This window comes from Sphingobium sp. TCM1, from assembly GCF_001650725.1.
GTDB lineage: Bacteria > Pseudomonadota > Alphaproteobacteria > Sphingomonadales > Sphingomonadaceae > Sphingobium.
Window position 1 is genome coordinate 1 of the sequence record NZ_LXVX01000016.1, and the last position, 57,671, is coordinate 57,671.

At 65.4% G+C, this 57,671-nt stretch carries 46 protein-coding genes and 1 tRNA gene (1 of these 47 running past the window's edge); 22 read left to right on the forward strand and 25 right to left on the reverse strand.

Going from position 1 to position 57,671, the window contains the following annotated elements:
• The first annotated feature begins 192 nt into the window (after nt 1-192).
• Nucleotides 193-528, forward strand: coding sequence for a hypothetical protein (locus A7Q26_RS12525; protein WP_066859919.1), 336 nt, complete (start codon nt 193-195; stop codon nt 526-528).
• Nucleotides 529-608: 80 nt separating this feature from the next.
• On the opposite strand, the gene A7Q26_RS12530 is transcribed toward A7Q26_RS12525, so the two are convergent.
• The 6 genes from A7Q26_RS12530 to A7Q26_RS12545 form a co-directional block, all read right to left on the reverse strand.
• A complete protein-coding gene (locus A7Q26_RS12530; RefSeq protein ID WP_066859922.1) occupies nt 609-1,484 on the reverse strand; it encodes a 3'-5' exonuclease in 876 nt (291 codons plus the stop codon).
• Entirely contained in the window at nt 1,468-1,632 is a 165-nt protein-coding gene (locus A7Q26_RS25580) for a hypothetical protein (RefSeq protein WP_198162932.1), read from the reverse strand. The genes A7Q26_RS12530 and A7Q26_RS25580 overlap by 17 nt, the downstream gene beginning before the upstream one ends.
• Nucleotides 1,633-1,636: 4 nt before the next feature.
• Entirely contained in the window at nt 1,637-2,893 is a 1,257-nt protein-coding gene (locus A7Q26_RS12535) for a type II toxin-antitoxin system HipA family toxin (RefSeq protein ID WP_066859925.1), read from the reverse strand.
• Nucleotides 2,890-3,105, reverse strand: coding sequence for a type II toxin-antitoxin system Y4mF family antitoxin (locus A7Q26_RS24610; RefSeq protein WP_084439107.1), 216 nt, complete (start codon nt 3,103-3,105; stop codon nt 2,890-2,892). Before A7Q26_RS24610 ends, A7Q26_RS12535 begins: the two co-directional genes overlap by 4 nt.
• Before the next feature lie 286 nt (nt 3,106-3,391).
• The gene (locus A7Q26_RS12540; protein ID WP_066859928.1) at nt 3,392-4,606 is read right to left on the reverse strand and encodes a tyrosine-type recombinase/integrase; all 1,215 of its coding nucleotides are present in this window, start codon (nt 4,604-4,606) and stop codon (nt 3,392-3,394) included.
• Nucleotides 4,607-4,770: 164 nt separating this feature from the next.
• A tRNA-Thr gene (locus tag A7Q26_RS12545) sits at nt 4,771-4,846 on the reverse strand.
• 160 nt (nt 4,847-5,006) lie between these two features.
• Between A7Q26_RS12545 and A7Q26_RS12550 the strand changes: the two genes are divergently transcribed.
• Together A7Q26_RS12550 and A7Q26_RS12555 are read left to right on the forward strand one after the other, a co-directional pair.
• A complete protein-coding gene (locus tag A7Q26_RS12550) occupies nt 5,007-6,308 on the forward strand; it encodes a PAS domain-containing protein (RefSeq protein ID WP_066859930.1) in 1,302 nt (433 codons plus the stop codon).
• A 323-nt stretch (nt 6,309-6,631) separates the two neighbouring features.
• A complete protein-coding gene (locus tag A7Q26_RS12555; protein ID WP_066859933.1) occupies nt 6,632-11,296 on the forward strand; it encodes an NAD-glutamate dehydrogenase in 4,665 nt (1,554 codons plus the stop codon).
• A 101-nt stretch (nt 11,297-11,397) separates the two neighbouring features.
• Here A7Q26_RS12555 and A7Q26_RS12560 read toward each other — a convergent pair whose 3' ends face one another.
• Nucleotides 11,398-12,375: an MlaA family lipoprotein gene (locus A7Q26_RS12560; protein ID WP_084439108.1), complete on the reverse strand. Its 978-nt coding sequence runs from the start codon at nt 12,373-12,375 to the stop codon at nt 11,398-11,400.
• 294 nt (nt 12,376-12,669) lie between these two features.
• On the opposite strand from A7Q26_RS12560, the gene A7Q26_RS12565 reads away from it, so the two are divergent.
• From A7Q26_RS12565 to A7Q26_RS12580, 4 genes are all read left to right on the forward strand, one after another.
• Nucleotides 12,670-13,314, forward strand: a complete 645-nt coding sequence (locus tag A7Q26_RS12565) for a PepSY-associated TM helix domain-containing protein (protein WP_066859936.1) — start codon at nt 12,670-12,672, stop codon at nt 13,312-13,314.
• Between the two features lie 12 nt (nt 13,315-13,326).
• The gene (locus tag A7Q26_RS12570; protein WP_066859940.1) at nt 13,327-13,851 is read left to right on the forward strand and encodes a DUF2271 domain-containing protein; all 525 of its coding nucleotides are present in this window, start codon (nt 13,327-13,329) and stop codon (nt 13,849-13,851) included.
• 13 nt (nt 13,852-13,864) lie between these two features.
• Nucleotides 13,865-14,755: a DUF4198 domain-containing protein gene (locus A7Q26_RS12575; RefSeq protein ID WP_066859943.1), complete on the forward strand. Its 891-nt coding sequence runs from the start codon at nt 13,865-13,867 to the stop codon at nt 14,753-14,755.
• 110 nt (nt 14,756-14,865) lie between these two features.
• A complete protein-coding gene (locus A7Q26_RS12580; RefSeq protein ID WP_066859946.1) occupies nt 14,866-15,732 on the forward strand; it encodes an FAD:protein FMN transferase in 867 nt (288 codons plus the stop codon).
• A 38-nt stretch (nt 15,733-15,770) separates the two neighbouring features.
• Here the strand turns inward: A7Q26_RS12580 and A7Q26_RS12585 are convergent, their stop codons facing one another.
• Together A7Q26_RS12585 and A7Q26_RS12590 are read right to left on the reverse strand one after the other, a co-directional pair.
• A complete protein-coding gene (locus A7Q26_RS12585; RefSeq protein ID WP_066859949.1) occupies nt 15,771-16,583 on the reverse strand; it encodes a kinase in 813 nt (270 codons plus the stop codon).
• An 8-nt stretch (nt 16,584-16,591) separates the two neighbouring features.
• The gene (locus tag A7Q26_RS12590; protein ID WP_066859952.1) at nt 16,592-17,908 is read right to left on the reverse strand and encodes a hemolysin family protein; all 1,317 of its coding nucleotides are present in this window, start codon (nt 17,906-17,908) and stop codon (nt 16,592-16,594) included.
• A 150-nt stretch (nt 17,909-18,058) separates the two neighbouring features.
• Here A7Q26_RS12590 and A7Q26_RS12595 point away from each other — a divergent pair, with 150 nt between their 5' ends.
• On the forward strand, nt 18,059-18,739 hold the full coding sequence (locus A7Q26_RS12595) for an OmpA family protein (protein ID WP_066859956.1): 681 nt from the start codon (nt 18,059-18,061) through the stop codon (nt 18,737-18,739).
• Here the strand turns inward: A7Q26_RS12595 and A7Q26_RS12600 are convergent, their stop codons facing one another.
• Nucleotides 18,740-19,288 carry a TetR/AcrR family transcriptional regulator gene (locus tag A7Q26_RS12600; protein ID WP_066859959.1) on the reverse strand — a complete coding sequence of 183 codons (549 nt, stop codon included), beginning with the start codon at nt 19,286-19,288 and terminating at the stop codon, nt 18,740-18,742.
• Nucleotides 19,289-19,350: 62 nt separating this feature from the next.
• Between A7Q26_RS12600 and A7Q26_RS12605 the strand changes: the two genes are divergently transcribed.
• From A7Q26_RS12605 to A7Q26_RS12635, 7 genes are all read left to right on the forward strand, one after another.
• Nucleotides 19,351-19,803: a monooxygenase family protein gene (locus A7Q26_RS12605; RefSeq protein WP_066859962.1), complete on the forward strand. Its 453-nt coding sequence runs from the start codon at nt 19,351-19,353 to the stop codon at nt 19,801-19,803.
• A gap of 472 nt (nt 19,804-20,275) precedes the next feature.
• Nucleotides 20,276-24,436 carry a DNA-directed RNA polymerase subunit beta gene (gene rpoB / locus A7Q26_RS12610; RefSeq protein ID WP_066859966.1) on the forward strand — a complete coding sequence of 1,387 codons (4,161 nt, stop codon included), beginning with the start codon at nt 20,276-20,278 and terminating at the stop codon, nt 24,434-24,436.
• Between the two features lie 81 nt (nt 24,437-24,517).
• Complete coding sequence (gene rpoC, locus A7Q26_RS12615) at nt 24,518-28,774, forward strand: DNA-directed RNA polymerase subunit beta' (protein WP_066859970.1); 4,257 nt, start codon at nt 24,518-24,520, stop codon at nt 28,772-28,774.
• Between the two features lie 316 nt (nt 28,775-29,090).
• A complete protein-coding gene (locus A7Q26_RS12620) occupies nt 29,091-29,882 on the forward strand; it encodes a sulfite exporter TauE/SafE family protein (protein ID WP_066859973.1) in 792 nt (263 codons plus the stop codon).
• 86 nt (nt 29,883-29,968) lie between these two features.
• Nucleotides 29,969-30,910 carry a sulfate adenylyltransferase subunit CysD gene (gene cysD, locus A7Q26_RS12625; RefSeq protein WP_066859976.1) on the forward strand — a complete coding sequence of 314 codons (942 nt, stop codon included), beginning with the start codon at nt 29,969-29,971 and terminating at the stop codon, nt 30,908-30,910.
• Between the two features lie 133 nt (nt 30,911-31,043).
• Entirely contained in the window at nt 31,044-32,954 is a 1,911-nt protein-coding gene (cysN, locus tag A7Q26_RS12630) for a sulfate adenylyltransferase subunit CysN (RefSeq protein WP_066859978.1), read from the forward strand.
• A 26-nt stretch (nt 32,955-32,980) separates the two neighbouring features.
• A complete protein-coding gene (locus tag A7Q26_RS12635; RefSeq protein ID WP_066860516.1) occupies nt 32,981-33,730 on the forward strand; it encodes a 3'(2'),5'-bisphosphate nucleotidase CysQ in 750 nt (249 codons plus the stop codon).
• A gap of 25 nt (nt 33,731-33,755) precedes the next feature.
• Here the strand turns inward: A7Q26_RS12635 and A7Q26_RS12640 are convergent, their stop codons facing one another.
• The 8 genes from A7Q26_RS12640 to A7Q26_RS12675 all read right to left on the reverse strand — a co-directional run bounded on the left by A7Q26_RS12640 (nt 33,756) and on the right by A7Q26_RS12675 (nt 43,348).
• Nucleotides 33,756-34,886 carry a glycosyltransferase gene (locus tag A7Q26_RS12640; protein ID WP_232313787.1) on the reverse strand — a complete coding sequence of 377 codons (1,131 nt, stop codon included), beginning with the start codon at nt 34,884-34,886 and terminating at the stop codon, nt 33,756-33,758.
• Complete coding sequence (locus tag A7Q26_RS12645) at nt 34,865-35,950, reverse strand: sugar-transfer associated ATP-grasp domain-containing protein (RefSeq protein ID WP_066859980.1); 1,086 nt, start codon at nt 35,948-35,950, stop codon at nt 34,865-34,867. The genes A7Q26_RS12640 and A7Q26_RS12645 overlap by 22 nt, the downstream gene beginning before the upstream one ends.
• Before the next feature lie 3 nt (nt 35,951-35,953).
• The gene (locus A7Q26_RS12650) at nt 35,954-36,775 is read right to left on the reverse strand and encodes a nucleotidyltransferase family protein (RefSeq protein WP_066859982.1); all 822 of its coding nucleotides are present in this window, start codon (nt 36,773-36,775) and stop codon (nt 35,954-35,956) included.
• Nucleotides 36,775-37,806: a phosphoribosylglycinamide synthetase gene (locus tag A7Q26_RS12655; protein ID WP_066859984.1), complete on the reverse strand. Its 1,032-nt coding sequence runs from the start codon at nt 37,804-37,806 to the stop codon at nt 36,775-36,777. The genes A7Q26_RS12650 and A7Q26_RS12655 overlap by 1 nt, the downstream gene beginning before the upstream one ends.
• 103 nt (nt 37,807-37,909) lie before the next feature.
• Nucleotides 37,910-39,532, reverse strand: a complete 1,623-nt coding sequence (locus tag A7Q26_RS12660) for an NAD(P)/FAD-dependent oxidoreductase (protein ID WP_066859987.1) — start codon at nt 39,530-39,532, stop codon at nt 37,910-37,912.
• Complete coding sequence (locus tag A7Q26_RS12665; protein ID WP_066859990.1) at nt 39,529-40,827, reverse strand: PepSY-associated TM helix domain-containing protein; 1,299 nt, start codon at nt 40,825-40,827, stop codon at nt 39,529-39,531. The genes A7Q26_RS12660 and A7Q26_RS12665 overlap by 4 nt, the downstream gene beginning before the upstream one ends.
• 12 nt (nt 40,828-40,839) lie before the next feature.
• Entirely contained in the window at nt 40,840-42,870 is a 2,031-nt protein-coding gene (locus A7Q26_RS12670) for a TonB-dependent receptor family protein (protein WP_066859993.1), read from the reverse strand.
• Nucleotides 42,871-42,940: 70 nt separating this feature from the next.
• Nucleotides 42,941-43,348 carry a DUF2946 family protein gene (locus A7Q26_RS12675; protein ID WP_066859996.1) on the reverse strand — a complete coding sequence of 136 codons (408 nt, stop codon included), beginning with the start codon at nt 43,346-43,348 and terminating at the stop codon, nt 42,941-42,943.
• A 119-nt stretch (nt 43,349-43,467) separates the two neighbouring features.
• Between A7Q26_RS12675 and A7Q26_RS12680 the strand changes: the two genes are divergently transcribed.
• Together A7Q26_RS12680 and A7Q26_RS12685 are read left to right on the forward strand one after the other, a co-directional pair.
• On the forward strand, nt 43,468-43,878 hold the full coding sequence (locus A7Q26_RS12680; protein WP_066859999.1) for a MerR family transcriptional regulator: 411 nt from the start codon (nt 43,468-43,470) through the stop codon (nt 43,876-43,878).
• Between the two features lie 47 nt (nt 43,879-43,925).
• Nucleotides 43,926-45,728, forward strand: coding sequence for an acyl-CoA dehydrogenase C-terminal domain-containing protein (locus A7Q26_RS12685; RefSeq protein WP_066860001.1), 1,803 nt, complete (start codon nt 43,926-43,928; stop codon nt 45,726-45,728).
• Between the two features lie 179 nt (nt 45,729-45,907).
• Here A7Q26_RS12685 and A7Q26_RS12690 read toward each other — a convergent pair whose 3' ends face one another.
• Nucleotides 45,908-46,198: a hypothetical protein gene (locus A7Q26_RS12690; protein ID WP_066860004.1), complete on the reverse strand. Its 291-nt coding sequence runs from the start codon at nt 46,196-46,198 to the stop codon at nt 45,908-45,910.
• A gap of 138 nt (nt 46,199-46,336) precedes the next feature.
• The gene (locus A7Q26_RS25585) at nt 46,337-46,486 is read right to left on the reverse strand and encodes a hypothetical protein (RefSeq protein ID WP_198162933.1); all 150 of its coding nucleotides are present in this window, start codon (nt 46,484-46,486) and stop codon (nt 46,337-46,339) included.
• Nucleotides 46,487-46,663: 177 nt separating this feature from the next.
• On the opposite strand from A7Q26_RS25585, the gene A7Q26_RS12695 reads away from it, so the two are divergent.
• The gene (locus A7Q26_RS12695; RefSeq protein ID WP_066860007.1) at nt 46,664-47,956 is read left to right on the forward strand and encodes an amino acid permease; all 1,293 of its coding nucleotides are present in this window, start codon (nt 46,664-46,666) and stop codon (nt 47,954-47,956) included.
• Nucleotides 47,957-48,108: 152 nt separating this feature from the next.
• Here A7Q26_RS12695 and dnaJ read toward each other — a convergent pair whose 3' ends face one another.
• Both dnaJ and dnaK read right to left on the reverse strand, forming a co-directional pair.
• On the reverse strand, nt 48,109-49,251 hold the full coding sequence (gene dnaJ / locus A7Q26_RS12700) for a molecular chaperone DnaJ (protein WP_066860010.1): 1,143 nt from the start codon (nt 49,249-49,251) through the stop codon (nt 48,109-48,111).
• A gap of 103 nt (nt 49,252-49,354) precedes the next feature.
• Nucleotides 49,355-51,253 (reverse strand): molecular chaperone DnaK, encoded by a 1,899-nt coding sequence (gene dnaK, locus A7Q26_RS12705; RefSeq protein ID WP_066860012.1) that lies wholly within the window; start codon nt 51,251-51,253, stop codon nt 49,355-49,357.
• A 271-nt stretch (nt 51,254-51,524) separates the two neighbouring features.
• Between dnaK and A7Q26_RS12710 the strand changes: the two genes are divergently transcribed.
• Nucleotides 51,525-52,010, forward strand: a complete 486-nt coding sequence (locus A7Q26_RS12710) for a copper chaperone PCu(A)C (protein WP_066860015.1) — start codon at nt 51,525-51,527, stop codon at nt 52,008-52,010.
• Nucleotides 52,007-52,468: a vgr related protein gene (locus A7Q26_RS12715; protein WP_066860018.1), complete on the forward strand. Its 462-nt coding sequence runs from the start codon at nt 52,007-52,009 to the stop codon at nt 52,466-52,468. The genes A7Q26_RS12710 and A7Q26_RS12715 overlap by 4 nt, the downstream gene beginning before the upstream one ends.
• Nucleotides 52,469-52,900: 432 nt before the next feature.
• Here A7Q26_RS12715 and sdhA read toward each other — a convergent pair whose 3' ends face one another.
• From sdhA to sdhC, 3 genes are read right to left on the reverse strand one after another with little or no spacing between them, the layout of a single operon-like run.
• Complete coding sequence (gene sdhA, locus A7Q26_RS12720) at nt 52,901-54,703, reverse strand: succinate dehydrogenase flavoprotein subunit (RefSeq protein ID WP_066860021.1); 1,803 nt, start codon at nt 54,701-54,703, stop codon at nt 52,901-52,903.
• Nucleotides 54,703-55,092: a succinate dehydrogenase, hydrophobic membrane anchor protein gene (gene sdhD, locus A7Q26_RS12725; protein WP_066860024.1), complete on the reverse strand. Its 390-nt coding sequence runs from the start codon at nt 55,090-55,092 to the stop codon at nt 54,703-54,705. The genes sdhA and sdhD overlap by 1 nt, the downstream gene beginning before the upstream one ends.
• Entirely contained in the window at nt 55,092-55,487 is a 396-nt protein-coding gene (gene sdhC, locus A7Q26_RS12730) for a succinate dehydrogenase, cytochrome b556 subunit (RefSeq protein ID WP_066860027.1), read from the reverse strand. Before sdhC ends, sdhD begins: the two co-directional genes overlap by 1 nt.
• A gap of 187 nt (nt 55,488-55,674) precedes the next feature.
• Here sdhC and A7Q26_RS12735 point away from each other — a divergent pair, with 187 nt between their 5' ends.
• Both A7Q26_RS12735 and A7Q26_RS12740 read left to right on the forward strand, forming a co-directional pair.
• Nucleotides 55,675-57,009 (forward strand): methyl-accepting chemotaxis protein, encoded by a 1,335-nt coding sequence (locus A7Q26_RS12735; RefSeq protein WP_066860030.1) that lies wholly within the window; start codon nt 55,675-55,677, stop codon nt 57,007-57,009.
• 104 nt (nt 57,010-57,113) lie between these two features.
• Nucleotides 57,114-57,671: the 5' portion of a 50S ribosomal protein L11 methyltransferase gene (locus A7Q26_RS12740; RefSeq protein ID WP_066860033.1), read on the forward strand. 438 nt of this gene lie beyond the right edge of the window; only the first 558 of its 996 coding nucleotides appear in the window; it begins with the start codon at nt 57,114-57,116; the stop codon falls past the right edge of the window.

Sequence of the window (57,671 nt, forward strand, 5' to 3'; positions counted from 1 at the left end):
CGCAAGGCCATCTTCAACAAACCAGCATCATATTATCTGAAAAGGGGGTCCCTCTTCGACGCCGATCGGGGGTCCCTTTTGAACGCCGTTTGACACCCAGAAGAAATCCACCATCAATTATCACCATTGCCGACTCCTTTCCCGCTCGATATGTTCGCTATTTGTTCTCAAATAGGAAAGAGGGATTCTGCGATGTGTGTACTGATCACCCCGATTCCGGAAAGCGTTCGCTTGCGTGTCACCGGCGACGTCGAAACGGTGCTCACAGTGCCCTATGATACTGACGATCGTTTCCTGGTCGGCCTCAGCGACGGCACCTTGTTGGTGGGCCATTACGGTAAGAACATGCGTTGCCGGTGGGAGGTCGCTCGCGATGGTGCGGGAATCGTTCATTTCGAGGGTGAAGCTGCCTGTGTCGAATGGCGCGTCGAATGGCTGACGATCGGGACCTTCGACGCTCGCGTTATCGAACCCGGAAACCCGCCTGCCTTACCGCTTTTTCCGGACCTTGATCGCTGGGCGGCTTGAAATCGAACGCGCTCAGGATTCCGGAGCGCCCGGCGTGAACCGCATCAACCGTCGATCTTCAGCCGAACCCATACAAAAATTCATCGATGCCGTTCGCAGGCCGTGACGGGTATGAACGAGGGTTCGCCATATCCGGCATAGACATCGCTATGCAGCCAGACGCGTTCGGCATCGCTCTCTTCGTGGCCAATGCTCTTCCACCAGAAACGCATGGCCGCGTCCCAGCGATATCCTCGCGCCTTGAGGCGGTCCTTAGCGTCGAAAGGCGCATCAACGGCATTTACGCGGAAGGTCGGCTGTTCGGAACAGGCGACGAGCTTTGCTAGAATCGTCCCGCCATCCGGCAATCCGTGCGAGAGGAGGTACAGGAGCGCGAGTATATCGTTTTCGGCCCTGTGCCCCTCATAGAACCAGCCGCATTGCGAAACGAGATGCGCCAGAGCTCGGCCCTCGAAACCAAGTTCTAGCCAGTCCAGTTCGGCCATGGAACAGGCCCAAGGCTTTCCGGCGATGGCCGGAAGCCGACGATCGACAAACGGCCTGTCGAAGGCAGCATTGTGGGCGACGATGATGTCGGCGGAGGCAAGGATGTCCACAGCCGCAACTTCGTCGATGAACTGGCCCGCAAGATCGTCGTCTGTGAGGCCGGTTAACTTGGTGATTTTGGGATCAAGTGGAATAGCCGGATCTTCTCGCCAGACCCGAGGCACCCCGACCTGAATGATCCGCCCCCGGACATCAAACCGGAAACGCTGAACGGCCAGTTCGATGATGCGATCAGCATCTCGATCGAGCCCGGTCGTCTCCACGTCGATGGCTACCCCTACCCGGCTGGGGGCATATGGGTCTGCCTCGTGGAACGCAGTGACAGGTACGAGGCGCCGCTGCACGCGAAAGTCGGGATGCGCGCTCAGAATTTCCGCCGCCTGCGAATGGCGATCATTGATGACGTTCATGCGCCTCGACAACCCTCGACACGGTGCCCCTCACCACGTCATTCACGAGATCGCCCTGCCTTCCATCCCAGTGATGATCCACCGGCGCTGACGGGTGCCCCGCCAGGTGCAGGACGTCCCGCAATTCCAGCAAATTCTGCTTGCCCACCCTTTTATTCCTGCAACTTGCGCAACAGCTCTGCGCGGGTCGAAACCACCTCGACCAGACGTACAAGCGTTTCGCCGCCAAAGCCTTCCTCCTCGATCTGCCGGCTAACATCCGGGCAGTGGCTGATGACGGCCTGAGACAAGGCAAGGACGCGTCGCCGGACATAAGGCGCAGATAAACCCATATCCTGCGCAAACTTGCTCCAGATGCGAGCATCGAGATCTTCGATCGCCGACATTTTGACGATCTTCATGGCGAGCTTCGAGTTCACCTCGCGATAAAGGATCGTCGCCATGAGGTCGTAAAGGGGTGTCAGCGTCGGCCCGCTTTCCAGATAGAGCAGACTGAAATTTTTACCATGCGCGTCTGCATTGCCAATGAGCGCATTGAAGATCGCTGCATCGAGGAGACGCAACACATCGACGGCTGGACGCGCGCAGATCCGACGGACCAGATCGAAGGATGATTTGAAATTGGGTCCCCCTTCGGACGCATATTTGCGTTCAGGTGTAATGCCGAGTGCCTGACAAAAATCTTCCTGATGCAGTCGACGCACACTGCCGTCAGCTGCGACAGCGCGATCATAGCGATCGACCAGCAAATAGGCCTTGTCTCCAGTTCGCCGCGGCGCGACAGGCGCAACCGAAAGACCGACCGCCGCAGCAAGGCGCAGGCAGAAGGCTTCATTCTCTGTCGTGCCCGCAAAGCGCTCGATCGGTGGCTTGAGGATGTGGGTGGTTGGCTGTCCCGGCGCCGGCAGGGCGACTTGGCCATCGATGAGAACAACAGGCAATTTGAGCTGTGCGCCTGCCAGTGACAGACGCAATCCATCGTTGCCGGCAAGAAGTGGTCGCCGGGGCAGCTCTTCGAGCAATGCCGCAAGCGCAGCATCGTCGAGTTGGCGCGGCATGAAGGCGATCGGCGTTGCTGGTGGCTCGCTCCCCTCAGGCCACAGAACCAGAGCCCCAGCGACGTCCCCACCCATCGCATCGAGCAGAGCAAAGTCATTGCCCTTTGAAACGCCGAGCGCCCGCGCCGCGCCGTCGCGCTGAGCCTCTTCTGGCAACAACCCCGCAAAAAAGGGGCGAGCCTCGCGACGTCCAAAGGATTCCTGTCGCTTGGGCAGTGATGCCGAGATTGCTGGCTTAGTCGGGTCTTCGAGCCAGACAGATGCATAGCTGAAGTTCAAGTCGCCATGATCATCCAGCCCCAGTCTGCCGACCAGTGCATGGTCCCAAAAGACATTGAGCGCAGCGGTCACGACCGCAGCACCGCGCGACTGTCTACACGTAAATGGCAACCCAGTGCTTCAAGGACCTGGATCGTTTTTCCGAGCTGTATCGTAGCCTTGCCGGCCTCAAGATCGACAATGAATCGCAAGCCAACACCCGCTGCACCTGCCAGTTGATCCTGGCGTAGGCCCATGGTGCGGCGTGCATCACGTACGGCATTCCCTATTTGCTGAACATCCATCTTCGCCACCTTTCCCGATCGGGAATATCAGGCACAAAAGCTGGCTTGGCAAGGCCATATTTCCCGTACGGTAAATTTCCTGTTCTCAACGTGGAAAAGTCATAAAATATTCCCGATCGGGGCATTTGTAGGCTTCCGGCATCAAACTTCCTATAAATTTACCGATCGGGACATTTCCGTTTGATCGACCGCCGCTCCCCTATGAGGAAGAGGGCACCTTTAACGGGGTGAGCAGCAAGTCGTGCCCCATAACCGAGCACATTGTCCGTCAAAGCGTGGCGGGAGGTCAGGTGCCGAACATCGGGCGTATGATCTCTGCGCCATCACGCAGCTTGCAAAGATAATCCGACCACCATTGCGCCATACGGACACGCTCGTCCCAGTGGGCGCCGCGATGATAGGCGGCCCGGACGCTGTCGCGTTCTCGATGCGCTAGTGAGCGTTCGATCGCATCAGGATGCCAGAGGCCACTTTCGTTGAGCAGCGTACTGGCGATCGACCTGAAGCCATGCGAGGTCATTTCCTCATTCGTGAAGCCCAAGCGCCGAAGGGCTATATTGAGCGTGTTCTCGCAAATCGGTTTGAGAAACGTCTTGTTTGCCGGAAACAGGAATGTGCCCGGATTATCCAGTGCCTTGAGTTCCTTCAGCAGAGTGATCGCCTGCGTGGACAGCGGGACGGCGTGAGGCACGCGCATCTTCGTTCTCTCGCCCGGCACGCGCCACACCTTGGCTTCGAAATCAATCTCGGGCCATTCCCCCTTCCGCAATTCGCCCGGCCGCAAATAGACGTGCGGAGCAAGCTGAAGAGCGATCCGGGTTTCGATCTTGCCGCCATAGCCGTCGATCGCGCGGAGTAGTTCGCCGACCTTCACCGGATCGAGCAATGCCGCATGATGCTTGACCTTCGGCGTGGTGAGTGCGCCTCGCAGGATGTCGGCCGGATTGTGCTGGGCGCGCAGCGTGGCAACCGCATAGCGGAAAATGCGCCCGGAAAATGAACGGAGACGGATAGCCGATTCATGATGACCTTTCCGTTCCAGGCGCTTGAGCGACTGGAGAAGCTCATGGGCGGTAATGTCGGCTATCGGCCGATGTCCGATAGAGGGATCGAGCAGATCGCGAAACCATCGCGCCTTCTTGAGAGTGGCAGGGGCCTTCGCCTCCCGCTCCATCTTTTCGATGAACTCGTCCGCCACGACCCGGAATGTGGTACGGGCCGCCAGTTCAGCCTCCACCTTCGCCTGCAAACGGACGGCCAAGGGGTCCTGCCCTCCGCTCAGTTGCTCGCGCGCTTCATCCCGCTTCTTGCGCGCCTCTTTCAGGCTCACATCGGGATAGCGGCCAAGCGCCATCTTCTTCTCTATGCCGTGAAACCGGAACTTCACCCGCCACAAATAGGAGCCTGATGGCGAGACAAGCAGGTACAGGCCCTTCTCGTCAGCGACCTTGTAGGGCTTCTCCCTGGGTTTGAGGGCATTGATCTGAACCGTTGTAAGCATCTGGGGGCCTCGACTCAAAAATGTCAAAAAGGCCCCCAATTCGAGGCCCCCAAATCACCCGGATAGGGGTGGATAGGAGCAGACGACACCGGAAAGCCGATGCCCAATTATACCAGTTTTTCAGGGGTTTTTCGAGGTTTCAGGCCCCTCGAAAAGGGCAGATCTGGTGCCGCTTACGTGACTCGAACACGTGACCCCATCATTACGAATGATGTGCTCTACCAACTGAGCTAAAGCGGCGTCGGGGCGGGCTGATAACAGCGGTTGGGGCGACGCACAAGCCGGCAAATTGCATCGGTCGCATCCTTTTATGGCGCCGCCGCATTTACCCCCCCTTTACCATCCCGTGCCAATGTCGAGTCCTGAGGAACGATTTTGACCTGTGTTAGGGACCGACCGGATGGACACTCTGCGGGGGCGCGACGTCGCCAACGACCAGGATGATTTCGATCATGCCGATGATGCGGCGATCGAGACACCGCCGGCCGTCGGTTCGGACGAACGGCGGATGCAGGTGCGCGCCTATAATTATTGGGCGTCGCTGCTGGGTGATCGCGCGCTGCCCTCGATCGAGGATCTCTCGCCCGAGCAACTGGAGGATTTCGGTCCCTACAGCGTCCTGCTCGACTTCAGCACGGGGATGGAAAATCCCGCGGTCGCCTATCTCGGCTCGGCATTGCGCCAGGAATGCGAGATCGAGGGTGCGATCGGCTTCATCAACGACGTGCCGGCGCGTTCGCTGCTGTCGCGACTGACCGACCATTATCTGCAGATCATCGCCAATGCCGCGCCGATCGGGTTCGAAGCCGAATTCATCAACCAGCGCGGCGCGGAAATCCTCTATCGCGGCATATTGATGCCCTTTTCGTCCGATGGCGACACGATCGACTTCGTGTTCGGCGTCATCAACTGGAAGGAAGTAGCGACCGACGACGTGCTCCAGTCGCTGGAGCAGGAAGTCGGCGAAGCGCTGCGCACCGCGCCCGCGCCCGTCCCCGTGACGCCGGTCTGGGCCGACGGCCCGGCCAGCGCGCCCGCTTCGACCTTCGATGCGGACGAGGAGGATGACGACACGCTGGACCTGGCCGGCATGGAGTGTCCGGGCGACGACGCCTCGCTGGCCGACTGGCTGGCGCTGGCGCGCGACGGCGCCGCGCGGGTTCGGATCAGCGAGGCGCGCAGCCATGCCGCCCTCTACCGCGCCGTCAGCCTGGCCTATGATTTCTCGCTGGTCGCGCGCGCCCGGCCCGACGATTATGCCGAACTGCTGGCCGACTATGGCATCAAGGCGCAGGCCCGCAGCCCGATGACCGCCGTCATCAAGCTGGTCTTCGGCGCGACCTATGACAAGACGCGCATCACCGAATATGCCACCGCGCTCGAACATGCGTTCGCAAATGGCCTGGGCGTCGGAAAATTCGCCGAATATCTTGCCACCTATGTCGGCGGGTTGAAGGCTGTGGTCCGCGACGAGCGCGCGCTGCGCCGCTCCGCCCAGCCTGCACGTCCCGACAAGCGCCAACTGGCCCGGACGGCAATGAAGGCGGCCGCCCCGCTCGATCCGTTGGCGATCACGACCGATGCGGACGGGTTCGCGGTGGTGGTGGCCCGCCGCGAAGTCGACGGCTCCCTGTCGCTGGTCGGCGCCCTGCCCGAAGATTCAGACCTTGGCCAGCGCGTAATCGCCGCCGCCGCCCATTGACGATCGCCCCGGCATCTCTGGCCGTCGCGCCGCCGTCATTCGCCGCGAAATGCTTTCCCGCCGTCCGGATCGGCGCTCGACAGGCCCGCGCTCCGGATTCATAGTCGCGACCATCCACACAGCCCCGCCGCGAGGCGCAGGGCCGTTTGTGCGCTGCATCATATTATTTCACGCGCTGGAAATTTTGTTTCACTCTCGACTTGAGCCGTCCGCCACTCGGGCGCATATAGGCGCTCCAATACCGGGGAGTCGCATGGCGGCCATCCAGCGTCTCCTCCGTTTCGACAGGCAAGCGGGGCCCACCCGCGCTGAGAGGTGAGCGAATGACGGCGCTGGCAGATACGAAGATCAAGGAAGTCGACACATTCATCCGCGAGGCGCTGGAAGAAGCGCTGGCGCGCAGCGCCCTGCCCGGCGAACGGGAAGGGTTCGACAGCGCGGCCGTCGCCGCGGCGGCGGCGTTCCTGGGCCGCACGGCCAATGGCCGCAAGCCCGGTGTGCCGGCGATTGCCGTCGAAACGCTGGGCGAAGGCGCGACCGGCCGCTTCATGCGTATCGCCCTCGTCAATGACGACATGCCCTTCCTGGTGGATTCGATCGCCAACACGCTGGCGGCCGCCGACATCACCATCCACCGCCTGCTGCATCCGGTGCTTTCCGTCGCGCGAGACGGCGCGGGCGCATTGTCGGCGATCCTGGATGACGACGCGCCGGGCGCGCGCCGGGAATCGATGATCTATATCGAGGCCGACCGGGCCGACGCCAAGGCGCGCCGGGCGCTGGAAAAGGCGCTGGAGGACACGCTCGCCGACGTGCGCGCGACCGTCGCCGACTGGGCGCCGATGCAGACCGCCATGGCCAATGACGCCGATGCAGTGCCCGATGAGGAAGGCGCCGCGCTGCTGCGCTGGTTCCTCGCCCGCCACTTCACCCAGGTCGGCCATGAAATCATCCGCCGCGACGGCAGCAGCGTGGCCCGGCTGGGCATCTGCACCCGTCATGACAAGCCGCTGATCGCACCTGCTTCGCTGGAGGCCGCCTTCGTCTGGTTCGAGGAGGGCAAGCGCACGCCGCTGATCGTCAAGTCGAGCCGCCTCTCGCGCGTGCATCGCCATGTCCTGCTCGACCTCGTCATCGTGCCCCTGCGCGAAGGCAGGGAGGTGACGGCACTGTCGATCCATGCCGGCATGTGGACCAGTTCCGGCCTGTCGGCGACCCCGGACAAGGTGCCGCTGCTCCGGTCGGCCCTGTCCACGCTGATGGACAAGTTCGGTTTCGATCCGGCCGGCCATGCCGGCAAGACTCTGGCTCATGCGCTGACCGCGCTGCCCCATGACATCACCATCGGCTTCGATCGCGAAACGCTGGAGCGGCTGGCGCTGACCTTTATGTCGCTCAGCGACCGGCCGCGCCCGCAGCTGGCGCTCGCCACCAGCGCGCTGGCACGCCACCTCTACGCCTTCGTCTGGCTGCCGCGCGACGAATTGTCGACCGCGCGCCGCACCGCCATTCAGGACATGCTGGCCCGGGCGGCGAACGGTCCGGTGCTCAGCTGGTCGATCGCGCTGGAGGAAGGCGGCCTCGCCCTGCTGCGCATCACGCTCGACCTGCGCGATGGCGGCGTCGTGCCGGATGACGCCGCGCTCGACCAGCAGCTCAAGCAGATGGTGCGCGGCTGGGTGCCCGCCGTGGAGGAAGCGCTGGCCGCGACCGAGGAAGCGGGCCGCGCCGCTGCGCTGGCGCAGCGCTTCGCGCCGGGCTTTCCCCTCGCCTATCGCAACGGCGCCGGCCCGGTCGAGGCCGCGATCGACATCCGCTTGCTCCACGGCCTGTCGGGCGCGGGCGACAAGTCGATTCGCATCTACCGCAATCCGGAGGACAGCGCCGAACGGCTGCGCCTCAAGCTCTACAGCCACCACACCACGGCCCTGTCCGACGTCGTGCCCGCCTTCGAGAATTTCGGCTTCCGCGTGATCGAGGAGATGACGACGGCACTCGAAAATGGCGGACTGGGCCATGTCCAGCGCTTCGTGTTGGAACTGCCCGCCGGTGGCAACGCGCAGGCGGTGGTGGACCGCGCCGAAATCGTGACCGAAGCCATCGCCCAGGTGCTGGAGGGCCATGCCGAAAATGACCGGCTGAACGAACTGATCGTGACCGCCGGCCTGACGCCCCGTTCGGTGGTACTGTTCCGCTCGCTCTACCGCTATCTGCGCCAGACCGGAATGGCCTATGGCATGGCGACCGTCGCCGAAACGCTGCGCCGCGCACAGGATGTCGCTGCCAGCCTCGTCACCCTGTTCGAGGCGCTGCATGATCCCGCCGCGCGCGACGGCGCAAACGAGAGGATAGCGCAGGCGCAGGCGGCGATCGACGCCGGCCTCGACCATGTGACCGCGATCGACGAGGATCGCGTGCTGCGCCTGCTGCGCGCGGTCGTCACCGCCACGCTGCGCACCAATTTCTTCAGCAAGGCAGCGGCAGAGGCCATCGCCTTCAAGCTGGACAGCGCGCAGATCCCGGGCCTGCCCGCCCCGCTTCCGTGGCGCGAAATCTGGGTCTATTCCCCGCGCGTCGAGGGCATCCATCTGCGCGCCGGCCCGGTGGCCCGCGGCGGCTTGCGCTGGTCCGACCGGCGCGACGACTTCCGCACCGAAATATTGGGCCTGATGAAGGCGCAGCGGGTGAAGAATGCCGTCATCGTGCCGACCGGCGCGAAGGGCGGCTTCTATCCCAAGCAATTGCCCAATCCGCAGATCGACCGCGACGCCTGGCTGGCGGAAGGCACCGAAAGCTACCGCATCTTCATCCGCGCCCTGCTGTCGGTCACGGACAATATCGTCAACGACAAGGTGAAGCACCCGCCGCAGGTGGTCATTCACGACGGCGAAGACCCCTATTTCGTGGTCGCCGCCGACAAGGGCACGGCGACCTTCAGCGACGTCGCCAACGCCATCGCGCTCGACCGCAAATTCTGGCTGGGCGACGCCTTCGCCAGCGGCGGCTCCAACGGCTATGACCACAAGGCGATGGGCATCACCGCGCGCGGCGCGTGGATCAGCGTCCAGCGCCACTTCGCCGAAATGGGCGTCGACGTGCAGAACGAACCGGTGCAGGTCGTGGGTTGCGGCGACATGTCGGGCGACGTGTTCGGCAACGGGATGCTGCTCAGCAAGTCGATCAAGCTGGTCGCTGCCTTCGACCATCGTCACATCTTCTTCGACCCCGCACCCGATCCGGCCAGGAGCTGGGACGAACGCAACCGGCTGTTCCAGCTGCCCCGTTCCAGCTGGGAGGATTATGACAAGTCGCTCATTTCCGCTGGCGGCGGCGTCTTTTCGCGCAGCCTGAAAAGCGTGCCCCTGACCCCGGAAGTCCAGGCAATCCTGGGCGTGACCGAAACGGAAATGGAACCGACGGCGCTCATCTCCGCCATCCTGAAGGCTCCGGCCGACCTTCTCTGGTTCGGCGGCATCGGCACCTATGTGAAGGCCGCCGCGCAAAGCCACGGCGATGTCGGCGATCCGGCCAACGATCGGTTGCGCATCAATGCCGAACAGCTGCGCGTAAAGGTGGTCGGCGAAGGCGCGAACCTGGGCGTCACCCAGGCCGGCCGCATCGCCTTCTCGTTGCAGGGCGGCCGCATCAACACCGACTTCATCGACAATTCGGCCGGCGTCGACTGCTCGGACAATGAGGTCAACATCAAGATCGCGCTCAACAAGGAAATGGCCGAAGGCCGCCTGCCCTTCGAGGAGCGCAACCGGCTGCTGGAAAGCATGACCGACGCGGTGGCCGACATCGTGCTGGAGGATAACCGCCTCCAGGCGCTGGGCCTGTCCATCGCCGAAGCCGGTGGCGCCGCCGACCTCGCCTCCTATGTCCGCCTGATCGAGACGTTCGAGGAAAGCGGCCGGCTCGACCGGCAGGTGGAGGGGCTGGCCGCCAACGACCAGTTGCTGCGGCGTGGCCAGGACGGCCAGGGGCTGACGCGCCCCGAACTCGCCGTGCTGCTGTCCACGGCCAAGCTGGCGCTTCAGGATGCGATCGAACAGGGCGACCTCGCCACCGACGCGACCATGGGCAGCGAACTCGCCGCCGCCTTCCCCCCTGCCATGCAGCAGAAGGAAGCCGACGCGATCGCCGCCCATGCGCTGAGGAAGGAGATCATCGCCACCAAGGTCGCGAACCGCATCGTCAACCGCCTCGGCCTCATCCATCCCTTCGAACTGGCGGAAGAGGAGGGCTGCTCGCTCGCCGATCTCGCCAGCGCCTTCCTGATCGCCGAACGTCTCTACGACATCGGCACGCTGTGGGCGGACATCGACGCGGCCGAGATGTCCGAAGGGGCGCGCCTTGCCCTGTTCAGCGATATTGCCGGGGGGATGCGCGCGCAGATCGCCGACATATTGCGCGCCCTGCCCACCGGCACGCTGCCGGCGCAGGGCCATGAGCGACTGGCCGCGGGCGTCGGCAAGCTCGCCGCCCAGGTCGACGACCTGCTGACCAGCGAGGCGCAGCGGCGCACCAATGCCGTCACCGACCGCCTGCTCGGTCTCGGCGCGCCCGAAGCGCTGGCGCTGCGCACCGCCGGGCTGTTCAAGCTCGACGGCGCGGTGGGCATCGCCGCGCTCGCCGCGCGCATGGACGTGGACGAAATCGCACTCACCCGCGCCTTCACCCATCTGGGCGAAGCGGTCGGCATCGACTGGGTCCAGTCCGCCGCCGCGCGGATGGAGCCGACCGATCCCTGGGAACGCCTGCTCATCTCCGGCGTCGCCCGCGACATGCAGCAGGTACGGCTCGACTTCCTCGCCCAGGGGAAGGGCCAGGACATCGCCACCCATGTCGAGCAGTGGCTCCAGGCCAAGGGCGCGCGCGTCCGCCAGTTCCGCACGCTCGTCCAGCGCGCCAAGGCGGCCGCGACGCCCAATGTCGCGATGTTGGCCGAAATCGCGGGTCAGGCGCGCGGACTGCTGGGGCGCTAATCTCCCGGTCATGAAAAAAGGGGCGCCCTCCATGCGGATGGCGCCCCTTTTTTGTGGAGTCGGATGACTTTACGTCGTTCCGTCGTTTCCAATCCGCGCGCTTATTGCGGCTGGTCCGTCTCCGGCTCATTCATGTCCGGTCCGTCCCGATCCGGGATCGTAACCTTGGGCGCGTTCTTCTTGCCCGGCGTCGGCATATCCTCTCCATAGATGGGCACGATCGGCTCGGCCGGCGCGCGCCCATGCAGCGCGTCGATCTCCGCCTGCCGCTGCTTCAGATACAGCTCGCGATAGACGGTGTAGGGGTCATCCTCCTTGCGGATCGCCTGGATCGTCTCGTCGAACGCAGCGCGCTCGCCCAGCTGGTTGAGGATCGTCGTCGGGAGGACATAGGCCGGCCGGGTAAAGGGATCGCCGGCGATGAAGGGCAGCACCATCTTGTCCACCGTATCGCCAATGATGTCGCGCAGCGTGGTCGGGCCGACGATAGGCAGATACATATAGGGACCGGGCTTCACGCCATAATAGCCCAGCGTGTTGGCAAGGCCGTTATTCCGGTGGGGCAGGTGGAAGGGCTTGCGCTTGGCGACATCGAAGAGGCCCAGGAAACCCAGCGTCGAATTGACGCCGAAGCGGCCGACCGTCTCCGCTGCCTTGCCCGGCTTGAACTGCAACAGATAGGCGGCGGCGACCACTGGCTCGCCCAGATTGGAGAAGAAGTTGCGCAACCCCTTGCGCACCGGACGCGGCAGACCCTTGTTATAGGCCTTGGCCACCGGCTCGACGACCGCCTTGTCGACCGACTGCACCGCCTCGAAGCTCTTGGCGTTCAGCTGTTCCAGCGGATCGCCCTTGGGCGCGCCCTTCTCCCCGGTAACGACGATGTCCTGCGTGGCGCCGGCCCCATTCGCGGCCGGCGGAACGGTCGGCACGACGGGGGGTGGCGGCGTTCCGGCCGCGGGCGCGGTGTCCTGCAACGCCGCCCCCTCGGCAACGGCGGCCATGGCCAGTCGCGGTGCCTCGGCTTCCGCCTGCGCACCCATCATCATCATTCCCGCAGCAACGGCCGGCAGCAGCATAGTGTCATCCCAATAGCGGCCACCGCTTGCTCTCCTGAAGAGCGGCCCGATCCACAGCCCCGACATCCCGGCGTTATTCCGCCTGTCTTACATCCGGCAAATATTTCGGCTAGTTGGGATGGACCTGCCCGTCAATAGCGGCGCAAGGGCGCCTGTCGCCCCCGGCGCTGCGTCCGCCGCACAAAAAGTCCGTCATACATTTTGATACAATTTGGCGACTGCGACTCGTTTGCAATTGCGAGGCGTTCGCGTTATGCGGTCGACCTCGTTTTTTGCAGGACCAGTCCCTTCCCGATGCACGGAACCGCCCGCATCCACCCGCTCAAGAAGAAGAGCGCCAAGGCCTTCTGGCTGAAGCAGCTCCACACCTGGCATTGGGTCAGTTCGGCGATCAGCCTCATCGGCCTGCTGCTCTTCGCCTTCACCGGCATCACGCTAAACCACGCCGCCGATGTCGAGGGGGCGCCGCAGACCGTGGAGAAAAGCGCCACCCTGCCCGCAGACCTTCTGAAACAGCTCGCCCCCGATGATGCGCCCGACGCGAAGAAGCCGCTGCCCGCCCCGGTCGCCGCCTGGGTGGAAAAGGCGATCGGACAGAGCGGCGCGGGCGTGGCGGAATGGTCCGCCGACGAAGTCTATCTCGCCCTGCCGCGCCCCGGCGGCGACGGCTGGATCGCGATCGACCGGGTGAGCGGCGACGTGACCAGTGAAAGTACCAGCCGCGGCTGGATCAGCTACCTCAACGACCTGCACAAGGGCCGCAACGCAGGCACCGCGTGGAAATGGTTCATCGACATCTTCTCGGTCGCCTGCTTCCTCTTCGCCCTCACCGGCCTGCTGCTGCTCCAGTTGCACGCGAAGAAGCGCCCGACCACCTGGCCGCTGGTCGCGGGCGGCCTCGTCATCCCGGCGATCCTCGCCATCATCTTCATCCATTAAGGGGGACCATCCATGCAGATCCGCCACAGCTTGGCCCTGACCGGCACGGCGGCGCTCGGCGCGCTCGCCGCGCCCGCCAGCGCCCAGACGCTGAATCTCGGCATCACCATCCCGCGCCTGTCGGTCGCCGAATATCACCGCCCCTATGTCGCGATCTGGATCGAGAAGGAGGGCGCTGCTCCCCGCAGCCTGTCGGTCTGGTATGATTATGACATGCGCAATGGAGAGGGCACCAAGTGGCTGCGCGACGTGCGCCAGTGGTGGCGCGCTTCGGGTCGGGCAATGAAGTTTCCGGCCGATGGCGTGACCGGCGCAACCCGCGCGCCGGGCGACCAGAAAATCGCCTTCACCGCCGGCAAGGGGCCGCTGGGGCAGCTGGCGCCCGGCAATTACACGCTGCTGGTCGAGGCCGCGCGCGAGGTAGGCGGTCGCGAAGTCGTCCGCCTGCCCTTCGCCTGGCCACCGAAACCGGGCGCCACCGTCAAGGCGCAGGGCGGCAGCGAACTGGGCGCCATCACCCTCACCTTCGGCAAATAAGGGGAAGAAAGCCATGAAAACCAGGTTTCTGATCGCGGGGGCGCTTGCCGCCCTGTTGCTCTCGGGCGCGGCGCAGGCGCATCGCCAATGGATGATGCCGTCCTCCACCACCCTGTCGGGCAATGAAAGCTGGGTGACGGTCGACGCCGCCGTTTCCAACGATCTTTTCTATTTCGAACATTTCCCGATGGCTACGGACAATATCAGCGTCACCGAACCCGACGGCGCGGCCGGCAAGATCGAGAATGCGGCCAAGGGGCGCTATCGTTCGACCTTCGACGTCCACCTGACCAAGCCCGGCACCTATCGGATCGCCAATGCCTCGACCGGCATCATGGGCAGCTACATGCTGAACGGCAAGCGCGAGCGGCTGCCGCGCGGCACTACCAAGGACAAGCTGGCCAGCGCCCTGCCCACCGGCGCCACCGATGTGCAGGTCGCCGAAGCTTCCAACCGCAACGAAATTTTCGTGACGCTGGGCGCGCCCACCACGACCATCTTCAAGCCGACCGGCGAAGGTATCGAACTGGTCCCCGTCACCCACCCCAACGACCTCGTTTCGGGTGAGGCGGCGACCTTCCAGTTCCTGCTCGACGGCAAGCCCGCCGCCGGCCTCAAGGTCACGGTCATTCCCGGCGGCATCCGCTATCGGGATGCGCTGGACCAGATGGACCTCATTGCCGACAAGGACGGCAAGCTGTCGGTGACATGGCCGCAGCCGGGCATGTACTGGCTCAACGCCAGCATCGGTGGCGGACGCGAAGGTGGCGAAGGCGGCCCCGGCGGTCCGGGCCAGGCCGGTCCCGGTGCGGGCGCATCGCCCGCGCCGCGGCCGCAGGCGCCGGCCGGCCCGCCGCAGCGCCGCGCCTCCTACATCACGACGCTGGAGGTGCTGGCGCCCTGAACGCCAGCCTCCCGCACGGCCTGCGCATCGCGATCGCGCCCGACCTTTCGCCCGAGCAATTCCTCGGGCGACAGCGTCAGGGCGCGATCGTCGCATTGGGCGGCCCCACCATGGGAACGAGCTGGTCGGCGCAGATCGTCGATCCGCCCGAAGGCTGCGCGGCCGAGATCGAAAAGGTGCTGACGGGCATCATCGACCAGATGAGCAACTGGGAGGCGAACTCCGCCATCAGCCGCTTCAACCGCCTGGCGGTGGGCGAATGGATGCCGCTGCCGGCAGACCTGCTGACGGTCTTGCGCGCCGGCCTCGACATCGCCCGCCTCTCGGACGGCGCCTTCGACCCCGCGATCGGCCGGCTCGTCGACCGCTGGGGCTTCGGCCCCGACGCGGAAAGCTTCGACGCCGCCGTCATCCCATCCCCGTGGAGGCGGATCGAAGTGGATGGAACCCGCGCCCGTCGCACGGCCGACGTCTCGCTCGATTTCTCCGGCATTGCCAAGGGCTTCGCGGTGGATGCCATCGCCGTAGCCTTGCGGGCGATGGGCGTCGCCAATTTCCTGGTCGAGATCGGCGGCGAGTTGCGCGGCGACGGGATCAAGCCCGACATCCAGCCCTGGTGGGTCGACGTCGAAGCACCGCCGGGCCTGCCCGTGCCGACATTGCGCATCGCCCTCTCCGGCCTCGCCGTCGCCACCTCGGGCGATTATCGCCGGTATCGCATGGACCGCGACCGCCGCCTTTCGCACAGCATCGACCCGGCGACTGGCGCACCGATAGCGGAGGGCGTCGCCTCCGTCACCGTGCTGCACGACAGCGCCATGCTGGCCGACGCCTTGGCCACAGCCATCACCATTCTCGGCCCTGACCGGGGCATGGCCCTGGCCACCAGCCACGCCCTCGCCGCCCGCCTCGTCCTGCGCACGGATGCGGGCGCGCAGGAATATATGACGCCCAGGCTTGCGGCGATGCTGGACTGAGAGGCGGCGTTGCAGACGCAGCCGCGCCGTGACCGCGTTCAACCACCCGGCCGCCTCCGCACCTCTGTCACCCGGCGGTTGGCGTCCAGCGCGATCAGCAGGTCGGCGCGTCCCGGCATCTCGGCCAGCATATGGCGCGTGATCCGTTCATAATGCTGGATGAAGCGCGCCACCTGCGCCGCGTCCATCACGCCCGCGCCGCCCCGCGTGCGCAGCGCCTCCTCCTGCTGGTTCCGCCAGCGCTCCACCACCGCGAAATCGGGCGCGGCCAGCAGCGCGAGCCGGTCGATACGGGCGAACAGCCGCTGATACACCCCCGCCAATGCCGCATTGACGAAGCAGCGCCAGCGGCCGTCCGCATCCTCGCGCGCCTCCAGCGGGTTGACGGGCACGGCCAGCGCCGCCCGCTCCTGCGGCCGCGCGCCGACGCACCAGCCCTCCAGGATCAGCAGCCGGGTGGCAGCGGGCGCGAGATCCCATGCGCTTTCGGGCAGGCGATCGTCCATCGCCTTGTCGAACCGGGGCAGGCCCGCCGCCTCCCCCCGCTCCAGCGCGGCGATCAGTGCCAGCCCCAGCGCGACATCATGCGTCCCCGGCACCCCGCGCGTCCGCAGCAGGGGATGGACCGTCCGCGCCAGCGCCGCGCGTTCCGCCGCGGTGCGGTAGAGATCGTCGATCGACAGCAGCGCACAGGCCACGCCCTGCGCCGCCAGCCGGGCCTTCAGCGCCACCGCCAGCGTGGACTTGCCGCTGCCCTGCGCGCCGGCGATGCCCAGCACCACCAGGCCATCGGCCCGCGCGGCCAGCGCCTGCGCGGCCAGCGCGCTCGCCGCATCCAGCGCATCCGCCACGCCCGGCCCTACCCCATCGCCACCAGCAGCTTGTCGATCTTGCGCCCGTCCATGTCGACGATCTCGAAGCGCCAGCCCTGGTCCTCGGCATAGTCGCCCACTTCGGGCAGGCGCTTGAGCAGCCACAACGCATGGCCCGCCACGGTGGCGTAGTCGCGATCCTCCGACAGGTCGATGCCGATCCGCTCGGCCAGCTGGTCGATCGGCATCTGGCCGGATACCAGCAGGCTGCCATCTTCGCGCTCGACCACGTCCGGATCGTCGAACACGTCGCGGTCCGACGCGAAATGGCCCGCGATGGCGGACAGCAGGTCGGCCGGGGTCACGATCCCCTCGAAATGCCCATATTCGTCATGCACCATCACCATCGGCACGTCGGACCGGCGCAGCACCTCCAGCGCGTCCATCGCGTCCACCTGGTCGGGCACGATCTCCGCCCGGCGCATCAGCGTCTCGACGTTCAGCGGCTCCCCCCGGAACAGCGCGGTCATGATGTCGCGCGCCTGGACGATGCCGATAATATCCTCCACCGACCCGCGCCCCACCGGCAGGCGGGTGTGCGGCGTGTCGAGCAGCTTGGCGCGGATCGTCTCCTCGTCGGCGCCGATGTCGATCCAGTCGACATCCATGCGCTGGGTCATCACCTCGCGCACCGGCCGGTCGGCCAGCCGCACCACGCCGGATATGATCGCCCGCTCGCTTTCCTCGATGATGCCCGACCGGCTCGCTTCCGCGACGATCAGGTGCAATTCCTCGGCGGTGACATGATGTTCCGATTCGCGGTCCAGCCGCAGCAGCTTGAAGATCAGGCTGCTCGACCCGTCCAGCACCCACACGATCGGCGCGGTCAGTTTCGCCAGCCACTGCATCGGCCGGGCGACGAAGACCGCGATCGGCTCGGGCGCGCGCAACGCGAACTGCTTGGGCACCAGCTCGCCGACGATCAGCGAGGCATAGGTAGTAAGGCCGATGACCAGTGCGAAGCCCGCATTTTCGGCCAGGTTGGGCGACAGGCCCAGCGCCTGCAACCGCTCGCCCACCGGCCCGCCCAGGCTCGCGCCCGAATAGGCGCCCGCGACGATGCCGATCAGGGTGATGCCGATCTGGACGGTGGACAGGAACTTGCCGGGGTCCGCCGCCAGAGCCAGCGCCGCCCGCGCGCCCTTGCGCCCGGCCTTCTCCATCGCCTGGAGCCGGGGCTTGCGCGCCGACACGATCGCCAGTTCCGACATGGCGAAGACACCGTTCAGCGCCACCAGCGCCAGGATGATGACAAGGTCTGCCCAGGGAAAGGGCGTGGGATGGGGAGGGGGGATCGTGGCCATGGCGGTCAGTGACCCCCTATAGACGCTAATCTTTCAATTTCACAACATCGGCATCATCCACAGTTCAGTTCGCTTGTGGAACAAAGCGCTTGGCTCGGCCATTGAGGGGAGCATCCGCTCCACGGGGCGAATAGACAAGGGAACAGAATAATGAGGATTTCTCACCGGATCATCGGCGCCGCGGGTCTGGCCGCGATGCTTGCCACCACCGCCTGCACCACCGATCCGCAGACCGGGCAGCGCAGCATTTCCAAGGCGGCAATCGGCGGCATCGGCGGCGCGCTGGGCGGTTATCTGCTGGGTGATCTGGTCGGCGGGCGCAACGACCGCACGGAAAAGATCCTGGGAGCGGGGATCGGCGCGGTCGCCGGCGCGGGCATCGGCGCCTATATGGACGCGCAGGAGCGCAAGCTGCGCGAGGAAACCGCCGGCACCGGCGTGGACGTGATCCGCGACGGCGACAATCTGCTGCTGCGGATGCCCTCGGGCATCACCTTCGGCTATGACCGGGCGGACGTGCAGCCCCAGTTCCAGCCGACGCTGAACGATGTCGCGTCGGTCCTGGCGCAATATCCCAAAACCTATATCGACGTATATGGCCATACCGACAGCGACGGCGCGGACGCCTATAACCAGACGCTGTCGGAACGCCGCGCCCGCTCCGTCGCCGATTATCTGATCGGCCGCGGCGTCCAGTCCGCCCGCATCGGCACGCGCGGCTACGGAGAGACCCAGCCGATCGCCTCCAACGCGACCGAGGAAGGCAAGGCCGCGAACCGCCGCGTCGAAATCAAGATCGCACCCGTGACCGAAGCCGACGTGAAGGGCTAATCAGGACCGGGCAACCAGCGCCCGCGCCATCAGGTCCAGCGCCGCCCGTTCCGCCACCGGATCGGGCGGCAAGCGGCCGTCCAGCGCCAGCGTGGCGAGGCCATGGACCAGCCCCCAGCAGGCCAGCGCGCCCGCTTCGGCCTGGTCGGGCGACATGTGCGCCACGCGCGCCGCCATCAGCGCGTAAGCGCCCCGGCACTGGTCGTGCGGCAGGGTCATGCCCGCATCATCGGCGAACATCAGCCGGAACAGCGCTGGATGCGCGCGGGCGAAGGCGATATAGGACAGGCCCTGCGCCGTGAGCGCGTCGGCCGCCTCGATGGCGTCATCCGCCGCCTTCGCCTCCGCCTCCAGCATCGCAAATCCGCGCAGCGCCACCGCCGCCATCAACGCCCTCTTGTCCGCGAAGTGGCGATATGGGGCCATGGCCGACACCTGCGCCGCCCGCGCCACCGCGCGCAGACTGACTTCCCCGTCGCCCGCCTCGATCAGCGCCAGCGCGCAATCCACCAGACGGTCATGGAGCGAAGGGACTGTGGGATCGGACATGGATGTTTACGCTGTAATCCGGATAAGTCATGTTTACACCATAAACGTCAAGGAGCGAGTCGATGCAATCCCGCCAGTCGGTCGACCTGTCCGCCTATCCCGACCTCATCGTCATCATGCTGGGCTTTCGCGTGTCTAGCCTGCGCGGCCTCGCCTCGCTGATCGGCATCGGCAAGGAACTACGTTCGGTCAGGGAGAATCCGCCCGAGGGGCTGCTGGCGCATGAGCAATGCCTGTTCGCGCTCAACCATTTCGGCATCCGCCAATATTGGCGCGACCTCGAAAGCCTGGAAAGCTTCACCCGTTCGGCGCCCCATTCGCACTGGTGGCGCGATTTCGCGAAACTCGGCCGGGGCGCCGGCTTCTGGCACGAAAGCTATGCGCGCAGCGGCGCGATGGAGGCGCTCTACGCCAACATGCCCGGCGCCATGGGCTTCGCAACATTCGCCCCGCCCCTCGCTCCCGACGGCCCCTTCCTCACCGCCCGCCAGCGCCTGACGCTTGGCCGGGCGTAACAGCCGCCAGTTCCAATTGGCTGCGATGCATGGAGCCGGTTGACCAGTCCGACCATCCAGGCAACCTACAGTCGTTGAAGTGCCCGTAACATCTTTCTGTCGCCTGCTGGGACGGCGACACCGTCAACTTCAGCCTCGAACCCTTGTGCGGCGCCAAAGATCGCCCCCTCCCCCTTCACAAATCCTCCGCATCGGCCTATATGGGTCATCGAACTCCGGTCCAGACGGCGCCTCGTGCGCTTATGGATCGGCCTTGGATTTTTGCCGGGTTCCGGACCGCGTTGCGCACGGTTTCGGGTAGAATGGGCGGAAATCCTCGGATCACAAGACGCTGACAGTGCGGATCGGACAGTCCCGGCCCGCACTTTTTTGCGTGGCGGCGAAAGGGCGAATCACCCCTTTTATCGCCCACGCCAGGCTGAATTTTCGCTGTGATGCGAAAAAACGCGACGAATGAAGGCAAGGACAACGCATGGCGACCAAGGCTCTCCCAACGATCAACACCGGCGCTAAGAAGCGCATCCGCAAGGTGTTCGGCGACATCCACGAAGTGGTGCAGATGCCGAACCTGATCGAAGTGCAAAGGGAGAGCTACGAACAGTTCCTGCGCTCCGATCCGTCGATCGGCTATGTGTCGGGCCTGGAAAAGACCCTGCGCAGCGTCTTCCCGATCCGCGACTTCGCCGGCACCGCCGAGATGGACTTCGTCCATTACGAGTTGGAAGACCCGAAGTACGACGTCGAGGAATGCCGTCAGCGCGGCATCACCTATGCAGCGCCGATGCGCGTCACGCTGCGCCTGATCGTGTTCGAAGTGGACCAGGACACCGAAACCCGTTCCGTGCTCGATATCAAGGAGCAGGACGTGTATATGGGCGACATGCCGCTCATGACGCAGAACGGCACCTTCATCGTCAACGGCACCGAGCGCGTCATCGTGTCGCAGATGCACCGTTCGCCGGGCGTCCTGTTCGACCATGACCGGGGCAAGACCCACTCGTCGGGCAAGTACCTGTTCGCCGCGCGCGTCATCCCCTATCGCGGTTCGTGGCTCGATTTCGAATTCGATGCGAAGGACATCGTCAACGTCCGCATCGACCGCAAGCGCAAGCTGCCGGTGACGGCGCTGCTCTATGCCCTGGGCCTCAATGCTGAGGAGATCCTGGGCTATTTCTACAACAAGGTGACCTTCCTGCGCGGCGAAGGCGGCTGGCAGATTCCGTTCGTCGCCGAAGCGTGGCGCGGCCTGAAGCCTGCCTTCGACATCGTCGACGCCAAGTCGGGTGAAGTCGTCTTCGCCGCAGGCCAGAAGATTTCGCCGCGCGCCGCCAACAAGGCGGAAAAGGACGGTCTCGAAACCCTGCTGATCCCGACCGAGGAAGTCTATGGCCGCTACAGCGCCTATGACCTGATCAACGAGTCGACCGGCGAGATCTACATCGAAGCGGGCGACGAGGTTTCGCCGGAAAATCTGGAGAAGCTGGACAAGGCGGGCATCGACCGTCTCGAACTGCTCGACATCGACCATGTCGGCACCGGCCCCTGGATCCGCAATACGCTGAAGGCCGACAAGGCCGAGGATCGCGACCAGGCTCTGTCCGACATCTATCGCGTCATGCGCCCCGGCGAACCGCCGACGAAGGAAACCGCCGAAGCGCTGTTCGCCGGCCTCTTCTTCGATCCCGAGCGCTATGACCTGTCGGCCGTCGGCCGCGTCAAGCTCAACATGCGTCTCGACCTGGACGCCGAGGACACCGTCACCACCCTGCGCGTCGAGGACATCCTCGCCGTGGTCAAGGAACTGGTGAACCTGAAGGACGGCAAGGGCGAGATCGACGACATCGACAATCTCGGCAACCGTCGCGTCCGTTCGGTGGGCGAGCTGCTGGAAAACCAGTATCGCGTCGGCCTGCTGCGCATGGAGCGCGCCGTCAAGGAACGCATGTCGTCCGTCGACGTGTCGACCGTGATGCCGAACGACCTCATCAACGCGAAGCCCGCCGTCGCCGCGGTGCGCGAGTTTTTCGGTTCGTCGCAGCTCTCGCAGTTCATGGACCAGACCAACCCGCTGTCGGAAGTCACCCACAAGCGCCGCGTGTCGGCGCTCGGACCGGGCGGCCTGACCCGCGAGCGCGCAGGCTTCGAAGTCCGCGACGTTCACCCGACCCACTATGGCCGTATCTGCCCGATCGAAACGCCCGAAGGCCCGAACATCGGTCTGATCAACAGCCTCGCGACCTTCAGCCGCGTGAACAAGTACGGGTTCATCGAGACGCCCTACCGCAAGGTGATCGACGGCAAGGTGACCAACGACGTCGTATACCTGTCGGCGATGGAAGAGGCCAAGCACACGATCGCCCAGGCGAACGCGGAACTGAACGCCGACCACAGCTTCACCGAGGATCTGATCTCCGCGCGTGAAGCGGGCGAATTCCTGATGGCGCCCAAGGACAATATCACCCTGATGGACGTCAGCCCCAAGCAGCTGGTGTCGGTGGCGGCCTCGCTCATTCCCTTCCTGGAAAATGACGACGCCAACCGCGCGCTGATGGGATCGAACATGCAGCGCCAGGCGGTGCCGCTGGTCCGTGCCGAGGCGCCGTTCGTCGGCACCGGCATGGAAGGCACCGTCGCGCGCGACTCCGGCGCCGCCATCGCGGCCCGCCGCGCGGGCATCGTCGACCAGGTCGATGCGACCCGTATCGTCATCCGCGCCACCGGCGATGTCGAACCCGGCCAGTCGGGCGTCGACATCTACACCCTCCAGAAGTTCCAGCGTTCGAACCAGGACACCTGCATCAACCAGCGCCCGCTGGTGAAGGTGGGCGAACTGATCCAGGCCGGCGAAGTCATCGCCGACGGCCCGTCGACCGAGTTCGGCGAGCTGGCGCTGGGCCGCAACGTGCTCGTCGCGTTCATGCCCTGGAACGGCTACAATTATGAAGACTCCATCCTGATCTCCGAGCGGATCGTGAAGGATGACGTCTTCACCTCGATCCATATCGAGGAGTTCGAGGTCATGGCCCGCGACACCAAGCTCGGGCCGGAAGACATCACCCGCGACATCCCGAACGTCGGCGAGGAAGCGCTGCGCAACCTCGACGAGGCTGGCATCGTCTATATCGGCGCCGAAGTGGAGCCGGGCGACATCCTGGTCGGCAAGATCACCCCCAAGGGTGAATCGCCGATGACCCCGGAAGAAAAGCTGCTGCGCGCCATCTTCGGCGAAAAGGCGAGCGACGTGCGCGACACCTCGCTCCGCCTGCCCCCGGGCGTCGCCGGCACTGTCGTCGAGGTGCGTGTCTTCAACCGCCACGGCATCGACAAGGACGAGCGCGCCATGGCGATCGAGCGGGAGGAAATCGACCGCCTCGCCAAGGACCGTGAGGACGAGCGCGGCATCCTCAACCGTGCGACCTTCAACCGCCTCCAGGAAATGCTGCTGGGCCAGACCGCCACGGCCGCGCCCAAGGGCGTCAAGAAGGGCGTGGTGATCGACGAGGCCCTGCTGGGCGAAGTCGAGCGTCATGAATGGTGGAAGTTCGCCGTCGAGGACGATGCCCGCCAGACCGCGATCGAGGCCGTCAAGGCGCAGTATGACGAAGCCGTGAAGCTGATCGTCGAGAAGTTCGAGGATCGCGTCGACAAGCTGCAGCGCGGCGACGAGCTGCCGCCGGGCGTGCTCAAGATGGTCAAGGTCTTCGTCGCGGTGAAGCGCAAGCTGCAACCGGGCGACAAGATGGCCGGCCGTCACGGCAACAAGGGCATCATCAGCCGCATCCTGCCGCAGGAAGACATGCCCTTCCTGGAGGACGGCACGCCGGTCGACTTCGTGCTGAACCCGCTGGGCGTGCCCTCGCGCATGAACGTCGGTCAGATCTTCGAGACGCATCTGGGCTGGGCCGCTCGCGGCCTGGGCGCCCAGATCGGCAAGGCGCTGGACGATTGGCGCGAAGCCAATCCGAACCCCGAGGCGGGCCAGCCCCCCGAGGCGGTCAAGGACCTGCTCAAGACCATTTACGGCAGCAACTACACCGCCGAGATCGAGCAGCGCAGCCCCGATGATATCGTCGAGCTGGCGCAGAATGTCCGCGGCGGCGTGCCGATGGCGACGCCGGTGTTCGACGGCGCGGTCGAAGCCGACGTGTCGGCGATGCTGAAGCTGGCGGGTCTGGATGAATCGGGTCAGGTGACCCTGTTCGACGGCCGCACCGGCGACAGCTTCGACCGCAAGGTGACTGTCGGCTACAAGTACGTCCTCAAGCTGCACCACCTGGTCGACGACAAGATCCACGCCCGTTCGATCGGCCCCTACAGCCTCGTCACCCAGCAGCCGCTGGGCGGTAAGGCGCAGTTCGGCGGCCAGCGCTTCGGTGAAATGGAGGTGTGGGCGCTCCAGGCCTATGGCGCCGCCTATACGCTGCAGGAAATGCTGACGGTGAAGTCGGACGACGTGGTCGGCCGCACCAAGGTCTACGAAGCGATCGTCAAGGGCGACGACACGTTCGAGGCCGGCATTCCCGAAAGCTTCAACGTGCTGGTCAAGGAAATGCGCTCGCTGGGCCTCAATGTCGAACTCGCGTCGATGGACGAAGTCGAGGACGACGACGGCTTCGCGGCAGCGGCGGAGTAAAGGGTTGCCGGGCGCTGCCTGCCGGTGGCGCCCCTTCCCTCCTTCGCCCGGAAAAATACACCCTCTAGAGGGACTTGAAATATGAACGAACTGACCAATTTCGCGAATCCGATCCAGAAGCCGGAAACCTTCGACCAGATCCAGATCGGCCTCGCCTCTCCCGAGCGCATCCGCAGCTGGTCCTTCGGCGAGATCAAGAAGCCGGAAACCATCAACTATCGCACGTTCAAGCCGGAACGTGACGGGCTGTTCTGCGCGCGCATCTTCGGTCCGATCAAGGACTATGAGTGCCTGTGCGGCAAGTATAAGCGCATGAAGTACAAGGGCATCGTCTGCGAGAAGTGCGGTGTCGAAGTCACGGTGAGCAAGGTCCGCCGCGAGCGCATGGGCCATATCGAGCTGGCCGCGCCGGTCGCGCACATCTGGTTCCTCAAGTCGCTGCCCTCGCGCATCGGCCTGCTGCTTGACATGCAGCTCAAGCAGCTTGAGCGCGTCCTCTACTTCGAATCCTATATCGTCACTGAGCCGGGCCTGACGCCGCTGGAGAAGTTCCAGCTGCTGACCGAGGACGAACTGCTCGACGCGCAGGACGAATATGGCGAAGACGCCTTCTCGGCCGGCATCGGCGCCGAGGCCGTCAAGCAGATGCTGATGGACCTCGACCTGGAAGGCGAGAAGCTGGCGCTGCTCGACGAGCTGGCGACCACCAAGTCCGAACTCAAGCCCAAGAAGATCATCAAGCGACTGAAGGTCGTCGAGAGCTTCCTGGAATCGGGCAACCGCCCCGAATGGATGATCCTGGACGTCGTGCCGGTCATCCCGCCCGAACTGCGCCCGCTGGTGCCGCTGGACGGTGGCCGCTTCGCGACTTCGGACCTCAATGACCTCTACCGTCGCGTCATCAACCGCAACAACCGCCTGAAGCGGCTGATGGAACTGCGCGCGCCGGACATCATCGTCCGCAACGAAAAGCGCATGTTGCAGGAAGCCGTCGACGCCCTGTTCGACAACGGCCGTCGCGGTCGCGTCATCACTGGTGCCAACAAGCGTCCTTTGAAGTCGCTGTCCGACATGCTCAAGGGCAAGCAGGGCCGCTTCCGTCAGAACCTGCTCGGCAAGCGCGTCGACTATTCGGGTCGTTCGGTCATCGTGACCGGTCCTGAGCTGAAGCTGCATCAGTGCGGCCTGCCCAAGAAGATGGCGCTCGAACTGTTCAAGCCCTTCATCTACGCCCGCCTCGACGCCAAGGGTCTGTCCATGACCCTGAAGCAGGCCAAGAAGTGGGTCGAGAAGGAGCGCAAGGAAGTCTGGGACATCCTGGACGAGGTGATCCGCGAGCACCCGGTGATGCTGAACCGCGCTCCGACGCTCCACCGTCTGGGCATCCAGGCGTTCGAGCCAGTCCTGATCGAGGGCAAGGCGATCCAGTTGCACCCGCTCGTCTGCTCGGCCTTCAATGCCGACTTCGACGGCGACCAGATGGCGGTCCACGTTCCGCTCTCGCTGGAAGCCCAGCTGGAAGCGCGCGTGCTGATGATGTCGACCAACAACATCCTCAGCCCGGCGAACGGCAAGCCGATCATCGTTCCCTCGCAGGACATGGTCCTGGGTATCTATTATCTGTCCATGGAACGCGAAGGCGAGCCGGGCGAAGGGATGCTGCTGTCCGACATGCAGGAGGTCCACCAGGCCCTCTATGCCAAGGCCGTGACGCTGCACTCGAAGATCATCAGCCGCGTGCCGCAGACCGACGAAGCCGGCAACCAGTATATGAAGCGCTTTGAGACCACGCCGGGCCGCATGTTGCTGGGCGAATGTCTGCCCAAGTCGCACAAGGTGCCCTTCGACGTCGTCAACCGCCTTCTCACCAAGAAGGAAATCGGTGACGTCATCGACCAGGTCTATCGTCACACCGGCCAGAAGGACACGGTGCTGTTCGCCGACGCCATCATGGCGCTGGGCTTCCGCCACGCGTTCCAGGCCGGCATCAGCTTCGGCAAGGACGACATGGTCATCCCCGACAGCAAGGTGACGTTCGTCGACGAAACCAAGGCGCTGGTGGCCGACTATGAGCAGCAGTATCAGGACGGCCTGATCACCCAGCAGGAAAAGTACAACAAGGTGATCGACGCCTGGAGCCGTTGCGGCGACCAGGTCGCGAACGCCATGATGGACGAGATCCGCGCCCAGCCCAAGGATCCGGCGACGGGCCGCATGGCCCCGATCAACTCGATCTACATGATGGCCCACTCCGGCGCCCGTGGTTCGCAGGCGCAGATGAAGCAGCTTGCGGGTATGCGCGGCCTGATGGCCAAGCCTTCGGGCGAGATCATCGAAACGCCGATCATCTCGAACTTCAAGGAAGGCCTGACCGTCCTCGAATATTTCAACTCCACGCACGGCGCCCGTAAGGGTCTGGCCGACACCGCGCTCAAGACGGCGAACTCGGGCTACCTGACGCGCCGTCTGGTCGACGTGTCGCAGGATTGCACCGTGGTCGAGGAAGATTGCGGCACCGAAAAGGCGCTCGAGATGAAGGCCATCGTCCAGGGTGGTTCGGTCATCGCCTCGCTGGGCGAGCGCATCCTGGGCCGCACCACGGCGCAGGACATCGTCGACAGCAAGGACGGCACCGTCATCGTTCCGATCGGCACGCTGCTCGACGAAGCGCTGGTGGCGCAGATCGAGGCGATCGGCACGCAGGCCGTGAAGATCCGCTCGCCGCTGATCTGTGAAAGCAAGATGGGCGTGTGCGGCAAATGCTACGGCCGTGACCTCGCTCGTGGTACGCCGGTCAATATCGGTGAAGCGGTCGGCGTCATCGCTGCGCAGTCCATCGGTGAACCGGGTACGCAGCTGACCATGCGTACCTTCCACATCGGCGGCGCGGCAAACTTCAACGAAACGTCGAACCTCGAATCCATGTCGGACGGCACGATCGAGCTGCGCGACATGCCGACGATCATGGACAAGAATGGCCGTCGCCTGTCGCTGGCGCGTAACGGCGAGATCGCGATCATCGACAATGAAGGCCGCGAGCGCGAAACGCACCGCCTGCCTTACGGCGCCACCATCCTTTTCGCGGATGGCGACACCGTGAAGAAGGGCGACCGCTTCGCCGAGTGGGATCCGTTCACCATGCCGGTGATCACCGAAAAGCCGGGTATCGTGAAGTATCAGGACCTGATCGACGGCAAGACGCTGACCGAGCAGACCGACGAAGCGACCGGCATCGCCCAGCGCGTCGTCACCGAGCATCGCGGTTCCGCCCGTACCAAGGAGGATCTGCGTCCCCGCCTCACCCTGCTCGACGACCAGTCGGGTGAAGCCGCCCGCTACATGCTGGCGGTGGGTGCGACCCTGTCGGTCGATGACGGTGCCCAGGTGCAGGCCGGTGACGTGCTGGCGCGTGTCAGCCGCGAAGCGGCCAAGACCCGCGACATCACCGGAGGTCTGCCGCGCGTTGCCGAGCTGTTCGAAGCCCGCAAGCCCAAGGACAATGCGATCATTGCCAAGGTGTCGGGCCGCGTCCAGTTCCTCAAGGATTACAAGGCGAAGCGCAAGATCGCCATCAATCCCGAGGATGGCGGCGAACCGGTCGAATATCTGATCCCCAAAAGCAAGGTGATCGACGTTCAGGAAGGCGACTTCGTGAAGCGCGGCGACAACCTGATCGGTGGTTCGCCCGATCCGCATGACATTCTGGAGGTGCTCGGCATCGAGCCGCTGGCCGAATATCTGGTCGCCGAAATCCAGGAAGTCTATCGTTTGCAGGGCGTGAAGATCAACGACAAGCATATCGAGACGATCGTTCGTCAGATGCTGCAGAAGGTCGAGATCATCGAGTCCGGCGACACCACGTTGCTGGTGGGCGAACAGGTCGATCGCGAGGAAATGGACGAGATCAACAGCAAGCTCCAGCCGGGCTTCCAGCCCGCCGCGGGCAAGCCGGTGCTGCTCGGCATCACCAAGGCCTCGCTCCAGACCCGCAGCTTCATCTCGGCGGCCTCCTTCCAGGAGACCACCCGCGTCCTCACGGAAGCGGCGGTCCAGGGCAAGAAGGACACGCTGGTCGGCCTCAAGGAAAATGTCATCGTCGGCCGCCTCATCCCGGCGGGTACCGGCGCGGGCATGAACCGGATGCGCGTTGCCGCCTCGTCGCGTGACGCGGCGATGCGGGCCGCGCTCCGCGCGTCCAGCCAGGTCGACCTGATCGCGCCCAAGACGGCTGCCGCCGAGCACGCCGCCGAACTGCGCCAGGGTCCGGAAGCGGCGATCGGCGACGATCCGCTCGGTGCCGTCCAAGGTGAGGATTTCACCACCGAGGACATGGAATAAGGCCTTTGAAACAGCGGGAGCCGCTTCCTATATCGGAAGCGGCTCCCAAGCCTTCGTTGCCGTCGACGGCCCGAAAAATGCCCGCCGGATGCGTGATCGCGCATCGGCGGGCTTTTTTTTTGACGCTTTGAAGGCGGGGCGTTTCCGACCATTAGCGTTGACCGTCACGTCGTTCAGACGCTCGCCCCTATTTTCGCGATGGGAACAAGGCGAAAGCCTATCTGGTCGACGAAAGGGTCTGTTCGCCGCTGACCGCTGCCGATATGCCCCTGCACGCAGTCGGGAAATGCACGACAAGGCGGACCGGGGGGTGTGAATGGATTGGTTGCACGCGATTGCAGGGCTCTTCGTCGGCGTCATGGTGGGTATGACCGGTGTGGGCGGCGGATCGCTGATGGCGCCGATCCTGATCCTGCTGTTCGGCGTGTCGCCGACCACTGCGGTCGGCACGGACCTCTGGTTCGCCGCGATCACCAAGTCCGTCGGCGGCTTCGTGCATCATCATCATGGCGGCACGCATGGCGGACCGGACTATGAGGTGATCCGTCGCCTTTGCATCGGCAGCCTGCCCGCCGCGATCATCGTGCTGATCCTCCTGGGCCAGATCGACGCGCACCAGATCAAGAGCGGCGTCATCATGAGCGCGCTCGGCGTGGTCCTGATCCTGACCGCCATCGCCACGCTCTTCCGCACGCGCTTCCATCATTGGGCGTTCCATGCCCGCACCGACACGGCCAGCAGCTTCCTGCGCTATCAGACGGGTCTGACGGTGGCGGCCGGCGCGCTGCTGGGCGTCATGGTTACGCTGACATCGGTCGGCGCGGGCGCGCTGGGCGCGACGCTGCTGCTCGCGCTATATCCGCTGCGGATGCGATTGCAGAAGCTGATTGCCACCGACATCGTCCACGCCGTGCCGCTGACGCTGGTTGCGGGCATCGGCCATTTGTGGATCGGCAATTTCAACCTGATGCTGCTGGTCAATCTGCTGGCCGGTTCGATCCCCGGCATCATCCTGGGGTCGATGCTGGCCTCCAAGGTGCCCGAACGTATCCTGCAACCGCTGCTCGCGCTGGTCCTGATTGTCGCCGGTTGGCGGCTGATCGGCTGAACCGACCAGTAACGCCACCGCATCGCGCCGGCGATTGGCGACCATCCTCCCATATGGGAGGTACGCCAATCATGACTCGCTGGCATATGTCTGCGCACGAAAATTGCGAGGATAGATTGGTGGACGCAAAGACTCTGACCCATTTGGAGCGACTCGAAGCCGAGAGCATCCACATCCTGCGGGAAGTGGTGTCGGAAGCCGAGAAGCCGGTGATGCTCTATTCCGTCGGCAAGGACAGCGCCGTGATGCTGCACCTGGCGCGCAAGGCCTTCTATCCCTCGCCGCCGCCCTTCCCCCTGCTGCATGTCGACACGACCTGGAAATTCCAGGCCATGTACGAATTGCGTGACCGCATGGCGCAGGAAAGTGGCATGGACCTGCTCGTCTACCAGAATCCCGAAGCGCAGGAACGCGGCATCAACCCGTTCGACCATGGCCCGCTCCACACCGACATGTGGAAGACCGAAGGGTTGAAGCAGGCGCTCAACCTCTATGGTTTCGACGCGGCCTTCGGCGGCGCGCGCCGCGACGAGGAAAAGAGCCGGGCGAAGGAGCGCATCTTCTCCTTCCGCACCGCCAGCCATGGCTGGGATCCCAAGAACCAGCGTCCGGAACTGTGGAACCTCTACAACGCCAAGAAGAACAAGGGCGAGAGCATCCGCGTCTTCCCGATCAGCAATTGGACGGAGCTGGACATCTGGCAATATATCCACCTCAACAATGTTCCGATCGTGCCACTCTATTTCGCGGACAAGCGTCCAACCGTGGAGCGCGACGGCATGTTGCTGATGGTTGATGACGACCGCTTCCCGCTCAAGCCCGGCGAAGAGCCGGTGATGCGCTCGATCCGCTTCCGCACGCTCGGCTGCTATCCGCTAACCGGCGCGGTCGAGAGCGAGGCCAGGACGCTGCCCGAGGTGATCCAGGAAACCCTGCTCACCACGACATCAGAACGCCAGGGACGCGCCATCGACAAGGATGCCGGCGGCGCCGGCATGGAGAAGAAGAAACAGGAAGGGTATTTCTGACGCGCCACGTCATCCGCGCAGCGGGTGACGAAGCGTCAACCCCAGCGAAGGCTGGGGTCGCCTGCCTCCAGGCAAACCCCCTTCCCCAGATCACAACGATCCCGGTCTTCGCCGGGATGACGGGACAGACAACATGACCGATATTGCTGAACCCATCTACAAGACCGACGCCCTGATCGCGCAGGATATCGACCAGTATCTGAAGGTGCATGAGCACAAGACAATGCTCCGCTTCATCACCTGCGGCAGCGTCGACGACGGCAAATCCACGCTCATCGGCCGCCTCCTCTATGACAGCAAGATGATCTTCGAGGATCAGCTCGCCGCGCTGGAGGCCGACAGCAGGAAGGTCGGCACGCAGGGACAGGAGATCGACTTCGCGCTCCTCGTCGATGGCCTCGCCGCCGAGCGTGAGCAGGGCATCACCATCGACGTCGCCTATCGCTTCTTCGCCACGGAAAAGCGCAAGTTCATCGTCGCCGACACCCCCGGCCATGAACAATATACGCGCAACATGGTCACCGGCGCCTCGACTGCCGACCTCGCCGTCATCCTGATCGACGCGCGCAAGGGTATCCTCACCCAGACGCGTCGCCACAGCTACCTCGCCCACCTGATCGGCATCCGTAACATCGTGCTGGCGGTCAACAAGATGGACCTGGTCGATTATGATCGGGCGGTGTTCGACAGCATCGTCAAGGATTATGCCGAATTCGCCAAGTCGATCGGCATCAAGGCGTTCACGCCAATGCCGATTTCCGGCTTCAAGGGCGACAATATCACCGGCCCCTCAGGCAACACGCCCTGGTACAAAGGGCCGGCTCTGATCGAGCATCTGGAAACGGTCGAGGTGAACAGCGCGACCGATGCGGAAAAGCCCTTCCGTATGCCGGTCCAGTGGGTCAACCGCCCGAACCTCGATTTCCGCGGCTTTTCCGGCCTGATCGCGACCGGCATGGTGAAGCCGGGCGATGCGGTCCGCGTGCTGCCGTCGGGCAAGACCAGCACCGTCACCCGCATCGTGACGCTCGGTGGCGATCTGGAGCAGGCGGTGGCCGGCCAGTCGGTGACGCTCTGCTTCGCCGACGAGATCGACTGTTCGCGCGGCGACGTGATCGCGCTGGCCGACAATCCTCCCCAAGCCGCCGACCAGTTCGAGGCGACGATCGTCTGGATGGCGGATGAAGAAATGCTGCCGGGCCGCTCCTATTGGCTCAAAATCGGCACCCAGACCGTGACCGCCACGATCCAGCAGCCCAAATACCAGGTCAACGTCAACACGATGGAACATCTGGCGGCCCGGACGCTGGAACTGAACGCCATCGGTGTCGCCAACCTGTCGACCGACAAGCAGATCGTGTTCGAACCCTATGCCGACAATCGGACGCTGGGTGGCTTCATCCTGATCGACAAGATCAGCAACGCCACCGTCGCGGCGGGAATGCTGCACTTCAGCCTGCGGCGCGCGCAGAATGTCCATTGGCAGGCGACCGACGTCAGCCGGGAATTCCATGCGGGTCTAAAGAACCAGAAGCCCGCAGTGCTGTGGTTCACCGGCCTGTCGGGCGCGGGCAAGTCGACAATCGCCAATCTGGTCGAAAAGAAGCTGGCGCGGATGAACCGCCATACCTTCCTGCTCGACGGCGACAATGTGCGGCACGGCCTGAACAAGGATCTGGGCTTCACCGATGCCGACCGGGTGGAAAATATCCGCCGCGTGGGCGAGGTCGCCAAGCTGATGACCGATGCGGGCCTGATCGTCATCACCGCCTTCATCTCGCCGTTCCGCTCGGAGCGCGACATGGTGCGGCAGATGATGCAGCCGGGCGAGTTCATCGAAGTGCATATCGACACGCCGCTGGCCGATGCGGAGGCGCGCGACGTGAAGGGCCTCTACAAGAAGGCGCGATCGGGTGAACTCAAGAACTTCACCGGCATCGATAGCCCTTATGAGGCGCCGCACGACCCCGAAATCCACATCGACACGACCAGCCTGACCGCCGAAGAAGCGGCAGACGCCATCGTCGCGAGGATCATCCCATGAGCGAAACCCAGATCGACATCGCGGCGATGACCGACGCCGGTCTCGCCGCCCATCTCGCCGAGGTGGCTGGCCGCATCCTGGTAGAGGTCCGCTCGTCCGGCCTGTTCAGCGCCAAGGCGCTGGGCAAGGCCGGCGACCAGACCGCCAACCAGTTCCTGGTCCACGCGCTGCGCGAAGTGCGGCCCGATGACGGGCTGCTGTCGGAGGAGGAGAAGGACAATGCGGCGCGGCTCGACAAGAGCCGGGTGTGGATCGTCGATCCGGTCGACGGCACGCGCGAATATGGCGAGGAACGGTCCGACTGGGCGGTGCATGTCGGCATGGCGATCGACGGCGTGCCGGCCGTCGGCGCGGTCGCCCTGCCGGGGCTGGAGGGCGGCACGTTGCTGCGTTCCGACCAGCCGCGTCCGGTTCCGCCCGCGCCCGACACCCTGCGCATGGTCGTCAGCCGCACCCGCCCCGCTGCGGAGGCGGTAGCGGTGGCGGCGGCTCTGGATGCAGAGCTCGTCCCCATGGGCAGCGCTGGGGCCAAGGCCATGGCGGTGATCCTGGGCCAAGCCGACATCTATCTCCATTCCGGCGGTCAATATGAATGGGACAGCATGGCACCGGCCGCCGTCGCCCTCGCCCATGGCCTCCACGCCAGCCGCATCGACGGCAGCCCGCTCGTCTACAACCAGAGCGATGTCTACCTGCCCGACCTGCTGATCTGCCGGAAGGACCATGCCGACGCGGTGCTGGGCCATATCGCCGCACTGGCGAAGGACGCCGCCTGACGGCCCGATGGCCGGGGGATTGCGATCACCCGGCCAATAGTCGCCCGGCCAGGTCGGCCCAGCCCGCCGACACGCTTGCCATGCCGAAATGCGCGATGCGCTCGCCCGGCCGGATGCGGGTGGCGGGATCAAGCTGCCGATCCATGGCCGTGGCCATCGCGTGCGCGTCGGCCGGATCGACCAGCAGGCCGTAACGCCCATCGTCCAGCAGCTGCGCCGCATTGCCCGCGCTGATCGACGCGACACAGGGCGCATCCACGGCCATCGCCTCCAGCAGCACATTGGCCGACCCCTCCCACCAGGACGGCAGGACGAAGCCGTCGCAGCGCGCCAGCCAGGGAAAGACATTATCGACCGTTCCGGGCAGCGCCAGATCATCCGCGACGCCCATTTGCCGCGCCTGCGCCGTCAGCGTCTCGCGCGCATCGTCGCGGCTTTCGCCCAGTATGATGAGCCGCGCGGGCCGCTGGCGGCGTAGCAGCGCGAAGGCGCGGAGCAGGGTGGCAAAATTCTTCTGCGGCGCCAGCCGGCCGATGGCGAGCAGCACGGGCGCGTCTCCGCCCAGCCAGGGATGGGGATTCTCCCCCTCCGCTTTCCGCCGCGCCGCGCCCGCATCGATGCCATTGGCGATCACCGTCAGCCGTCCCCCGCGCGCCGCGCCAGCGAAGGCGGGCGTATCCGCTAGGGTCGGCGACACCAGCACCAGATGGGCCGCATCCACTGCGATCAGCCGCGCCGTGGCGCTGCGCCCCAAACGCTTCAGCCCGCCGGACGGGGCGCCGGGGACGGCGCGCATGATGTCGTTGCTGATGCGATAGACCCGCTTCAGGCCGGGCACGCCGCGGCTCCCGGCCCAGGCGGTGCCATGGCCGTGATTGCCCGCCGAGATCAGCATGGCCGGCCGTTCGCGCAGCAGATGCCGGCGCAGCGCCAGCGCCGCCTGCGCCTTTTCCCGCAAGCGCGACGGATGCGCCTGCGGCAAAAGCGCGTGATGCGCGACGCCCGGCACTGCCTCGCCGCCCGGCAGCGCGGTCACCAACTGGACGCCATGACCCCGCGCGGCGAGATCGGCGGCGATCAGGCGCGCGTTGCGCACCACGCCCGTGGCGACCAGCGCATGGACATAGACGCAGATCACCGACCGCGCCGGTCCCATTCGACCACCCGCGCACCGCGCCAGCACGCCACAGGCAGCCGGTCCAGATGATGCCGATAGAGCGCCCCCAGCCGTGTTTCGGCCAGACCCTGCCCGCTCACCAGTTGAAGGATGTCGGTACCGGGGTTCCAGTTCCCCTCGATCAGCACCGGCCCGTCACTGGTCAGCCCCACGTCCCAGCCGATCACGGTGAAGCCTGGGAACGCCGGATGGGCGCGGCGGGCCAGCGCCAGCGCCTCGGCCAGATCGGGAACGGTCGTCCCGGCGATCGCCGCGCCGGTCAGGGGATGCCGGTCATGCGACAGGCGCTGATCGCCCCCGCCCAGCCACGCCGTCCCGCATCGCCCCTGATCGTCGATCCCCAGCACCAGATTGCCGGCGTTGAAATTGTCGACCGGCCGCGCGCGCCCCGCCGACAGCCGCAGCGCCAGCCCGCAGACTTCGGGCACGCCCGTCTCGTCCAGGCAGGTGACGACGCGCAGGGTCGGCAGCGCGCAGGGCGACAGCTCCGCCAGCGCGGCATGGGTAGGCAATCGCCGCTGGATCACCCCGCCTGCCTGCCACATCGCGCCCAGCCGGGCCTGCAAGGCCGCATCGGCGATCGCGCCTTCCGCCCCGTGCCAGTCGCCCCCGATCCTCTGGAACCGCGCCACCCCCTGCCCCTTGGACCGGAAGCTGGGCTTGGCGATGATGTCCGTTTCTCGCGCCAGCCAGCTGCCAAGCGCTTCGCGCGTCGGGTTCCAGCCGGACGCGACCGGCAGCCCGGCCTGCTCCGCCCGCTGCGCGAACAGCTGCTTGTTCTTGAGCGGGTTGGCCGCCACCGGAAAGGCGGCCGGATTGAGCAGCCGGTGCAGCCCCTTGCGATCGCGCATCGACAAGCCCGCCCGCCGAACGGCATCGGGCAGCAATAGTCGTTCCGCCGATGACCAGCCGCCCCGGCCGGTCCGCGCCAACAGATGCGCCAGGGCGCGCGCGCCCGGCAGCCAGTGCCGCCGCAGCCCGCCATGATAGGCGGCCAGCAGGCTGTTCTCGTCCCGGCGCGGGACCGCGCGGATGGTGAACAAAATCTACTCCGCAGCCTGCATCATGACCGCGCGCTGCTCCAGCACGTCTGCCGCGACGCCACGCGTGCGCGCATTGTCGACGTCGATCGCCACCGCGCCGTCCGACAGGATCACCGGCGCGATCGTCATGCGGAAGCGTCGCGAGAACCGTGCGAAGGTCGCCGCCAATGTGCCAAGGCCGAAGCGGAAGCGGATGAGGTTCAGTAGGCCGAACGCACCGACGATGCGCAGCGGATGTTTCACGAACTGCCCGCCCGACCGGAAAGTCTCCGCCGCCGCCAGCGCCGCGCGATCCTTCAGCCAATAGGTGTTGCAGTTGGAATAGCTGTCCTCGGCGAAACGGTAGAATTTCCGCTGGCCCTCTGGATGCGCGGCCAGCACCGACTCGCGCCGCGTGAACGCGACCGCCGCATCCGCACCCTGCGCCTTGCAGCCTTCCAGCATCTCCGCGACGGCGGGCGGGGTCAGCAGCACATTGTCGGCGGTCGTGATCAGCAACGGGAAGGCCGCGCCATCCGCCGCCGCCAGCACCGAATCCACCAGATTGGGCCGCGCCGCGACCGCCACCAGCCGCCCGGTGGCGATTAGCCCGCGCAGTTGCGCCAGTCCTTCCAGCACCGCCGGGTCCTCGATCGCGACGCGGATCTTGCCGATCCGGTCGCTCGCCGCCAGCGCGTCGATGACGTGTATCAGCATCGGCTGGCCCGCCACCGGGACCAGGCATTTATGGGTGACGCCCGCCTCCAGCGCCAGCGGGTCGGTCGCCCCGTCACGCTTTCCGGCCAGCACCAGCGCCGTCGCGCGCCCGTCCTTGCGGCCGCCCATCAGGCCGCGACCCGCAGCGGCGCCTCAGTCAGCAGCCCCTGCCGCTCCAGGCTGTGGCCGATGATCGTTTCAACCAGCGTCTGGTGGTCCACCCCGATCGACCGGGCCGAACGGGAAATCGTCTTCTTCGACCAGAGATTGCAGGACAGGTTGACTTCCATGAACTGCACCGCGCCGCTGACCGGATCATAGCGAAACTCGAACCGGCCATAGTCGAACGGCCAGAGTTCGGGCAGCAGCAGCCGGGTCATGTCCTCCAGCTGCCCCAGCAGCGCGCGATCCTCGACCAGCACCAACGGATCGTCGCCTGCATCGATCAGGCCGCGCTTTTCCTCATGGCTGCGCGCACGGTGGGGATCGGCGGGCACATACATCATCGGCGGCAATATCCAGGGCTGGCCGCCGCTGCCGCCGACCACGGGCACGGCAACGTCGAGCAGCGGCGCCCAGGCCTCGACCAGCACGTCATGCCCTTCACCATGGAGATAGTCGATCTGCGCCTGCGCCTGCGCCCAGCTGTCGACCATGGCAAGGCCCCAGGACGCGGAGGAGGCATTCGGTTTGACCACCAGCCGCTCGGCGCGGAAGGCGGGTTCGGCGGGCAGGCCGCCCCGGCGGAATATCTGCGCCGGCATGGTCGGCACGCCATGGGCGCGGGCGATGAGCTTGCTCAGATATTTGTCGTCGGACACGCCGCGCAGGATCGGGCTGGCGCCCATATGGGGCACATCGCGCCAGCTGAGCAGCAGCGGCGCCATCATCTCGCTGTTCTGGAAGCCCCCGCGATTGAGCAGGGTGACGACGAAATCGACATCGGGCCGCTCGAACAGCGCCTCGTAACTGTTGGCGACCCGGATATGGAGGCCGATCTCCTCCAGCGTCATGCGCATCTCATGATGATAGATGGCATGGTTGCCGTCCACCGCGTCGGGCGCGCCGGTGGCCCGCGCATGTTTGGCGAGGAAGAGGACGCGCAGCCGGGCCTTGTCGGCCGGGGAAATGCGCACGCAACGGTCGATATGGGTCAGCATGAAGGCGCTTTTGCCCGACCTGCATGACATGGGCTTGACCGCGCGATGACGCCGCAGCGACGGGACGGCGGCACGCCCGTTACGGCGATATTACGGGATAAAGTCAGCCGGCGGTGATCGCCAGCGCCACGCCCTCCGCTACCTTGATGCCGTCGATCGCGGCTGAAAGTATGCCCCCGGCATAGCCGGCGCCCTCGCCCGCCGGGTAGAGGCCGGCGACGTTGAGGCTCTGGAAATCCTTGCCGCGCGTGATGCGCAATGGGGAGGATGTGCGGGTTTCGACGCCCGTCATCACCGCATCGGGATGATCGTAGTTGGCGAGCTGGCGGCCAAAGACCGGCAGCGCCTCGCGGAACGCTTCGATCACGAAGCCGGGCAGGCATCGGGACAAGTCGGTCGGCGTGACGCCCGGTTTATATGACGGCGTGACCGATCCCAGCGCGGTCGACGGCCGCCCGGCCAGGAAGTCGCCCACCGTCTGCCCCGGCGCCCAGTAGGAGGAACCGCCCGCGACATAGGCCAGGCTTTCCCAGTGGCGCTGGAAATCGATGCCTGCCAGTGGCCCGCCGGGATAGTCGCGCGCCGGGTCGATCCCGACCACCAGCCCGCTATTGGCGTTGAACTCGGCGCGGCTATACTGGCTCATGCCGTTGGTGACGACGCGGCCTTCCTCCGACGTCGCGGCCACCACCCGCCCGCCCGGACACATGCAGAAGCTGTAGACGGTGCGGCCATTGGCGCAATGATGGGCCAGGCTGTAGGCCGCCGCGCCCAGGTCCGGATGGCCCGCGCAATTGCCATATCGGGCGCGGTCGATCCAGCTTTGCGGATGCTCGATGCGAACGCCGATCGAAAAGGGCTTGGCCTCCATATGGACGGCCCGGCGGTGCAGCATCTCGAAGGTCGGCCGTGCGCTGTGGCCGACCGCCAGGACGACATGGTCGGCCTCGATCACGCTGCCGTCGTGGAGGACAAGGCCGCGCAACTGCTGCGTGCCGTCGCCCTGCCGCTCCAGCACCAGATCGTCGACACGGTGCTGCCAGCGATATTCGCCGCCCAGCGATTCGATCTGGCGCCGCATCGATTCGACCATCGAAACGAGGCGGAAGGTGCCGATATGGGGATGCGCTTCCCAGAGAATGTCGTCGGGCGCGCCCGCCGCGACGAATTCCTCCAGCACCTTGCGGCCCAGGAAGCGCGGATCCTTCACCCGGCAATAGAGCTTGCCGTCGGAAAAGGTGCCCGCCCCGCCCTCGCCGAACTGGACATTGCTGTCCGGGTTCAGCTCCGCGCGGCGCCACAGCCCCCACGTATCCTTGGTCCGCTCGCGCACCACTTTGCCGCGATCGAGGATGATAGGCCGGAAACCCATCTGCGCCAGGATGAGGCCCGCGAACAGGCCGCATGGCCCGGCACCGATCACCACCGGCCGCTTGCCCTGCCAGCCTTCGGGGACATGGGCGACGAACCTGTAGCGCGTGTCGGGGGTGGGACGGACGTCATGGTCGTTCGCGAACCGCTCCAGCACCCCGGCCTCGTCGGTCAGATCCAGGTCGACCGTATAGACCAGCTGAATAGCGGTCCTGCGCCGGGCGTCATTGCCGCGCCGCACGACGCTGTGGCCGCGCAAGTCCTGCGGTTCGAGTCCGAGGCGTTCGCAAATGGCGACGGGCATCGCCTCGGCCGGATGGTCGAGGGGCAGTTTCAGGCCGGAAAGACGGATCATGGTCGCCCCATAGTCCTTCCTGGATCGAAAGGAAACCGGGCCGGCCGCATCCCCCGCGCCAGGGCTTCGCCCAGAAGCGCGGCGATCATGCTGAGACCGGTGAGCGGAAACAGCAGGCCCAGCGCCAGCATCACCCCCGCCACCGCCCGCAGCGCGCCGGGGCTGGCCGGCGGCGGCGTGGACAGGCCGCGCTTCCACCAGAGGATCGGCGCGGTCAGGCAGAGCAGCAGCAGGCACAGGCAGCCCGCCAGCATAAGCAGGCGATTTGGCTCGCCATATTGCTGGCCCATATGGGTGGAGACTCCCCATTCCACCATCCTCGCGCCAGCCCCGAACTGCCTCCAGTCGACATCCTGCACCACCGCCCCGTCAGCGGCGGCGATGGTGAGGACGCGGGCGTCATCGGCGCGGATGGTGATCGCGCTGACCAGATAGGGCGCGCCGGGACTGGCAGGCAGAAACAACTGATAGCCCGATACCAGGCCGCGTCGCGCGGCGACGCCGGCCACCGCATCGACGCCGATGTCCCCCGGCGTGCCGGCCGGGCCGCCGCGCTCGCGCAGGGTCCAGGGCAATACCGCTTTCGCCTGCGGCGCCCAGGGATTGACCTTCATCTGCGGACGCCCCGCCCCATTGGCGGCGATGATCGCACGCAGCCCGCCGCCCCAGACCTGGGTCCAGGGCATTCCCGTCACCGCCAGGAACAGGATGATCGCCGCCGACGTAAAGCCCAGCGTACCGTGAACGTTCCGCCAGAACAGCCGCGTTGCGGGCCTGCCCCGGATCGTCAGCGCGGGCTGTCCGCGCCGGGGCCAGCGCAGATATAGGCCGGTAATGCAAAGCAGGATCGCCCAGCCAGCCACCACCTCCACCAGTCGGTTGCCGACCGGGCCGGTCAACGCCAGGCTGTGCAGGTCGCGGATCACCTGCATCGCGCCGCCGTCATGCATCTGGCCTAGGACACGGCCGTCAAATGCATCAACGAAATTCACGACTGAATCGCCGTTCGCCGACCCTGTCGTGACGCGCCAGCTTTGCGTGCCGTCGGCCGGGCGGAGCAGTTGGCTGGCCTTGCCGCCGGCATGTCGTTCCGCATTCGCGATGATCTGCGAAGCGGGCAACATCGCCTGTCCGCCATGCGCGGGCGTCTGCACCGGATAGAGCATGGCCTCGATCTGAGTCTTGTAGAGATAGAGCGCGCCCGTCACTGCCATCAGCGCCAGCACGGGCAGGACGATCAGCCCGGCATAGAAATGCCAGCGCCAGATCGCCCGATAGACATTCCCTTGCGTCATCACCGGCCCCCGTCAGAAGCGCGCGCGGACGCCCGCGTAGACGGCGCGGCGTTCGACGGGATAGAAAGCGACGCTGCCTTCGTCGGCGGCGGTGGCGGGGGTGTCGCGCGTATAGCGGACCAGCGCGCTGATGTCGCCGACCGCGCGCTCGTTGGTCAGGTTGCGCGCGTCGAGGAACAGGGTGAGGCCATCGCGCACCTGCGCCTGCGCCGTGAGATTGAGCAGCGCATAGCCGTCCACCCGCTTCGTGTTGGCATAATCGACCCATGCACCCTGCGGCAGCCACTCCACCGCCGGGGCGAGACTCAGCCGCTCGGTGCCCAGTTTCAGCTCCGCCCGGTAGAAATGGCGCGGCACGACCGGCAGGCGGTTGTCGCCGAACTGCACATCGTCACGGAAGCGAAAGTCGCTATAGCCATAGACCTGTCGCAGCATTGCCCATGGCGTCAGGGTCAGGTCCAGTCCGGCTTCCACGCCTTGGTGGCGGGTCCGATCGGCATTGAAGGTCGCGGCCGGAATGACGCCCGCGACCACGCTATATTGCAACATCTCCCCCTGGATGTCGGCGCGATAGAGGCTGACGTCCCAGCCGACGATGCCGATCCGGCCGCGCGTGCCGATCTCCGCCGTCCATGCCCGTTGCGCGCCGACGGGGGTGAAGCCCGGCGCGCCGCCCGCGGGCGTCTGGCTGAGTTCGCCAAAGCCCGGCAGTTCGACCGAACGGCTGTAATTGGCATAGAATTGCGCCGCCTCCACGGGCTGGTAGAGCAGGCCCAGCTTGGGCGCGAAGGCGTCGAAGCGCGCGTCGCCGCTGCGCGCGGGAACAAGGCGATTGTCGATCCGGCGCTCGCCATGGGTGTAGAGGCCGCCCGCGATCAGCCAGAGGCCGGGCAAGGGGGCGATACGCGCTTCGCCATAGCTGTTGATCGTCTGCGCCCGGACCTGCTGATGGGCGGTGAGCGCTCCAGACCGGCCGCCGAGATTGACGAACTGCCGGGACGTGCCGCTGCCGAAGCGCGCCTGGCTGCCCAGGGTCAGTTCCACCGGCAGGCCAGCCAGGTCGCCGGCCAGGTCGAGACTGGAGAACAGACCCCAGACCTGCGACTTCTGGTCAATCACCTGATAGATGGGATGGTCGAGCGCCTTGGCGTTGAAGAAGGCACCGAACGCCAGCTGCCCCTTTTCCAGGTCGATGGTGGTGCGGTTCTGGAGGCGGATGGAATCAATGTCACGCGCCTGGTCGAGGACGAAGTTCCCTTTGGCGGGATTGGTCAACACATCCTTCTCGCTCAGCGCTCCAGCCAGTTTCTGGCGGATCGTCTGCGCGCTGGCATAGAAGCGCGTCTCGACGCTGTCCGAGAGCTTCAGCCCGACATTGCCGTTGAAGCGCAGCGCCTTGCGATCCCCATGGGCGCGATCGCTGTCGGAACGGTCGGCGGTCAGCGCGGCCCAGGCGTCGCCATGGTCATCGGCATAACCATAGGCGATCTTGCCGCGGACCGTGTCGAAACTGCCGCCATCGATGCGGACTTCCGCGCCCGGCGCGCTGCGCCCGGTCAGCGTCACCGCGTTGATTGCGCCGCCCAGCGTCGATCCCCCGAACCGCAACGCATTGGCGCCGCGATAAACCTCCAGATGCTGGAAGACCTGCGGGTCCAGCTCCTGGAAATCGCCATTGTCGTCGGCGGCGTTGATCGGGATGCCGTCCTGCAACAAGGTGAGGCCGCGCATATGATAGCCGCGCGACAGGCCCGATCCGCGAATCGAGATGCGGACCTCCTGCCCGAAGCGCGGCTGGGTATAGACGCCAGGCGAGAAGGCCAGCGCGTCGCGCAGGGAAACGGCGAGCCGGTTGTCAAACGCTTCCGCCGCGACGATATCGACGCCACCGGGGGTCTTTTGGACGCGGGCGGCCGCCGCTTCGACGATCGGGCTGGCGGTGACGATGATGCCACCCTGTTCGGCTTCGTCGGCGAAGGCCGGGGTGGCGGACAGGATGAGAGCGCACAGCGGCAGGCTGCGCGCGACATGGATGGGACGCATAAGGATAGGACTTTCTGAAAAAGGCGTAAGGCGGCGCGCGCCGGCTGGCGGCGCGACCGGACAAGGGATTTCAGAAAGTGGCCGGCGGCCCCGATGATGGCGGCGGCGGCGCGGCAAGGTGCGCGATGACCCCGGTCTTGAGCGCGAAGGCGATCGGCCCGAAGGCCAGTTGCCAGGCTGGGAGCGGCAGGTCGGCGGCCACCAGAGGCGGCACCAGCGGCTGGACCGACGCGCCGAAGGGGCAATGTTGCTGGTCCGCCATGCCATCGTCGGGCTGGCCATGTTTGCCCGGCGCATCGCCGCGCGGCACGACGACATTGACCGCGCCCTGCCCGGTGCAGAGCGTCACGACGACGCCCTTCTCGGTACGCACCGGCATGAAGCCCGATGGCGCGACCAGCTGGATCGCCAGCACGAGCAGCGCGAGTGCGGCCAGCAAGCCGCGCGCGCTTTCGCTCTGTCTGACCGCCCCCATCATTCCGTCGCCGTAGCGGCTTGGCCGCTGCCTGTCACTAAGGCAAAAGGACCGGGAGAGCGCGCTGGGCCTCTCACCTCACTAACCTTGACGTAAACGTAAAGCAGGGCTACATCGGCATCATGGACAAGCGCAGCAGCATCGCCGGCATCGAACTGCCAGACCACAGCGAACGGCAGAGCTACAGCATCACCGACCTTTCGGAGGAATTCGGCGTGACCGCCCGGGCGCTGCGCTTCTATGAGGATGAAGGGCTGATCTCGCCGGAACGGCAGGGTCTGGCCCGCATCTATTCGCGCCGCGACCGCGCCCGGCTCGCCTGGATATTGCGCGGCAAACGGGTGGGCTTCAGCCTCACCGAGATTCGCGAGATGATCGACCTGTATGATGCCGACGAAGCGCATGAGGCGCAGCGCCGCGTCACCGTCGACAAGTGCAAGGCGCGGATCGACCTGCTGACCCGCCAGAAGGATGACATCGACGCAGCGATCGCCGAGCTGTCCGCCTTCGTGGCCACCATCGAAGACAGATAGTCCCCTACCCCGCGTGCGGGGAACCAAAGAATAATCAGGAGAAGATCATGCCCAGCTATGCCGCCCCTGTCCGTGATACCCGCTTCGTGCTCGATCATGTCGTCGGGCTGGACCGCTACGCCAACCTCCCCGGTTTCGAAAATGCCACGCCCGACCTGGTGGAGGCGATCCTGACCGAAGGCGGCAAGATGGCGGCCGAAGTCCTCTTCCCCCTGAACGCGGTGGGCGACAAGGAAGGCTGCACCCGTCATCCGGACGGCAGCGTGACGACGCCGACCGGGTTCAAGGCGGCGTTCGACCAGTTTGTCGAGGGCGGCTGGACGACGATCCACGGCCCCGTCGAATTTGGCGGCCAGGGGCTGCCCACCGTGCTGGCGACCGCAGTCGACGAATATGTGCTGTCGGCCAACCAGGCGTTCGAAATGTATCATGGGCTGACCGCGGGCGCGGTCGCGGCGCTGATCGCCAAGGGCAGCGACGAACTGCAACAGCGCTACATTCCCAACATGGTGTCGGGCAAATGGACCGGCACGATGAACCTGACCGAACCGCATTGCGGCACGGACCTGGGCCTCATCAAGACCAGGGCGGTGCCGCAGGCCGATGGCAGCTATGCCATCACCGGCACCAAGATCTTCATTTCGGCGGGCGAGCATGACCTGTCGGAAAACATCATCCATCTCGTCCTCGCCAAGACGCCCGACGCGCCCGAAGGCAGCAAGGGCATTTCGCTGTTCGTCGTCCCCAAATTCTTCGTCGGCGAAGACGGGTCGCTCGGCGAACGCAACGCCGTGTCCTGTGGCTCGATCGAGCACAAGATGGGGATTCACGGCAACGCCACCTGCGTCATGAACTATGACGGCGCGACCGGCTGGATCGTGGGCGAAGAGAATAAGGGGCTGGCCGCCATGTTCATCATGATGAACGCGGCGCGGCTGGGCGTGGGCCTCCAGGGGCTGGGCCAGGCGGAGATCGCCTTCCAGAATGCGGTCCATTACGCGAAGGACCGCCGTCAGGGCCGCGCGCTGACCGGGCCGAAGGAACCGGGCGAGAAGGCCGACACGCTGTTCGTCCATCCCGATGTGCGCCGGATGCTGATGGAGGCGAAGGCGATGACCGAAGGGCTGCGCGCGCTCATCCTGTGGACCGCGCTCCAGGTCGACCTGTCGCACCATGCCGGGACCGAGGAAGAACGCCAGGCGGCGGATGACCTGCTCCAGCTGCTGACCCCGGTGGTCAAGGGCTATGGCACCGACCGGGGCTTCGACGTGGCGGTCGCCTGCCAGCAGGTGTTCGGCGGCCATGGCTATATCTGGGAAAATGGCGTCGAGCAGTATGTCCGCGACGCCCGCATCGCCCAGATCTACGAAGGCACCAACGGCGTGCAGGCGATGGACCTGGTAGGCCGCAAGCTGCCGATGAACGGCGGCCGCGCGCTGCAATCCTTCCTCAAGATGTTGGGGGAGGAAGTGGCGACGGCCAAGGCTGACGAGGTGCTCGCCCCCATCGCCGACGCGCTGGAAAAGGCCAGCGGACAGCTTGGCGCGGCGACCATGTGGCTGATGCAGAACGCCATGAAGAACCCCGAACATGCCGGGGCCGGCGCGCATCACTATATGCACATATTGGGCATAGTCGCGACCGGCCTGATGTGGCTGCGCATGGCGAAGGCCGCGACCACGCTGATCGCGGCGGGACAGGGCGACGCCCAATATCTGGGCGCAAAGCTGGTAACGGCGCGCTTCTTCGCCGAACGGATCATGCCCGATGCCGGATCGCTGCGTCGCAAGATCGAAGGCGGGGCCGACACGCTGATGGCGCTCGATCCGGACCTGTTCCTGGCCGCCTGATCCCCGCATTGCCGCTCATGAAAATGGCTCCCCATGTCGCCATGGGAAGCCATTTTCATGAGCCGGAAAGGCCAGAGCATCGTGCGCGAGCGGGGGACATCACTTCGCGCAAACAGGATGCGATTATCACAAGCCAGGTCGCGGGCCCTGCGGCGGAATTAACCCAGTGCACGTGGCGATTATTCTTCGCCATTATCCTTCACGCCAACCGTCGGCACATCCACGGTCGCTTCCTTGGTCCCGACGACGACTTCCTTCGAATCAACGTCGACCTTCGGAAGATCGCCACCCTGGACGCTCACTTCAGGCATATCGCCGCCACTGACGTCCGCCTTCCAGAAACCGGTAGCGAACAAAATGCCGACAATTGCCAGAATGGCGATCAGGACTATGGCGATTGTTCGACCTGGACCGCGCTTTTCGACAATCACCGTCCGGTCATCATAGCCGTCATTGCGCATATCAACCATCACATCATCCTCACATCATTATGACGCCAGAACGGACGGGCGATGATTTTGGTTCCTGTCCATTTTGCACGGCGACCGGAAGCCTTGCGATGCAGGCGTGGCATGCCGGGACGGGCGATGATCGGCAATGCGCAAAAATCAGGCGGCGAGCGGCAGTTCTTCTTCCATCGGAACCGGCGTCACGTCGTCCGCAACCGGCGCCTGCCCCTTGGCCAGGCCCGCGATATAGCGTTCGGCGGTCAGGACGTCGCGACGATAGGCAAAATAGAGCGAGAGCAGGGAGAACATCGGAAACCTCGGTTGAAAAACTTTGCTGCATTGCAGCATCGCAGCCCATCTGGACTTCAGCGCCCGTTTTCGCAAATGCAATGCGGGCGAAGGCGATTGCAGTTAATGTATCCTCCGTTCCGGGGCGGAAGCGGACTTGGCCTAGCCAGCGGCCCCGGCCGCCGTTAGCATCCGCTCATGCAAGCCACCGACACCGCCGCGGGCGCATCCCGCACTTTGGGCCTTGCCGCCTGCATCGCGCTGGTCATGGGCAACATGATCGGATCAGGCGTCTTCCTGCTGCCCGCCAGCCTGGCGCCCTTCGGTTGGGACGCAGTGGCGGGATGGGCCTTCACCATTGCCGGGTCGCTGGTGCTGGCCTTCGTCATCGCGCGGCTGACCGTCGCCATGCCCGACGCCAATGCGGCGCAGATGATCGCGCGCGCCTATGGCCCGCTGGCCGGCTTCGCGATCGGCTGGATCTACTGGCTGTCGATCATCATCACCAATGTCACCATCGCCGTCGCCGCGACCGCGAACCTGAGCAGCATCCTGCCTGCATTGGCGAAACCCGGCGTCGGGGCGCTCTGTTCGATCGGCTTTCTCTGGGCGATGACCGGCATCAACCTGATCGGCGCGCGCGCCGCGGGCGTGACGCAGATCGCCACGACGCTGCTCAAGCTCGTGCCGATCGCCGTCGTGCTGGTCCTGCTCATCCTGATCCTGGGCAGCGGCCGGGCGGAGGTGACGCCCTTCCCCGCGCAAGGGCTGACCGGCGCGGGCATCACCGCATCCGCCGCGCTGACATTATGGGCCTTGCTCGGCTTCGAGTCCGCGAGCGTCGCTGCCGACAAGGTGCGCGATCCCGCCCGCACCATCCCGCGCGCGACGTTGATCGGCACGGTCGCGACCGGCCTCATCTATCTGCTGGTCTGCTCGGGCATCGCGCTTACCCTTCCGGCCGCGGAAACCCAGACCGGATCGCCTTTCGGCGCGTTCGTCAGCCATTATTGGTCGCCCGGCCCGGCCGGCTTTGTCGCGCTGTTCGTGGTCGTGAGCTGCCTCGGCGCGCTCAACGGCTGGACCCTGTTGCAGGGTGAGGTGCCGCTTGCGATGGCGCGCGCCGGGGAATTGCCGCGCTGGCTGGCGGGCACCGATGCGAGGGGGACGCCGGTGCGCGGACTGATCCTGTCGACCGTGCTGGCCAGCCTGATGCTGGTCGCGAACAGTCTGCAAGGACTGGTGGCGCTGTTCACGGCGATGGCGCTGCTCGCCACCTCCGCGACCCTGTGGCTCTATGTCGGCTGCGCCCTGGCGAGCCTGCGCTTCAGGCTGGTGGTGCCTGCCGCCCTGATCGGATTGGGCTATGCACTCTGGACGCTCTGGGGCGCGGGCGTGGTCGCCAGCGGGTCGAGCGTCCTGCTGATGGCGGCGGGCCTGCCCTTCCACTGGTGGGCGCGGCGAGGGCTAGGCAGGGCGCAGAGCAACTGACCCCTTCCGCTAAAAGAGGACCGTCATCCCCCCGCAGGCGGGAATCCATCTCCTGACCTCATTTCGGAGGAGAGCGTTGGAGATAGATGGCCGCCTGCGCGGGAATGACGAACATGCATGGGATCAATAGCGGATCTCAGGGGAGATTGAATTCAATCCCCCCACATCTCCTTGAGCTTGGAGAAGAAACCCGTCGATTGCGGGCATTCCTCACCCGTCTCCGTCTCGCGGAAGGCTTCGAGCAGTTCCTTTTGCTTGGCCGTCAGCTTGGTCGGCGTCTCGACATCGACCTGGACGACGAGATCGCCCTGCCCCCGGCCGTTCAGCACCGGCATACCGGCGCCGCGCTGGCGGATCTGCTTGCCCGACTGGATGCCGCTCGGAATCTTGATCTCATGCCGGATGCCGTCGAGGCCCGGCACTTCGATCACGCCACCCAGGGCCGCCGTGGTGAAGCTGACGGGCGCGCGGCAGAACAGGGTCGTGCCGTCGCGTTCGAAGATTGAATGACGCTTCACATGCAGGAAGATATAGAGGTCGCCCGAAGGCGCGCCCCGCGCCCCGGCCTCGCCCTCGCCGGACAACCGGATGCGAGTGCCTTCATCGACGCCGGCCGGGATATTGACCGACAGCGTCTTGGGCTTGTCCACCCGCCCTTCGCCCCGGCAGGACCGGCAGGGGCTTTCGATCACCTGGCCCGCGCCATGGCAGGACGGACAGGTCCGCTCGACCACGAAAAAGCCCTGCTGCGCGCGCACCTGGCCATGGCCGCCGCAGGTGCCGCAGCTCTTGACCCCGGTGCCGGGCTGCGCGCCCGATCCGTCGCAACTGTCGCAGGCGGCCGACACCTCGATCTGGATCTCGGTCTGCTTGCCATGATAGGCTTCATCAAGCGAGATTTCCATGTCGTAGCGGAGGTCCGCGCCGCGGCGCTGCTGCTGGCGCCCGCCGCCCTGGCCGCCGAAACCGGCCTGGCCGAAAATCGTCTCGAAAATATCGCCCAGATCGGAAAAACCGCCCGCGCCGCCCCGGAATCCACCGCCGCCACCGCCACCATTCTGGGCGTTGGTATAGGCCGCATGGCCATAACGGTCATAGGCCGCGCGCTTCTGAGGGTCCTTCAGACACTCATAGGCTTCCGATACGGCCTTGAACCGGGCTTCGCTGTCGGTGCAGCCCCCGGTCTTGTCCGGGTGATATTTCATCGCCATCTTGCGATAGGCGCTCTTGATCGTGGCGCTGTCCGCCGTGCGCTCGACTTCGAGCAGCTCGTAATAATCAACTTCGGTAGTCATATCGCCCCCGGCGCGCACGGTCCCCGGCTCCGCCCCGGACGGTCGCGCTGGTCAGAGACCATGACGTCCGCCCGAAGCAAAGTCGAGGAGCGTTTCATCGGGCTTACGCCTTGTTGTCGTCCACTTCCGAGAATTCGGCATCGACGACATCATCGTCGGCCTTGGGCGCGTCGGCGCCCGGAGCGGCGGCCGAAGCCTGCTCCTTCTCGTAGATCGCCTGGCCGAGCTTCATCGCGACCGTGGCGAGTTCCTGCGCCTTGGCCTTCATCGCCTCGGCATCGCCGCCCTCGATCGCGCTCTTGGTCGCAGCGATCGCGGTCTCGATCTCACCCTTAAGCGACGCGTCGACCTTGTCGCCATGTTCGGCCAGCTGGCCTTCGGTGGTGTGGACCAGGCTTTCGGCATTGTTCTTCGCCTCGGCCGCCTCACGCCGCTTCTTGTCCTCTTCGGCGAAGCGCTCGGCATCCTTGACCATCTGGTCGATGTCGGCGTCGCTGAGGCCGCCCGATGCCTGGATGCGGATCTGCTGCTCCTTGCCGGTGCCCTTGTCCTTGGCCGACACGTTGACCAGGCCGTTGGCGTCGATGTCGAAGGTGACTTCGATCTGCGGCACGCCGCGCGGCGCGGGCGGAATGCCGACCAGGTCGAACTGGCCGAGCAGCTTGTTGTCGGCCGCCATTTCACGCTCGCCCTGGAACACGCGAATCGTGACCGCCTGCTGATTATCGTCGGCGGTCGAATAGACCTGCGACTTTTTCGCGGGGATGGTGGTGTTGCGGTCGATCATGCGGGTGAACACGCCACCCAGCGTCTCGATACCCAGCGACAGCGGGGTAACGTCGAGCAGCAGCACGTCCTTGACGTCGCCCTGCAGCACGCCCGCCTGGATCGCCGCGCCCATGGCGACGACTTCATCCGGGTTCACGCCGGTATGCGGTTCCTTGCCAAAAAATTCCTTCACGGCCTCGCGCACCTTGGGCATACGGGTCATGCCGCCCACCAGCACCACTTCGCTGATCTCGCTCGCCGAAACGCCGGCGTCGGCCATCGCCTTCTTGCAGGGTTCCATCGTGCGCTTGATGAGGTCGGCGACCAGACGCTCCAGATCGGCGCGGGTCACGGTCTTCACCAGATGCTTGGGACCATTCTGGTCTGCGGTGATGAAGGGCAGGTTGACTTCGGTCGTCTGCGCCGAGGACAGCTCGATCTTCGCCTTTTCCGCCGATTCCTTCAGACGCTGGAGCGCCAACTTGTCCTTGGTCAGGTCGATGCCCTCGGCCTTCTGGAAGTCGGCCGCCAGATATTCCACCAGCTTGGCGTCGAAATCCTCGCCGCCCAGGAAGGTATCGCCGTTGGTCGACTTCACCTCGAACACGCCGTCGCCAATCTCCAGGATGGAGATGTCGAACGTGCCGCCGCCAAGGTCATAGACCGCGATCGTCTTGCCGTCCTGCTTGTCGAGACCATAGGCCAGCGCGGCCGCGGTCGGCTCGTTGATGATGCGCAGCACTTCCAGGCCGGCGATCTGGCCGGCGTCCTTGGTCGCCTGACGCTGGGCGTCGTTGAAATAGGCCGGAACGGTGATGACCGCCTGCGTGACCGTTTCGCCCAGGTAGCTCTCGGCGGTTTCCTTCATCTTCTGAAGGATGAACGCGCTGATCTGCGACGGGCTGTAGTCCTGGCCGCCGGCCTTGACCCAGGCGTCGCCATTGCCGCCCTTGGCGATCGAATAGGGGACGAGTTCCATGTCCTTCTTGGTCATGGGATCATCGAAGCGGCGGCCGATCAGGCGCTTCACCGCGAAGATCGTGTTGTCCGGGTTGGTGACAGCCTGACGCTTGGCCGGCTGGCCGATCAGGCGTTCGCCATCCTTGGCGAAGGCGACGATCGAGGGGGTGGTGCGCGCCCCTTCCGCATTTTCGATGACCTTGGGCTTTCCGCCGTCCATCACAGCGACACAGCTGTTGGTGGTGCCCAGGTCGATCCCGATAACTTTTGCCATCTCTTCCTCTTGTAACCCCAAATATACTCAGCGGTTGACGGCCCCATACCTCACAAAAGCGCCAAGGCAAGGCCGTTTGCACGAGGGATATAGGCGCGCTTTCGCTTGGCACAAGAAGCTGCGGCGATTACCTAGAGCGTTCTGACGCCGACCGGCCCGGCCGGCGACTCGCAGAACGCGGAAAACAAAAGAAAACAGGGCGGTCGCCGGAGCAATCGGATCGGCTGCCGCCGGCGGATCGACCGGAAACGAGACAGTCACGGAGTATAGGATGCGCGCGCCCCTTGCCCTTTTCACCCTTGCCGCGCCGCTGCTGCTGCCCCTCGCCCTTGCCGCCTGCGGCGATCCGGCGCCGACCTATGTCGACCAGGCCTGGGTGCGGCTGTCGCCGAACAAGGACATGCCCTCGGCCGGCTATTTCGTGGCGCATGGCGGTGACATGGGCACGCAGTTGCGCGGCGTCATCACCGACTATGCGCTCAAGGTCGAAATGCATGAAAGCCTGACCAGGGACGGCATGACGACGATGGAGCGGATCGAAAGCGTCGACATCCCCGCCAAGGGCAAGGTCGCCTTCGCGCCGGGCGGCAAGCATCTGATGATCTTCGGCGTCAACGACACCGCGATCAGCCGGGGCAAGATGCAGTTCACCTTCCTGATGGCCAATGGCGACCGGCTGCTGGTCGACGCGGTCATCCGCAAGCCGGAGGCCGCCGCCGCGCCCGTTCCAAAGGCCGGCAACGCCCCCGCCCCTTGACCAGCCGCCCGCTCACCCCGCAGGAAGCGGCGCTGGCCGGCTCGGTCTTCGGGCAGGCGATCGACTATGCGCGGGTGCGGGTGCATCATCGCAAATGGTGGCCCTTCCAGCCCAGGGGCGTGACCATGGCGCCTGACGGCGACCTGTGGTTCCATCCCGACAGCGATCTGTTCTGCGCCGACTTCTGCGCCAGTCCACTGCATGTCCAGGGCCATTTCATTCATGAGATGACCCATGTCTGGCAGGCGCAGCGATCGGGCCGCTGGTGGCTTCCGCTGATGCGCCACCCCTTCTGCCGCTATGATTATGCCATCCTGCCCGGCAAACCCTTCCACCGCTACGGCATCGAGCAGCAGGCCGAGATCGTGAAGCACGCATTCCTGCTGCGGCAGGGCGGTCGCGTGGAAGGCAAGCCGGGGCTGGACATCTATGAGGCGCTGTTGCCCTTTGGCCGGTGAAACCGAGGAACGGGCGGAGGAGAGACGGCGCGGCGCAGTTGGACTTGGCGCTTGCCCCGAGCGTATCGCGCCGTCGCCTGAAGCCCCAGCGTTGGCCTGCGGCCGCCCTCCGGGTCGCTGGCGCAACGGTCATATGCATGGCCGCTTTCGAGCGGCGTCGCGCCGCGCTTAACTATATGCCTCTGCCCCCCACATGCCTTTTCCTATTGCCGCTGTTTCTATCCTCGCCGATGGTCCCACTGCCTTTCCTGCCGCCTTGCCGTGCGCGCCGTCCCATCCGCACGATGAAGGAAGGGATGCGTCGCAGGCGCGTCGGGAGCGCGTCCGGGCCGAAAAGCCCGGCGACATCGTGAACTTCGCCCGCCCCTCCGCCCACGAAAAAGGGCGGACCCTGCGGCCCGCCCCATCGCATTTCCACCGGTCGGCGCGCTCTTAGTAAACGCGCGCCTTGGGCTTGATATATTCGGCTTCGTCCGTGAGTGTATAGTCGTGGACCGGACGATAATCGAGCGTCACCTTGCCGCCCGATCCGCCCCAGCCTTCGAACCAGCTGACGGTGTGCTTCATCCAGTTGTCGTCGTCGCGGTTCGGGAAATCCTCATGGGCATGGGCGCCGCGCGATTCCTTGCGGTTCTCGGCGCTGACCATGGTGCAGACCGCCTGCGACATGAGATTGTCCAGCTCCAGCGTCTCGATGAGGTCGGTGTTCCAGATCAGCGAGCGGTCGGATACGCCGACATCCTGCATCCGGGCATTGACCTGCGCCATCTTGGTGACGCCCTCGGCCAGCAGCGCGCTGTCGCGGAACACGGCCGCGTGCTTCTGCATGGTGTGCTGCATTTCCAGACGGATCTGCGCCGTGGGCGTGCCGCCCTTGGCATTGCGATATTTGTCGAGGCGCGACAGCGCCAGATCGGCGGCATCGGCCGGAAGCGGCTTGTGCGGCGCGTTGGGCTTGAGCGTTTCCTTGAGGTGCAGACCGGTCGCGCGGCCGAACACGACAAGGTCGATCAGCGAGTTGGAGCCGAGGCGGTTCGCGCCATGAACCGACACGCAGGCCGCTTCGCCGACCGCATAGAGGCCCGGCACCACGACTTCCGGATCGTCGCCGACCTTGGTCACCACCTGGCCATGATAGTTACAGGGGATGCCGCCCATATTGTAATGGACGGTCGGGGTCACGGGCAGCGGCTGACGGGTCAGGTCGACGCCCGCGAAGATCTTGCCGCTTTCGGTGATGCCCGGAAGGCGCTCCGCCAGCACCTTGGGATCGATATGGTCGAGGTGCAGGAAGATGTGATCCTTGTTCGGACCCACGCCGCGCCCTTCGCGCATTTCCATCGCCATCGAACGGGACACGACGTCACGCGATGCCAGATCCTTGGCCGAGGGGGCATAGCGCTCCATGAAGCGCTCGCCTTCGGAGTTGGTGAGGTAGCCGCCCTCGCCGCGCGCGCCTTCGGTGATGAGCACGCCCGCGCCGTAGATGCCGGTCGGGTGGAACTGCACGAACTCCAGATCCTGGAGCGGCAACCCTGCGCGCAGCACCATGCCGCCGCCGTCGCCGGTGCAGCTGTGCGCCGAGGTTGCGGAAAAATAGGCGCGGCCATAGCCGCCCGTCGCCAGCACGACGGCATGGCTGCGGAAGCGATGGATCGAGCCATCCTCCATGCAGATGGCGATGACGCCACGGCACTCGCCATTTTCCATGATGAGGTCGATGGCGAAATATTCGATGTAGAAGTCCGCGTCATACTTCAGCGACTGCTGGTAGAGCGCGTGCAGCATGGCGTGGCCGGTGCGGTCGGCGGCGGCGCAGGTGCGCTGCACCGGCGGGCCGGCGCCCATATTCTGCATATGGCCGCCGAAGGGACGCTGGTAGATGGTCCCGTTCTCGTTGCGGCTGAACGGCACGCCGGCATGTTCCAGCTCGATCACGGCCGCAGGCGCTTCGCGCACCATATATTCGATCGCGTCCTGGTCGCCCAGCCAGTCGGACCCCTTGACGGTGTCGTACATGTGCCAGGTCCAGTGATCGGGCGAATTGTTGCCGAGCGACGCCGCGATGCCGCCCTGCGCCGCGACGGTGTGCGACCGGGTCGGAAACAGCTTGGTGATGCAGGCGGTCTTGAGGCCCGCTTCGGCGCTGCCCATGGTCGCGCGCAGGCCGGAGCCGCCCGCGCCCACGACGACGGTGTCATATGTATGGTCGATGATCTTGTAGGCTTCGGTCATTATTCGGCGACCCCCGTGAAGGCGATCTTGGCGATCGCGAAGACGCCCGCGGCCGCGCCGCCAAAGGCATAGAAGTTCAGCAGCAGCATGGAGAAGAAGGCCAGACCCTTGTCATGGACATAATCCTCCAGCATCACCTGCATCCCCAGCCGCAGGTGCAGGAAGATGCTGACCACCATCAGCATCAGTGGCACCGCGACCAGCGGCTTGGCGATCCAGCCAACGACGCTCTCATAATCGAGGCCGGGCAGCGCGATCAGGCTGAAGATCAGCCACAGCACCAGCAGCAGGTTGCCGACGGCGGTGTAGCGCTGCGCCAGCCAGTGGTGCGCGCCGTGCCGCGCGGAGCCAAGGCCACGGACGCGGCCGATACCAGTACCGTTGCCCATCAGAATGCCTTTCCGAAGATATAGAGCCAGACGAGGCCGGTCACGAGCAGCGAGGCGACGAAGGTCGCGATCGACCAGCTCTTGTTGCTCTTGAGTTCATAGCCCGCGCCCATGTCGAGCACGAAGTGCCGGAGGCCCGAAAAGAGATGCTGGAAAAAGAACCAGGTCAGGCCGATCATGACCAGATAGCCGACCGGCGACGTCGCGCACTTGACGAAGGTCGCATAGGCTTCCGGCCCGGTCGCGGCGGCCATCAGCCACCAGATGAGGCCGAGCGCGCCCGCGGTCGCCAGGCCGTTGCCCGTCACGCGGTGCATGATGGAGACGGCCATGGCCGGCCCCCATTTCCAGATCGTCAAATGCGGCGAGAGTGGCCGGCTGGTGGATCGCGCCATGTCTACCCTAGTCCCTGAAGCTTGTCCCTGAGTCCCGTCCCCTTAAGAGCGAAGAGGCGAGAGGGCAAGCCGCGTAGGCGCCGCGCAGGAAAAGTGCTGCCGATGGTTGGAATAAGGATCAATTAACCAAAGGCCGCTATTCCTTCCGACCAAAGGTTCGCGCATTTTCGAAGGGCACCCGATTAACATGAAGTCCGCCGAGACATTCCGGATCGTGAACGCCAATAATCTGGCCAATCTCGACCTGACCGACAGCATCGCACCCGACGCGCTGGAAATCCATGCGATGATCCGGGACTCGCTGCCGCTAGTCGCGCAGACCTTCTTCGAAAGCTACGCCGCCGACGCGCAACTGCGCCGGCATCTGAGCGAAAGCGCGCTGCGCAAGATCGAGGCCGAAACCGCCCGTTATATTGAACAGAAGCTCGCCAATTTCTCGGCGGGCGAATGGATCGCCACGGCGACCGATTGCGTGCGCCACGCCAGCAAGCACGGCTTCCCGGTGCAGGCGGTGCTGACCGCCGTGTCCCGATCCAACGAAAAGATCGCCGAACTGGTCTGCGACCGCTGCTGGGACGACAGGCCGCGCTGCCAGCGCCTGTTGCAGGCGATCAACCGCCTGTCCTCCATGGACATCGGCATCATGAGCAATGTGCTGGCACAGGATCTGGCCGAGTCCCAGCGCGCCGAACGGCAGCGCTACGGCTCGCTGTTCGAACAACGCATCGTCGGCGAGATCGACGGCGCGTCGAAGCTGGGCGAATCGCTGCGCGAACAGGCGAAGGACGCCTCCGCCGCCACGCGCGGGATGCTGGGCAAGGCGTCCGAAGTCGCCGCTGCCGCCGAACAATCGGCGCTGGCGATGCGCGAAGCCGCCCGCACCTCCGCCGGCCTGATCCGCGCGATCGAAGATGCCCGCACCGAGGTGGAGGGCGCTGCCGATGTCGCCCAGCGCGCCGCGCGCCAGTCGGGCGACGCCGTCACCATGTCCGCCACCCTGTCCGAACATGCCAAGTCGATCGAATCGATCCTGGGCCTGATCCGCGACATTGCGGGCCAGACCAACCTGCTCGCGCTCAACGCCACGATCGAGGCCGCCCGTGCGGGCGATGCGGGTCGCGGCTTCGCGGTCGTCGCGCAGGAGGTGAAGAGCCTGGCCAACCAGACCGCCCGCGCCACCGACGAGATTGCCGGCAAGATCGCCGACATCCAGATGTCGACGCGCCAGTCGGTCGAAACCAACGAGCGCATCCGCGACACGGTGGGCGAAGTGCAGGCGAGCGCCGAACGCATCCGCCACGCCATGGACGCGCAGGCCCAGACCGTCACCATGATCACCGCCGCCGTCGACGAAACAGCGCTCGCCGCCGACTCCATGTCGACCACCATCTCGGCCATCCGCCAGGATACAGAGGTCGTGGCGTCGGAAATCGACCAGCTGGAACGCGGCTTCAAGAGCGTAGAGGACAAGCTTGCCAGCCTGCGCCATGCTTCGTCCGACTTCGGCCGCCAGGTCGCCTGACACAGGCGGCCTGAAGCGTCGTCCCCGCTCGAAACGAAGGACAGACCTGAGCGGCGACGCCCGGATGCTTCCCCTCCTCCCGTCGCTGGTCTAAAGGCGGCGGGATGAACGATGTCGCAAGACCGGCGCAAAGCTGGAAAGTCACCCTGCCCTGCACCCGCGCCGAAGCCGAGGCGCTGGACGGCGATATCGCCGCCTTCGCCCTGATGGATCGCCCTCCGGTCCTGATGACCAGCGAGGCGGAGCCGGACGACGAGGACAAGTGGCAGCTCGACGCCTATTTCGAGGGCAAGCCCGGCCCCGCCGCGATCAAGCTGCTGCGGACGCTGGTGCCAAGCGCCGCCGGGGTGAAGCCGATGGTCGAGCCTTTGCCCGACGAGGATTGGGTGACGCTGAGCCAGCAGGGTCTGGAGCCCGTAACTGCCGGACGTTTCCATGTCCGCAACCTTGCAAGCGACCCGGAACGCCCCGGCCATGCAAACCTGCTGATCGAAGCGAGCCGCGCCTTCGGCACCGGCCAGCATGAAACCACCGCCGGCTGCCTGATGATGCTCGACCGGATGCGCCATGTGGGGATGCGCGCGCGCAACGTTGCCGACATCGGTACGGGCACCGGGCTGCTGGCCTTCGCCGCGCTGCATCTTTGGCCCCATGCCCATGCT

Bases quoted from the DNA above. Each gene is read 5' to 3' on its own strand.
- A7Q26_RS12605 (WP_066859962.1), top strand. From the start codon at position 19,351: ATGCAATCCCGCCAGTCGGTCGACCTGTCCGCCTATCCCGACCTCATC.
- A7Q26_RS12710 (WP_066860015.1), top strand. From the start codon at position 51,525: ATGCGCGCGCCCCTTGCCCTTTTCACCCTTGCCGCGCCGCTGCTGCTG.
- sdhC (WP_066860027.1), bottom strand. From the start codon at position 55,487: ATGGCGCGATCCACCAGCCGGCCACTCTCGCCGCATTTGACGATCTGG.
- A7Q26_RS12640 (WP_232313787.1), bottom strand. From the start codon at position 34,886: ATGGGACCGGCGCGGTCGGTGATCTGCGTCTATGTCCATGCGCTGGTC.
- A7Q26_RS12665 (WP_066859990.1), bottom strand. From the start codon at position 40,827: ATGACGCAAGGGAATGTCTATCGGGCGATCTGGCGCTGGCATTTCTAT.
- A7Q26_RS12570 (WP_066859940.1), top strand. From the start codon at position 13,327: ATGCAGATCCGCCACAGCTTGGCCCTGACCGGCACGGCGGCGCTCGGC.
- A7Q26_RS12595 (WP_066859956.1), top strand. From the start codon at position 18,059: ATGAGGATTTCTCACCGGATCATCGGCGCCGCGGGTCTGGCCGCGATG.
- A7Q26_RS12565 (WP_066859936.1), top strand. From the start codon at position 12,670: ATGCACGGAACCGCCCGCATCCACCCGCTCAAGAAGAAGAGCGCCAAG.
- rpoC (WP_066859970.1), top strand. From the start codon at position 24,518: ATGAACGAACTGACCAATTTCGCGAATCCGATCCAGAAGCCGGAAACC.
- A7Q26_RS12540 (WP_066859928.1), bottom strand. From the start codon at position 4,606: ATGCTTACAACGGTTCAGATCAATGCCCTCAAACCCAGGGAGAAGCCC.
- dnaK (WP_066860012.1), bottom strand. From the start codon at position 51,253: ATGGCAAAAGTTATCGGGATCGACCTGGGCACCACCAACAGCTGTGTC.
- cysD (WP_066859976.1), top strand. From the start codon at position 29,969: ATGTCTGCGCACGAAAATTGCGAGGATAGATTGGTGGACGCAAAGACT.
- A7Q26_RS12635 (WP_066860516.1), top strand. From the start codon at position 32,981: ATGACCGACGCCGGTCTCGCCGCCCATCTCGCCGAGGTGGCTGGCCGC.
- A7Q26_RS12550 (WP_066859930.1), top strand. From the start codon at position 5,007: ATGGACACTCTGCGGGGGCGCGACGTCGCCAACGACCAGGATGATTTC.
- A7Q26_RS12695 (WP_066860007.1), top strand. From the start codon at position 46,664: ATGCAAGCCACCGACACCGCCGCGGGCGCATCCCGCACTTTGGGCCTT.
- A7Q26_RS12660 (WP_066859987.1), bottom strand. From the start codon at position 39,532: ATGATCCGTCTTTCCGGCCTGAAACTGCCCCTCGACCATCCGGCCGAG.
- A7Q26_RS12620 (WP_066859973.1), top strand. From the start codon at position 29,091: ATGGATTGGTTGCACGCGATTGCAGGGCTCTTCGTCGGCGTCATGGTG.
- A7Q26_RS12685 (WP_066860001.1), top strand. From the start codon at position 43,926: ATGCCCAGCTATGCCGCCCCTGTCCGTGATACCCGCTTCGTGCTCGAT.
- A7Q26_RS12590 (WP_066859952.1), bottom strand. From the start codon at position 17,908: ATGGCCACGATCCCCCCTCCCCATCCCACGCCCTTTCCCTGGGCAGAC.
- cysN (WP_066859978.1), top strand. From the start codon at position 31,044: ATGACCGATATTGCTGAACCCATCTACAAGACCGACGCCCTGATCGCG.
- A7Q26_RS12525 (WP_066859919.1), top strand. From the start codon at position 193: ATGTGTGTACTGATCACCCCGATTCCGGAAAGCGTTCGCTTGCGTGTC.
- A7Q26_RS24610 (WP_084439107.1), bottom strand. From the start codon at position 3,105: ATGGATGTTCAGCAAATAGGGAATGCCGTACGTGATGCACGCCGCACC.
- dnaJ (WP_066860010.1), bottom strand. From the start codon at position 49,251: ATGACTACCGAAGTTGATTATTACGAGCTGCTCGAAGTCGAGCGCACG.
- A7Q26_RS12555 (WP_066859933.1), top strand. From the start codon at position 6,632: ATGACGGCGCTGGCAGATACGAAGATCAAGGAAGTCGACACATTCATC.
- A7Q26_RS12575 (WP_066859943.1), top strand. From the start codon at position 13,865: ATGAAAACCAGGTTTCTGATCGCGGGGGCGCTTGCCGCCCTGTTGCTC.
- A7Q26_RS12675 (WP_066859996.1), bottom strand. From the start codon at position 43,348: ATGATGGGGGCGGTCAGACAGAGCGAAAGCGCGCGCGGCTTGCTGGCC.
- A7Q26_RS25585 (WP_198162933.1), bottom strand. From the start codon at position 46,486: ATGTTCTCCCTGCTCTCGCTCTATTTTGCCTATCGTCGCGACGTCCTG.
- A7Q26_RS12580 (WP_066859946.1), top strand. From the start codon at position 14,866: ATGGGAACGAGCTGGTCGGCGCAGATCGTCGATCCGCCCGAAGGCTGC.
- A7Q26_RS12680 (WP_066859999.1), top strand. From the start codon at position 43,468: ATGGACAAGCGCAGCAGCATCGCCGGCATCGAACTGCCAGACCACAGC.
- sdhD (WP_066860024.1), bottom strand. From the start codon at position 55,092: ATGGGCAACGGTACTGGTATCGGCCGCGTCCGTGGCCTTGGCTCCGCG.
- A7Q26_RS12560 (WP_084439108.1), bottom strand. From the start codon at position 12,375: ATGCTGCTGCCGGCCGTTGCTGCGGGAATGATGATGATGGGTGCGCAG.
- sdhA (WP_066860021.1), bottom strand. From the start codon at position 54,703: ATGACCGAAGCCTACAAGATCATCGACCATACATATGACACCGTCGTC.
- rpoB (WP_066859966.1), top strand. From the start codon at position 20,276: ATGGCGACCAAGGCTCTCCCAACGATCAACACCGGCGCTAAGAAGCGC.
- A7Q26_RS12690 (WP_066860004.1), bottom strand. From the start codon at position 46,198: ATGGTTGATATGCGCAATGACGGCTATGATGACCGGACGGTGATTGTC.
- A7Q26_RS12670 (WP_066859993.1), bottom strand. From the start codon at position 42,870: ATGCGTCCCATCCATGTCGCGCGCAGCCTGCCGCTGTGCGCTCTCATC.
- A7Q26_RS12600 (WP_066859959.1), bottom strand. From the start codon at position 19,288: ATGTCCGATCCCACAGTCCCTTCGCTCCATGACCGTCTGGTGGATTGC.
- A7Q26_RS12655 (WP_066859984.1), bottom strand. From the start codon at position 37,806: ATGCTGACCCATATCGACCGTTGCGTGCGCATTTCCCCGGCCGACAAG.
- A7Q26_RS12530 (WP_066859922.1), bottom strand. From the start codon at position 1,484: ATGAACGTCATCAATGATCGCCATTCGCAGGCGGCGGAAATTCTGAGC.
- A7Q26_RS12735 (WP_066860030.1), top strand. From the start codon at position 55,675: ATGAAGTCCGCCGAGACATTCCGGATCGTGAACGCCAATAATCTGGCC.
- A7Q26_RS12650 (WP_066859982.1), bottom strand. From the start codon at position 36,775: ATGGGCGGCCGCAAGGACGGGCGCGCGACGGCGCTGGTGCTGGCCGGA.